Genomic DNA, 55588 nt, shown 5'->3' on the forward strand with positions numbered 1-55588 from the left:
CCAACAGCGCCACCGAAGCGGTGTTCACGTCCACGCCCACGGCGTTTACGCAGTCCTCTACCACGGCGTCCAGGCCGCGTGCCAGTTTCAACTGGGACACGTCGTGCTGGTATTGGCCGACACCAATGGATTTCGGGTCGATCTTCACCAGTTCCGCCAGCGGATCCTGCAGGCGGCGGGCAATCGATACCGCGCCACGGATCGACACGTCCAGGTCGGGAAACTCCTTGGACGCCAGCTCCGACGCCGAATACACAGAGGCGCCGGCCTCGGACACCATGACCTTGGTCATTTTCATGGCCGGGTATTTCTTGATCAGCTCGGCGGCCAGTTTGTCCGTTTCGCGGCTGGCGGTGCCGTTGCCGATGGCGATCAGGTCCACCGAATGTTTGGCACACAGGGCCGCGAGTACCGCGAGGGTCTGATCCCATTTGTTGTGCGGGACATGCGGATAGACCGTCGCGTGGTCCAGCAGCTTGCCGGTGGAGTCCACCACCGCCACCTTGCAGCCGGTCCGCAGGCCCGGGTCCAGGCCCAAAGTGGCGCGGGGGCCGGCCGGTGCTGCCAGCAGAAGGTCGTGCAGGTTGTGGGCGAAGACGTTGATTGCCTCGGTCTCGGCATTGTCGCGCAATTCGCCCAGCAGGTCGGTTTCCAGGTGGGTATAGAGCTTGACCTTCCAGGTCCAGCGCACCACCTCTGCCAACCATTTGTCGGCGGCGCGGTTCTGGTTCTGTATGCCGAACTGCTGGCCGATCATGCCTTCGCAGGGGTGCATGGTGCCAGGCAACTCATCACCAACCTTCAGTGCGGAGCTGAGGATCCCTTCGTTGCGTCCACGGAAAATAGCCAGGGCGCGATGGGACGGCATGCTCTTGAGCGGTTCGTCATGTTCGAAGTAATCACGAAACTTCGCCCCTTCCTCTTCCTTGCCTGCAATAACCCGGGCGCTGAGGATGGCTTCCTGTTTGAGGAAGTTACGCAGTTTTTCCAGCAGGTTGGCGTCTTCGGCGAAGCGCTCCATGAGGACGTACTTGGCGCCTTCCAGCGCTGCTTTCACGTCTGCCACGCCTTTTTCGGCATCGACGAAACGCGCGGCTTCGGTTTCAGGCGCCAGGGTCGGGTCGTTGAACAGTCCATCGGCCAGTTCGCCAAGCCCGGCTTCCAGGGCGATCTGGCCCTTGGTGCGGCGCTTCTGTTTGTAGGGCAGGTACAAATCTTCGAGGCGGGTCTTGGTGTCCGCCAACTTGATGTCGCGTTCGAGCGCAGGGGTCAGTTTGCCCTGTTCCTGGATGCTGGCCAGGATGCTGATACGCCGTTCGTCGAGTTCACGCAGGTAGCGCAGGCGCTCTTCCAGATGACGTAATTGAGTGTCATCGAGGCTGCCGGTCACTTCTTTCCGGTAACGGGCGATAAAAGGCACCGTAGAGCCTTCATCGAGTAGCGCGACGGCCGCTTCGACCTGTTGCGGGCGTACGCCGAGTTCCTCGGCGATGCGGCTGTTGATGCTGTCCATAAAACCACCTGACAAATTATGAAATCAGGCCCGCCGGCGCAGGAACAAGGCTCGGCGAGACTGGTTGAGCGGCCTGGCGTGGGCCGCTGCCTGGGTCAAGAGAGGCTGCCTGTTGACCCGCGAAATTCAAAAAGTGCTGCCTGGCCAAAGGAAAAAAGCTCGTCGGGAGTAACGATCCGACATTCCCGGGCACAAAAGGCCGCGCATTATAACCAGCGTTCCGTTCTTCGGGGATGTCATGGTCTGTAGGTCCGATGCCCGTATGGGTGGAGATGGAGGAAAAATCTGCTAACAATGCACACGGTGCGTATAACGGCAGCTAGGCCATAATGCGCGCCGAGATCAAAGGAGCTTCCTATGAGCAGCACCGCACAAACTGCTGAAGGCGAAAAAATTCTTATCGTTGACGACGACCCGGGGCTGAGCAGCCTGCTGGAGCGCTTTTTCGTCAGCAAGGGCTACCGGGCCCGCTCCGTATCCAATACCGAACAGATGGATCGGCTGCTGGCTCGTGAAGTCTTCAACCTGGTGGTACTCGATCTGATGCTGCCTGGCGAGGACGGCTTGACGGCCTGCCGCCGCCTGCGCGGCGCGAACAACCAGATCCCGATCATCATGCTCACCGCCAAAGGCGACGAGTTGAGCCGTATCAAGGGCCTGGAACTGGGCGCCGACGATTACCTGGCCAAGCCGTTCAATCCCGACGAACTCATGGCCAGGGTCAAGGCAGTCCTGCGTCGTCAGTCGGCCCCGGTGCCTGGCGCCCCGGGCAGCGAAGATGAAAGCGTGACCTTCGGCGACTACGAGCTGTCCCTGGCAACCCGTGAGCTCAAGCGTGGCGACGAAGTCCACATGCTGACCACCGGTGAGTTCGCCGTGCTCAAGGCCCTGGTGATGAACGCCCGCCAGCCGCTGACCCGGGACAAACTGATGAACCTGGCCCGTGGTCGCGAGTGGGACGCGTTGGAGCGCTCCATCGACGTACAGATTTCGCGCCTGCGCCGGATGATCGAACCCGATCCTTCCAAGCCGCGCTATATCCAGACCGTCTGGGGCGTGGGCTATGTATTCGTGCCGGATGGCGCCGCCAGCAAGTGATCGGCGATTTGTAGGAGCGGGTGGCCTGGCAGAATTGAGTTCTTTTTTCCAGGCGATTCGCGGTCCGTCAGTGTGCGAGCATCGCTCGCTCCTGCAAGTGTGTAGCGGCTATCCATGAAAACCCCGGTTTGGTTTCCCCAGAGTTTCTTTTCCCGCACCCTCTGGCTGGTGCTGATCGTCGTGCTCTTTTCCAAGGCACTGACGTTGGTCTACCTGCTGATGAACGAAGACGTTCTGGTGGACCGCCAATACAGTCATGGCGTTGCCTTGACCTTGCGGGCCTATTGGGCTGCCGATGAAACCAATCGGGCGAAGATTGCTGAGGCGGCGACGCTGATCCGGGTGGTCGGTGCCGGTGTGCCCGAGGGCGAACAGCACTGGCCCTACAGCGAAATCTACCAACGGCAGATGCAGGCCGAACTGGGCGCCGATACCGAGGTGCGCCTGCGTATGCACTCACCGCCGGCGCTGTGGGTGCGAGCCCCAAGCCTGGGAGATGGCTGGCTGAAGGTGCCGCTGTATCCGCACCCCCTGCGTGGCCAGAAAATCTGGAACGTGCTGGGCTGGTTCCTGGCTATCGGTCTATTGTCGACAGCGTCGGCGTGGATCTTCGTCAGCCAGCTCAACCAACCGTTGAAACGCCTGGTCTACGCAGCCCGACAGTTGGGCCAGGGGCGCAGCGTGCGGCTGCCCATCAGTGACACCCCCAGTGAAATGACCGAGGTGTACCGAGCCTTCAATCAGATGGCCGAGGACGTCGAACAGGCCGGGCGCGAGCGTGAACTGATGCTCGCCGGGGTCTCCCACGACCTGCGCACACCGCTGACCCGGTTGCGGCTGTCGCTGGAATTGATGGGCGAGCGCACTGACCTGACCCGTGAAATGGTCCGTGACATTGAAGACATGGATGCGATTCTTGACCAGTTCCTGGCGTTCATTCGCGACGGACGTGATGAGTCGGTGGAGGAAGTGGACCTCAGCGAACTGGTACGGGAAGTGGTCGCGCCCTATAACCAGGGTGAGGAAAAAGTGCACCTGCAGCTGGAGCCGATCCAGCCGTTCCCGTTGCGCCGGGTGTCGATGAAGCGGTTGCTGAACAACCTGATCGGCAATGCCCTGAACCACGCCGGGACTGGCGTCGAGGTAGCGGCCTATGTCTCTGGCGACACCAACGCGCCCTATGTGGTACTGAGCGTCATGGACCGCGGCGCTGGCATTGATCCGTCGGAGCTGGAAGCCATTTTCAATCCCTTCACCCGTGGCGACCGTGCCCGGGGCGGAAAGGGCACGGGATTGGGCCTGGCAATCGTCAAGCGTATTGCCTCGATGCACGGTGGCAACGTCGAGCTGCGCAACCGCGTCGGTGGCGGACTCGAAGCGCGGGTGCGGTTGCCGCTGGGGTTGATGTTGCCCAGGGATGCGGTATAGCAAACTTTTGCAAGCGAGCCCTGTGGGAGTGAGCTTGCTCGCGATGAAGGCGCCGCGGTTTACCTGAAAACCGCGTTATCGTTTATCGCGAGCAAGCTCAGCTCCCACAAAGGCTCGCTCCTACAAGAGGGCTGCCTTAACCCTTGCCCTTGGTGCGGGTCATGTTCGGCCCGCCGTTCTTTTCCAGATGCTCGATGATGATTCCCGCCACGTTCTTGCTCGTGGTGGTCTCGATGCCTTCCAGGCCAGGCGAAGAATTGACCTCCATCACCAGCGGGCCGTGATTGGAGCGCAGGATGTCGACACCTGCCACGGCCAGGCCCATGACTTTTGCGGCGCGCAGGGCGGTCATGCGTTCTTCGGGGGTGATCTTGATAAGGCTGGCGCTGCCACCGCGATGCAGGTTGGAGCGAAACTCCCCAGGCCGGGCCTGACGCTTCATCGAAGCGATGACCTTGTCGCCGACCACAAAGCAGCGGATGTCGGCGCCGCCAGCTTCCTTGATGTATTCCTGGACCATGATGTTCTGCTTGAGGCCCATGAATGCTTCAATCACTGATTCTGCCGCCGTCGCGGTTTCGCAAAGAACCACGCCGATACCCTGGGTGCCTTCCAGAACCTTGATAACCAGCGGAGCACCATTGACCATCGCGATCAGGTCGGGAATGTCGTCGGGCGAATGGGCAAAGCCGGTGACCGGCAGGCCGATACCGCGCCGCGACAGCAGTTGCAGCGAGCGCAGCTTGTCCCGGGCGCGGGCGATGGCCACGGATTCGTTGAGAGGAAACACCCCCATCATTTCGAACTGGCGCAACACGGCGCAGCCATAGAAGGTCACGGATGCGCCAATGCGCGGTATCACCGCGTCGAACCCTTCCAGCGGCTGGCCCCTGTAGTGGATCTGCGGCTTGTGGCTGGCGATGTTCATATAGGCGCGCAGGGTGTCGACCACCACCATTTCATGGCCACGCTCTGTCCCGGCTTCAACCAGACGACGAGTGGAATACAGACGCGGATTACGCGACAGCACAGCGATCTTCATGCAACACCTGTGGCAGAGGTAGTGGACACCGGGAATGCCGGCTTGTCTTGAACGTATTTGATGCCTGGATTGACCACCAACTGCCCGTCGATCAAGGCCTTGGAGCCCAACAGCAGGCGATAGCGCATGGACTTGCGGCAAGCCAGGGTGAACTCGACCCGCCAGATTCGATCCCCGAGGGCTAGCGTGGTGCTGATCACGTAGCGGACCTGGGCATGACCGTTGGAACTCTTGATTGTCTTGCGCGCCACCAGCGGGGCTTCGCAGCGACGATGACGCAATTGCACCACCGTACCCAGGTGCGCGGTGAAGCGTACCCACTGTTCACCGTCACGCTCGAATAGCTCGATGTCGGTGGCGTGCAGGCTGGAGGTACTGGCACCGGTGTCTATTTTTGCCCGTAGGCCCGCGACTCCCAGATCCGGGAGCGCCACCCACTCGCGCAGACCGACAACGGTCAAATGGTCAAATGTCTTCAATAAAAACAACCTGTGATCGGTACTTCGGATCAGAGAGCCCGCGAGTTGCGGCATGTGCACAGAATAATCACAAAATGACGACAGTTATCCAGTGGCCTGCGTGGCTAATTCGTGCACTCGACTCCAATGCCAGGATTTGCCGGTGAGGCCGGTTCGGTCGGCATTCTATCTGTCGGCGTGGATTCGTGCGCCCGACAAAAACGGTAGTACAGTTCTGGTTATTGGCAGAAAGAGGAATTGCAGTGGCACAAAAACAGGAAGAGGACGACAAGGTCCGTCTCGATAAATGGTTGTGGGCGGCACGATTCTATAAAACACGTGCGCTCGCCAAGGCTGCCATTGAAAGCGGCAAGGTCCACCATCGGGGCGAGCGTTGCAAGCCAGGCAAGGAACCCCGCATTGGGGACGAGTATGTCATTCGCGCCGGGTTCGATGAAAAGACCGTGGTGGTCGAGGCGTTGTCGATCGTGCGGCGTGGAGCGCCTGAAGCGCAGACCCTGTATCGCGAAACCGAGGCCAGCATCGCCAGGCGCGAAGCCGCCGCTGCCCAACGCAAGGCCGGTGCCCTGGGGGTCAGTACCGATGGCAAGCCGAGCAAGAAACAGCGCCGGGATCTGTTCAAGTTTCGTGGTAGCAACAGCGAATAAAAATGCTCCCGGCGTAATCGGCGATGGCTGGGGGGATCCATCTGTGGCGAGGGGATTTATCCCCGCTGGGCTGCGTAGCGGCCCCAAAAAGACAGGGCCGCTGCGTGCCCAAGCGGGGATAAATCCCCTCGCCACAGGTTGGTGTTGGATGCAACGAAATGGTGTGGCTGTCCAGCCCCATTCCCTCCCTTGCTTGGAACCACCTCTGAATGCCCATAAAATGTCCGGCATCCTTTGCCATCACCTCAGATACCCATCCTTATGACTGATTTACCGGATAACGACTGCACCCAACGTTTCATCTTTGATGACATCGACGCCCGTGGCGAGTTGGTGGCGTTGGAGCGCAGCTACGCCGAGGTCCTTGCCAAACATCCCTATCCGGAGCCGGTCGCGCAACTGCTCGGTGAGTTGATGGCGGCGGCGTCGCTGTTGATCGGTACGTTGAAATTCGATGGCTTGCTGATCCTCCAGGCTCGCTCCGAAGGCCCGGTGCCGATGCTGATGATCGAATGTTCCAGTGAGCGCGAGATTCGAGGCCTGGCCCGCTATCATGCCGATCAGATCGCACCTGGCGCGACGCTGGCCGACCTGATGCCCGATGGTGTGCTGGCCCTGACGGTCGATCCGACCCATGGCAAGCGCTACCAGGGCATTGTCGATCTTGACGGCGCGTCCCTGGCTGAATGTTTTACCAATTACTTCGTAATGTCCCAGCAAACCAATACCAGATTCTGGCTCTATGCCGACGGGCGGCGCGCCCGTGGCCTGTTGCTGCAACAGTTGCCTGTGGACCGCATCCGCGATCCAGAAGAACGTGAGGCCAGCTGGCAGCATATTACCGCTCTGGCGAGCACCTTGAGCGCCGACGAGTTGCTGAGTCTGGACAATGAAACGGTACTGCATCGTCTCTACCACGAAGAAGTCGTGCGCTTGTTCGACGAACTGCCGCTGCGCTTCCAGTGCAGTTGCTCTCGTGAACGATCCGGTAATGCGCTGGTCAGTCTGGGTCTGGAAGATGCGCAGCAACTGGTCATCGAGCATGGTGGTGCCATCGAAATCGATTGTCAGTTTTGCAATGAGCGCTATCTGTTCGATGGAGCAGACGTTGCTCAATTGTTCGCTGGAGCGGGGGTCGAGGCACCGTCAGATACTCGTCACTGAATCGGTTCAGTGCAGGTAAATCTCCTGACAAACGCCGGATTTACGCCGTACTGACGGGAGGGCCCTACTTTTTTTGGGCTTTTCTGGCATAATCCGGCCCACTTTTTTCGGGTAGTAGTGCGCGACTTCCTACTACAAAACGTTTGGAGCACTCGGCCAAGGGCCGATGGGGAACCACATGACGCAAGCCAATAACGCCGTGTACACCGATCTGAGTGTCAATGATCTGGTCAAAGAAGCCCTGAATCGCGGTGAAGGCGAGCTTGCCGATACTGGCGCGCTGGTGGTTCGTACCGGTCATCGTACCGGTCGCTCGCCTGCCGACCGTTTCATCGTAGAAGAACCGACCACCCAGAACGCCATTGCCTGGGGCCCGATCAACCGCAAGTTCCCGGCCGACAAGTTCGATGCCCTGTGGGACCGCGTTGAAGCCTACCTGGCCGAGCGCGAGCGTTTTGTGTCCCACGTGCATGTAGGTTCCGATCCTGCGCACTACCTCCCGGTCAAGATGACCACCGAGACAGCCTGGCACAACCTGTTCGGTCGTTGCCTGTTCATCAACCCCGAGCAGTACAATGCCGGTGGCAAGGATGAATGGCAGATCCTCAACGCGCCGGACTTCGTCTGCGAGCCTGAGCGTGACGGTACCAACTCCGACGGTACCGTGATCATCAACTTCGCGGCCAAGAAAGTCCTCATCGCCGGCATGCGCTACGCCGGTGAGATGAAGAAGGCCTTGTTCTCCGTCCAGAACTTCCTGCTGCCGGCTGTTGACGTACTGCCGATGCACTGCGCCGCGAACATGGGCGAAGAGGGCGATGTGACCCTGTTCTTCGGTTTGTCTGGCACCGGCAAGACTACCCTGTCTGCCGACGAAAGCCGCTACCTGATCGGTGACGACGAGCACGGCTGGGGCGTGGGTGTGGTTTTCAACATCGAAGGCGGTTGCTATGCCAAGTGCATCGACCTGTCCGAGAAGAACGAGCCGGTGATCTGGAAAGCCATCCAGCACGGCGCCGTACTGGAAAACGTCGTCCTGGACCCGGTCACCAAGAAAGCGGATTACGCCGACGACAGCCTGACCCAGAACAGCCGCGCCGCCTACCCGCGTGAACTGATCGAGAAACGCGCACCGAAGAACCTCGGTGGTGAGCCTAACGCCGTGATCTTCCTGACCTGTGACCTGACCGGTGTGTTGCCACCAGTGTCGATCCTCAGCGAAGAACAAGCCGCCTACCATTTCCTGTCGGGTTACACCGCATTGGTGGGCTCGACCGAAATGGGTTCGGGCAGCGGTATCAAGTCGACCTTCTCCACCTGCTTCGGCGCTCCGTTCTTCCCGCGCCCGGCCGGTGAATACGCGGAACTGCTGATCAAGCGTATCCGTGGCTTCGGCTCCAAGGTCTACCTGGTCAACACCGGCTGGACCGGCGGTGGCTACGGTGTCGGCAAACGCTTCAATATCCCGACCACCCGTGCGGTGATCGCGGCGATCCAGAGCGGTGCGCTGATTGGTGCTGAAACCGAACACCTGGATATCATCAATCTGGACGTGCCGCTGGCCGTTCCAGGTGTCGAGACCGGCCTGTTGAACCCACGCAACACCTGGGCCGACAAGGCTGCCTACGATGAAGCCGCCAAGGCTTTGGCTGGCCTGTTCACCGAAAACTTCAAGAAGTTCGAAGTGAGCGACGCGATCAAGGCTGCGGGTCCGCAGTTGTAAGGTTTGGTCCGCGAATAGAAAACCGTCCTTCGGGGCGGTTTTTTTTGATCGGTTATTCGTGTCCATCCCTCACGCACGTCCGCTTTGGCTGAGGACTGGAATCATTCCACCTGAACAGCCAGAAGATTGCTACTTAGTCCTCTAACGATCCCGCAGGCCCTGATGCCTAGCGCAATCGCTGCCGTACCACCTCCAGCAGTTCGCTGCCGTCCTGAACCAATAGATAAAGCGCATGGACGATGCTGGGGATGTCCTTTACATCGGCATGCTCGAAACAAAGGCAATGCAGGGTTTCGAGCAGGTTGCTGGAGGCTTGGATTCGTTGGGCGGCGGCGTCGCAGAGGTGCTGGAGATCTGCCTCGGTGTCGATGACCAGGACAGGTGTGCTGTTGAGCCGTTGGTATTGCTCGACAGGCGGGTTGGATATTTGCATTTGAGCCTCTTCAGTACGACTTTTGAATCGCGCCGTGGACTATAGAGAGCTCTATTCGGCGTCCGCAATATGGCCTGGGGGGACAGGTTGCGTAGGATTTTTGCCGGCGTCTGACGCTCGATGAGCGCTTCATTCTTGATGGTTGCCGGCTGCCCCCTTTTCCGCGTACCTCTCAGTTAGTTCCTACACAAGCACCGTAGGACTTGCCCAAGAGGCGGTAGGTTGCTTCTGATAGGGCCGTAATAGATCACGCCCCTATCAGACACTTGCTGAGCGAAACGTGTCGTTGTCCAGGGTCAGCCAGGCAATGAAGTCGCAGGCGTTTTGGTCGGGGCTTTGCAGTGGGCAAGCAATGGAGGTATTTCTGGGAGTTTCATGCATCCGCCCAACAGCAGGGATGTGGTGATGACGAAGAGGAGGGTCAGTTTGTGCGACATGGATTTTCCCTTTGAAAGTTGATCAATCAACCATTGAGGCAGGAGTGCGTCGAGAAGCTGCTTCAAGGTCCATCAACCCTCGGCCGTAGGCGTCGCTGTTGGCATAGATGCCCGTGCGGTTGCTGGTCGCCAGCAGGTGTTCGCGTATCTGCTGCGGCTTGAGTTGTGGATAGCGGCTTTGCAGCGCAGCCAATGCGCCGGTGACCAAGGCCGCAGCCGGAGAGGTGCCGGCGGTGTGTACGTAACGTCCATCCTTGGCGACAGTGAGCAGGCCCGCCTGAGCGCCTGCGTCCCCACCGGGAACGGCGATGCACCAAGCTGCGGCGACCCCGCAATAATTGGATTTACCATTGATGGCGCTGCCGTCGTTCTTCAGTGCAACGACCGCGATCCAGCCCTTTTCCAGCTCCGGCAATGCCACTGGCAACCCCGGTTCGGCCAAGGGTTCGCGCCTGAGTTCATTGCCGGTCGGAAAGACAAACACGGCGCCTTCCGATACCAGCTTTCGGGCGACGGCCAATGAGTCAGGCATTACCTGGTTGTAACGTGATTCGTTGATTTCGGTTGCGGGGATGGCGTTGGCCCAGGAGTTGTTGAACAGGCGGGCGCCCTTGTCGAAGCCACTTTGCCAGGATTGGGCGATTTCGCTGTCGAAGAAAAACGGCTCGTTGTCGTCGCCAAAGCGAAAGGGGATCAGCCGGGCGTTGAAGGCGATCCCATGCATGCCCTGATTATCCTTGTTGGCGGCGAGGATACCCGCCATCTGGGTGCCGTGGCCGACTCGGTCAACCGTGCCAGGACGACCCTCGACATAGTCGTATCCCGGATCATTCAGTCTGCCTTCGAACTCCTGCAGGTGGGCGTTGAGCCCGGAGTCGACCAGCGCCACGGTTACTTCCTGGCCGGTGCCGCCACGTGCATACAAGGCCGATGCTTTTACGACGGACAGGCCTTGTTGCGCGAGATACTCCGGGGTTTCGAACACGGCGGGTTCCACGCCGGATCGTTCAGCAAGGGTCAGGCAGCCGGCCAGCAATGACGCTGACGTGATGGCCAGGGCGCGTAGTGCGGAAAACAGGTGTGGCATGGTTCAGTCCTTGAACAGGGCTCTTGATCACCGGGCCTCCTGGCCCGATGTAGCGCGTGAATTGACGGTGCACCTTAACCCGCAAGCAACGCCGGAACGAGGCATCAAAGTGCCCGGTTTTGTATCACCTCGTGGCAAGAAGGAAGGCAGCCGTGGCTGCATCCATTCGCTGAATGCCGCTCATCACACGAATAAATTTCAAAAACAGCCAGTGGCTGACTAAGGTGAAGGCTGTCTTTGGATCGCCGACGAGAGAACAGACATGAGCCAGATTATTGAGCACGCCGCTGTGATCGGTGCAGGGACCATGGGGCGAGGCATCGTGATGTGCCTGGCCAATGCCGGAGTGATGGTGCGGTGGGTCGACAACAATCCGCAGATGCTCGAGCAGGCGCTCGCAGCCGTGGCTGAGACCTATGCCCATGGCGTGCGCCAGGGTCGTATCGACCAAAGTGAAGCCGATGCCCGGATCGCCAGGGTGAGCAGGGCAGGCGACTATGCGGCGATCCGTGATGTGGATCTGGTGATCGAAGCTGTTTATGAGAACCTCGAACTCAAACAACAGATCTTCGGCGAGCTGGATGGCCTGCTCAAGCCCGAGGCCATTCTGGCGAGCAACACATCGGCCCTGGACATCGACGCCATCGCCGCCGTCACGCGCCGGCCAGGCCAGGTTCTGGGCCTGCATTTCTTCAGCCCGGCGCACATCATGAAACTGCTGGAAATCGTTCGCGGCGCGCAGACCTCCAAAGCGGTGCTGGATGCAGCGCTGGAGCTGGGCAGCCGCATGGGCAAGGTCAGTGTGATCTCGGGCAATTGTCACGGCTTCATCGGCAACCGGATGCTTCACCCTTATGTGCTGGAAGCTCGCAAGATGTTGCTGGAGGGCGCGTTTCCCCATCAGATCGATGCGGCGTTGCAGGGCTTCGGCTTTGCCATGGGGCCGTTCCGGATGTACGACGTGGTCGGGATCGATCTGGAGTGGCGTGCACGGGAACTGGCGGGCAAAGGCCAGGATGCGCCCGAGGTGCAGGTGGATAACCGCCTGTGCGAGCTCGGGCGGTTCGGTCAGAAAAGCGGCAACGGGTATTACCACTACGAGGCCGGCAGCCGACAGGCCGAGCACGACGTAGAAGTCGATGCACTGGTTCAGCGGGTCAGTGAAGAACTGGGTTTTCAACGTCGGGAAGTCGGCAGCGGGGAAATTCTCGAGCGCTGCCTGCTGGCATTGGTCAACGAGGGGGCAAAGATCCTGCAAGAAGGCATTGCCGGGTCGGCCCACGACATCGACCTGGTGTACCTCAACGGTTACGGGTTTCCGGCGGACAAAGGTGGTCCGATGGCCTGGGCTGACCAGCAGGGGCTGGAGAATATCCACGCGCGACTGTTGGAGCTCGAAACGAAGCAGGGGGACCAGTGGAGGCCTGCGCGTCTGATTGGGGAGCTTGCGGCACAGGGCAAGGGGTTCGCCCAGCTGTAACCATTTTGCGCAACGACCACTGACGACCGAAAAGGACAACTGATGCCCCAACGTGCCGAATATCCTTACATGCAAGCCATCACCACGCGCTGGCATGACAATGACGTGTACGGTCACGTCAACAACGTCACCTACTACAGCTTCTTCGATACGGCGGTGAACACCTATCTGATCGAGGTCGGCGGCCTGGATATCCAGGATGGGGAGGTCGTGGCGTTTGTGGTGAGTTCGGCTTGCGACTACTTTGCGTCCATCGCATTCCCCGAGCGAATTGAAATGGGCTTGCGGGTCGGGAAGTTGGGCAGTAGTTCGGTGCAATACGAACTGGCTGTGTTCAAGGCCGGTGAGGAGGAGGCCTGCGCGGCGGGGCGCTTCGTGCATGTGTTCGTGGATCGGGCGTCGAATCGGCCGGTGGCGATTCCGGATCGACTGCGTACGGCCCTGGAGCAGTTGGTCGTTTGAAACGAAAAATCGCAGCCTCCGGCAAGCGGTAGGCTGCGATATTCAGCGGCCGCTGTCAGTCAGCAATCAGTCGCGGTAGTAGCGGTGATGCTTGCGATGCCCGTAGGCGTGGCCACGACCCGGATGGCGGTCACGGTAGTAGCGGCGGTCACCGCGGCGACCGTCATAATAACGACGATCGTTATCATCATCCTTGCCCATGTAGTTACCCAGTGCACCGCCGGCGCCACCGCCTGCCGCTGCACCGATCAAGCTGCCGGTGCTGCCACCGACGCTACGCCCGACCACGTTACCGCCGGCTGCGCCCAGTGCGCCGCCGATCGCCGCTTCGCCGCGGCTGTGTTTATCTGCACCGACGGCACTACCGCCCGCGCCGCCAAGGGCCGCGCCGATGGTAGAACCGGTATTGCCGCCCAGGGACTGGCCGACGACCGAACCCAAAACCCCGCCCAATGCGCCGCCCACACCTGCTTCGGCGGTGCCGCCGGCAGACGCGACGCCACTGATCAGGCCAAGGGACAACAAGAGAATGGAGGAGAACTTCATAGAGGAGCCTCAAAGGGATGACGGCGCGATCCTGAGGCTGGCTTCGCTTGGTGACAATCGAAATCCGACGAGTAGCACGACTTGTGCACAATTCTCTAAGTTATTGTTTTTCCGGCGGAACTTAATGCTTTTGTGCCGGTCTTTAGCTACTTCGGACAGGCCGTTTTCCATGGGAAACGGCCTTTTTTGTGGGCGGGCGAAAAGAGCCGGTCAGGCAGACTGGGCCAGGATCAACCCATTCTCGCTCGCCGCCTCCAGGCGAATCGCCACGAACTTGGAGGTTGGCGTGTCGCTCTCCTCGCCAGTGCTTTCCAGCGGAACCAATGGATTCACCTCTGGGTAGTAGGCGGCAGCCTGCCCTGCAGGGATGTCGAAAGCCAGCAGGGTAAACCCCTTGACCCGCCGCTCGCGCCCGTCATCCCAGAGCGAGACGATATCGGCCTTCTGTCCTGGCTTGAAGCCCAGGCGAATGATGTCGGCTTCATTGACGAACAGCACGTCACGCTGACCTTTCACGCCACGATAACGGTCATTGAGGCCGTAGATAGTGGTGTTGTACTGGTCGTGGGAGCGCATGGACTGCAGGATCAGGTCTGGCAACCGACCGGTGGCCCGGGTGCGCTCATGCACCAGATCAGCGGGCAATCGATTGGCCTTGAAGTTGGCGCGGCCCGACGGGGTACTCCAACGACGTGTGCTGGCGCTGTTGCCCAGGTAGAAGCCGCCAGGGTTGTGCAGTTTCTCGTTGAAGTCCTTGAAACCGGGAATGGTATCGGCGATCAGGTCGCGGATGCGACCGTAGTCGGCCACCAGCCAGCTCCAATCCACCGGACGATCACCCAGGGTGGCAGCAGCCATGCCGGCAATGATCCAGGGCTCGGAACGCATCTGGTCCGACAAGGGTTCCAATTGTCCATTGGAAGCATGGACCATGCTGAAAGAGTCTTCGACAGTGACCGCTTGCGAGCCGGCGGCTTGCCGGTCGATGTCGGTGCGACCCAGGCATGGCAGGATCAACGCTTCCTTCCCGTGGGCCAGGTGGCTGCGGTTGAGCTTGGTGCTGATCTGTACAGTCAGGTCGCAATTGCTCAGGGCCTGGAAAGTCCGGTGACTGTCCGGGGTGGCCTGGGCGAAGTTGCCACCCAGACCGATAAACACTTTCGCCTGGCCGGCTGCCATGGCGTGGATCGCCTCGACGACGTTGTGGCCGTTCTCCCGCGGTACCTTGAATTGGAAGCGCCGCTCCAATGTGTCGAGGAACGCTGCAGGTGGGCGCTCGTTGATCCCCATGGTCCGGTCGCCCTGCACGTTGCTGTGGCCACGAACCGGACACAGGCCTGCACCTGGCCGGCCGATGTTGCCGCGCAGCATCATCAGGTTGGCGATTTCCTGGATGGTCGCCACCGAGTGACGATGTTGGGTGATGCCCATCGCCCAGCACATGATCACGTTCTTGCTGTTGGCATACATGCGCGCAGCCTGTTCGATCTCCACCAGGGCCAGGCCCGATTGCTCGACAATCTGCTCCCACGAGGTGTCGTCGACCACGGCCAGGTATTCCAGAACGTTGGCACTGTGCTCGTTGAGAAATGCGTGGTCGAACACGGCGGGGGCGCCGCTTAGTTGCGCCTCACGTTCCCATTGCAGCAGGAACTTCGCCATCCCGCGCAAGATGGCCATGTCGCCGCCCAGGGCCGGGCGGAAAAAAGCGGTGTTGGTGGGTTTGTTGCCGTTGGTGAGCATCTCGAACGGGTTCTGGGGGTGCTGGAAGCGCTCCAGGCCACGTTCCTTGAGTGGATTGATGCACACCACATGTGCGCCGCGCTTCACTGCTTCGCGCAGCGGCTCGAGCATCCTTGGGTGGTTGGTTCCCGGGTTCTGGCCCCAGACGAAAATTGAGTCGGAGTGCTCGAAATCGTCGAATGTCACCGTGCCCTTACCCACACCGACACTCTGGGACAGCGCCACACCGCTGGCTTCGTGGCACATGTTCGAGCAGTCGGGGAAGTTGTTGGTGCCGAAAGCGCGCACGAACAATTGGTACAGATACGCCGCTTCATTGCTGGCACGGCCGGAAGTATAGAACTCGGCCTGGTTCGGGCTGGACAGCCCTTTCAGGTGTTTTCCGATCAGAGCAAACGCCGCTTCCCAACTGATGGGCTTGTAGCGATCGGTTTCGGCGTCATAACTCATCGGCTCGGTCAGGCGACCCTGGTATTCGAGCCAGTAATCGCTTTGCTCCAGCAATGAACTGACACTGTGCCTGGCGAAAAATGCTCCATCGACACGGCGTTTGGTCGCTTCCCAGTTCACCGCCTTGGCGCCGTTTTCGCAGAACTTCACCATGCCGCTTTCCGGCGAATCCCCCCAGGCACAGCCCGGGCAGTCGAAGCCGCCGTTCTGGTTGGTCTTGAGCATCATGCGCAGATTCTTCAGCGCGTTATCACTGGTCAACCAGGCCTGGGTGACACTGATCAGCGCACCCCAACCACCGGCCGGGCCCTTGTAGGGCTTATAGCGGGGTACGGGCTTGCGGTCGGCTTGTTGAGGCTTGCTCACGCGTGTTTCTCCATCGCAGGGCTGTAGACCCGCGGCTCACTTTTTTGCGGCAGGTGGATAAGATTGAGGTTGTGTTTACGGGCCCACTGCACGGCCAGGCCGGTGGGAGATGACAGGCTGACCAACGTCTGGATGCCGGCCCGCAACACCTTCTGGATCAGTTCGAGGCTGCAGCGACTGGTCACGATCGCCACGCCATTGGCCACTGGAATCTGTTGCCGGACCAATGCGCCGATCAGCTTGTCGAGGGCGTTGTGTCGACCGATGTCTTCGCGGCCCAGCAACAGTTCACCCTGGCCATTCATGAACAGCGCCGCGTGTACCGCGCCACAGTGCTGGCCCAGGGGTTGGAACTGGCTGATGCGCTGGCGCAGGCCATCGAGCCATTGTGCGGGTGGCAGCGGTGCGCCGGGCAGCACTTTCAGGTCTGGCAGTGCCTGTTCCACGGCTTCCACGCCGCAGAGCCCGCAGCCACTGGTGCCGGCCAGTTGCCGGCGCTGTTGCTTGAGGTTCCAGAAGGCGCGGTTGGCGATGGTCACCTGGGCATACTGTGCAGAGCCGGTGCCGCTCAGTTGCAGGTCATAGATGTCCGACGGGTCTTCGATGATGCCGCTGCCCAGGCTGAAACCGACGATGAAATCCTCGAGATCGGTTGGGGTGACCAGCATGACGGCCTGGCTGATGCCGTTATAGGCGATCGCCAACGCCACTTCCTCGGCGAGCTCCGTGCTCTCCATTTGGGCGTGGTCCAGGTTGCTGTAGTAGTAGCTCTGGCTGGCGCTGGGCGCAGGTGTTTGCGCGGTGGGCGCCGGACAGGCCGGAGGCTTGGCTTTCATGGCATCACCGACGGTTCGAATAGTGACAAGACTAAATGCGGCAATCTGCCGCGTCTAATCGCTATTACCGATCTGTCGATAGATGACGTCGATCAAGATGTTACTGTTGATTTCTGATATAGGGCAAAACAGGCCTCCGCCAACGCCGAGCGCGGGGCACCGCGGCGCATGATGAGCCCCAGGGGGACCAATGTTTGAGCGTCGACGATGGGCTGCATGCGCAGGTCTTCGGTCAAGACATCCAGGCCGCTGTTCAACGGCATCACCGCGCAACACAGTCCACCATGGACGGCTTGCAGGAGCTGATGCACCGCGTCGGTCTGCAACAGTGGGCGAGGCGCGAGGCTGCGGCTGTGGAAGTTGTGATCAATGGACTGTCGGAAGTGCATGCCGCTGGTGAGCATGCCCAGGGGGAGCTCGATCAGCGCTTGCCAGGTCAGTGGTTGTTCTCCGAAGAAAAAAAAGCGCTGGTCGTACAGCAGGCCCATGCGAGTGGGGCTGAACGGCAGCGATTCGAAGCGCTCGTTGTCCAGGCGCTCAAGGTAGGACACCCCCAGGTCGATGCGGTTGCTTGCCAGTTGTTCGAGGATCTGCTCGGAACTCAGGGACGACAGCTCGAAGTGCAGATCAGGGTGCTCGGCGTGCAGCCTTTGCATCATCGACAACGGGTCGAAGTCGGACAGGGGCACCACACCCAGGCGCAGGGTACCGGCCAGATTGCCACGGCAGGCTGCCGCTTCGGCCTGCAGACCGTCATAAGCCGCCAGCACCGTGCGTGCCCAGGCCAGCACCCGCTCTCCCGGCGCGGTGAAGCCTTCGAATCGCTGGCCGCGATTGACCAGTGGCAGATCAAGCTCCTCTTCAAGGCTGCGCAGGCGCATCGACAAGGTCGGTTGGGTGATGTGACAGCGTGCGGCGGCCTGGCCGAAGTGGCGGGTTTCGTCCAGCGCGATGAGAAATTTCAGCTGCTTGATGTCCATCTTCGCTCCAGGGCGCGGGGAGATTCGAATTCTAGCGCCTGCGTGTGGCGCGGTCATTGGTCGCTCGGGAACGAGGCTCGTCTCGTTCGGGTCTAGGCTGTTACGTCTGGACATTCAAACCCAGGGAGAAAATACGATGAGCCTTTTCAGTTTCTTGAAAGATGCCGGTGAGAAAATTCTTGATGCGTTGACACCCGACAAGGCGCAGGCCAATGGCGAAGCGCTGACCCGGCACGTGCAGAGCGCGCTGACAGGCATTGATACTTCGAAAATCCAGGTGAAAGTCGAGGGCGAAAAAGTCGTAGCCACGGGTGAAGCCGCGAGTCAGGAAGAGAAGGAGAAAATCCTGTTGGCGTTGGGTAATGTGGCAGGTATCAGCAGTGTCGATGATCAGATCACTGTGACTGGTCCGGTCGCGAAGGAGGCCAGATTCGTCACGGTCGAAAAAGGTGACACCTTGAGTGCGATTGCCAAGCGTGTCTATGGCGATGCGAACAAATACCAGAAAATCTTCGAGGCTAACAAACCGATGCTCAAAAATCCGGACAGGATCTACCCGGGGCAGTCCTTGCGCATCCCTGAGTAGGCTCGGGACCGCATAGCCCCTATCGCGAGCAGGCTCGCTCCCACAGGGATCGCTGGAAACCGAAGATCCCTCGTGGGAGCGAGCCTGCTCGCGGTGGCGGCATGGGATTCAAAGCCCTGCAATCAGGTCCCGATAGTCCCTCAGCGCCTCGAACTCCCCCGTGTCCTTCGGCCCCTTGCGGCTATCCGGTTCGCTGACGGCCAGCAGATGGGCTACGCCGAAATCCCGAGCACTGCGCAATACCGGCAAGGTGTCGTCGATGAACAGGCTACGAGCCGGGTCGAAGTTCAGGTCGGCTTTCAATGCATCCCAGAATTGCGGGTTCTCCTTGGGGAAGCCGTAGTCATGGGAGCTGATCAAGCGCTCGAAATAAGGGGCAAGCTCAATGCGCTCCAGCTTCAGGGACAACGAGTCACGGTGGGCATTGGTGATCATCACCACGCGTTTGCCGGCTCGCTGGATCGCCGCCAGGAATGTGTCGGCATCCGGGCGCAGGGCGATCAGGTGCGCGGTTTCCAGTTTCAGCTCGCGCACTGGCAGATTCAGCTCAGTGCTCCAGAAATCCAGGCAGTACCATTGCAACTGGCCGGCTTTGCGTTCGAACAGTGGTTGCAGTTCCAGTTCGGCCATGGCCCGGCTCACGCCATGCAGTTCGGCGTAGCGCTGAGGCAGGTGTTCCATCCAGAAATGGTTGTCGTAATGCAGGTCCAGCAAGGTGCCGTCCATGTCCAGCAGCACCGTGTCGATCTTGTGCCAGGGCAGCAAGGCCATAAAACTTCTCCAGCGGTAATCGGATATCCGCCACAAACATTCAGAATAGGCCGGGTATAGTAGCCTGCTATCGCCCAGGGAGCCGTTTATGCGCCAGAAACCCACCATACTCGATCGACGGATCGTCGCCACCAGCCGATTGTTCTGCGTGGAGGAACTGAAGCTGCGTTTTTCCAATGGCGTGGAGCGCACCTACGAGCGTTTGGCGAGCAAGGGCACGGGTTACGGCGCGGTGATGATCGTGGCGATGATCGATGCCGACCACGCAGTGTTGGTGGAAGAGTATTGCGGCGGCACCGACGCTTACGAGCTGTCGCTGCCCAAGGGCCTGATTGAGCCGGGTGAGGACGTGCTGGCGGCGGCCGAGCGCGAGCTCAAGGAAGAGGCCGGTTTTGGCGCGCGTCAGTTGGAACACCTGACTGAGCTATCGTTGTCTCCCGGCTATATGAGCCAGAAAATCCAGGTGGTGCTGGCGACGGATCTGTACGAAGAGCGCCTGGAAGGTGACGAGCCTGAACCGATGCGCGTGGACAGGATCAACCTGCGGGAATTGTCGTCCCTGGCGCAAAACCCACAATTCACCGAGGGCCGCGCCTTGGCGGCGTTGTACCTGGCCCGCGACCTGCTGACTTTGCGTGGAGCGTTCCTGGCATGAAATACCCTCATCCCATGATGGCCCCGGTGGTCGAACTGGCGCTCAAGGCAGGCGAGGCGATCCTGCCTTTCTGGCGAGCCAACGTGCAGGTTGTCCACAAGGCCGACGAGTCTCCGGTTACTGCTGCGGATATGGCCGCTCACGATGTCATCGTGGCCGGGTTGACGGCCTTGGCCCCGGATATCCCGATCCTCTCCGAAGAGGACGCCAATATTGCCCAGGATGTACGCGCCGGCTGGCAGCGCTGGTGGTTGGTGGATCCGCTGGATGGGACCAAGGAGTTCATTTCCGGTAGCGAGGAGTTTACCGTCAACATTGCGCTGATCGAGCGGGGGTGCGTGGTATTTGGCGTGGTATCGATGCCCACCAACGACCGCTTCTACGTCGGCGGCGCGGGGCTGGGCGCCTGGCGTGGCGACAAGGGCGCCGAGCCTGAGTCGGTAGGGGTGCGTAACGTGCTGGCGCCTGGCGAGGCGTTCACCGTGGTTGCGAGTCGCCGTCATACCAGTCCGGAGCAGGAGCGTCTCTTGAGCGGATTGAGCCAGAGCCTGGGGGAGTTGCAGCTCACCAGCATCGGCAGTTCATTGAAGTTCTGCCTGGTGGCCGAAGGCGCGGCGGATTGCTATCCACGGCTGGCGCCGACTTCCCAGTGGGACACCGCCGCGGCCCAGGGTGTACTGGAAGGCGCGGGCGGCGAGGTATTGGACTTGAGCGGCGAGCGGTTCTGTTATCCGCCACGGGAGTCGTTGCTGAATACGTCTTTCCTGGCATTGCCGGCGAAAGCGGCGTGGCGTGAGCAATTGCTGGCGCTCGCCCGTTCCTGAGTCTATGGGAGCAAAGCTTGCTCGCGAAACGAACGCCCCGATGTCCGAAAGAGCACATCGTTCCTATCGCGGGCAAGCCTTGCTCCCACAGAGATCCCCTCGCCACAGAGGGTTGTGACAGCCCTGTCAGCGGTGCAACACGTACTGCCCCTCAAACCGCACCGCCGCTTCTTCACTGCCGTCATTCACCACTCGCGTCTGCAGGGACAACCGCGCCCGTCCGTAACGCTGGTAGGTGGCCAGGAAACGCTTCCATACCTTCTCCTCGGGCGCGTCGCAGATGACTGCCGCGTCTCGGGTCACCGGTAACGGATAGCTGATCTGCCCTTCCTGGATCACGATATGCCCGTCCTCAATGCCTTCCTCGCGCAGGGCCAGGTGCAGCCAGCCCCAGCCGCCGAGCACGGCGCCGCAATACAGGCTGCCGCCGAACATGGTGCTCTTGTGATTGACGTTGGCCTCCAACGGCAGGAACAGGCGCAGTTGCCGTGCCTTCCAATCGAGCACCTTGAGGCCCATGTCGCGGGTCAACGGGATGTCGTGGTGCAGGATCGATTCCAGGTAACGGCTGTCGCGGTTCATCGCCGGGCCTCTTGCTTGTAAGGGAAGACACGATAACTCAATCGGACTCATCGGCTGCGCCAGAGCTGCTGTCGCCGAAGGTCAGCCCATGCTTGCGCAACTTGTCGTGCAGGGTCTTGCGCGGAATGCCCAAGGCCTCGGCGAGGCTGCGTACCGAACTGTGGGGACGGGCCAACTCGGCGGCGATAAGGGTTCTCTCGAAATTCTCGACCTGTTCGCTCAACCCGCCGCTGATCATTTCCGCCGGTGTGCCGGGCGTGCCATCCGGCACGCTGTTGTCCAGGGCCAGTTCAAGGCCCAAGGCAAAGCGCTCGGCGGCGTTCTGCAATTCCCGAACGTTGCCCGGCCAACTGTGGCGCAGCAGCAGCGCCCGTTGCGCCGGCTGCAGTTCATGGGGGGGCAGGCCATGGCGCATACTGGCTTCGTCAGCGAAGTGCTGGAACAGCATCAATGCATCCTCACCCCGCTCGCGCAACGGCGGTATACGCAACGGTGCCACGTTCAGGCGGTAGTACAGGTCGGCGCGAAAGCGTCCCTGGTCGGCGGCCTGGCGCAGGTCTTCCTTGGTCGCGGCGATGACGCGGATGTCCAGCGGGATCTGCTGATTGCCCCCCAGGCGCTCCACCACGCGCTCTTGCAACAGTCGCAGCAGCTTGACCTGGACATCCAGACTCATGCTTTCGATTTCATCGAGGAACAGCGTGCCGCCATTGGCGAACTCGAACTTGCCGATGCGACGTTTCTGCGCGCCGGTGAAGGCCCCCGGTTCGTGGCCGAACAGTTCGCTTTCCACCACCGATTCGGCCAGGGCCCCGGCGTTGATCGCGACGAACGGGCCGTTGCGCCGCCCGGAAAGATCATGCAGTGCACGGGCTACCACTTCCTTGCCGGCGCCGGTTTCACCGAGGATCAGCACGTCGGCACGGGTCGCCGCCAATGCGCCGATCTGCTCGCGCAAACGCAGCATAGGTGCGGACTGGCCGACCAGGCGGGCGCTGAGTTCATGACGGTCGCTGAGGGCCAGGCGCAGGCTGCGGTTGTCCAGCACCAGGCGGCGCAGGGCCAGGGCCCGGCGTACGCTGTCGAGCAGGTGATCGCTGGGGAAGGGTTTTTCCAGAAAGTCATAGGCTCCGGCGCGCATGGCCTGGACCGCCAGCGGCACATCGCCGTGACCGGTGATCAGCAGCACCGGCAGCTCCGGGTCCTGGGCGTGGAGTTGATTCAGCAGTTCGATGCCGTCAATGCCAGGCATGCGGATGTCGCTGACCACCACGCCCGGCCAGTCACGGGGCAATTGCCCGGCAAGGCCTTTGGCCTCGGCCAGGGACAGGATGTTCAGGCCGGCCAGGTCGAGGGTCTGGCTCAGGGCCTGGCGCAGGTGGGGATCGTCATCGATCAGCACCACCTCAATGCGGTTATCGATGGTCATACGCTACGGTCCTCGGACGGTTGCAAGCTTACCCCAGGCGCGCCGGCGCGCAGTTTGAGGGTGATCAGGGCGCCGCCCTCCTTGTGGTTGGCGAACGACAGTTCGCCACCGAAGGCGCGCATCAGGGTGTCGCAGATCGCCAGCCCCAAGCCCAAGCCCTGGGTACGGGTCTTGGTGGTATAGAAGGGTTCGCCGGCACGACCCAGGGCTTCCATGCAAAAGCCCGGGCCGTTATCGCGGATGTACAGGTTGACGCCGGTTTCGGTGGCCTGGGCACTGAGCCAGAGTTTGCGCGGAGGACCTTTTTCGGTCAGGGCGTCGAGGGCATTGGCCAGCAGATTGCCGAGCACCTGGCGCAAGCGAGTTTCTCCAGCTTCGACCCACAGCGTGGCAGCCGGCAGGTCGCGGATCAGCTCCACTTCCATGCTGCGCCGGCGTTTGGCGAGCAGCGCCAGGGCATCGTCCAGGGCCGGTTGCAGGGCAACGCTTTCCGGCGCATGGCGGTCGCGGCGGGCAAAGGCCCGCAGGTGAGCAATGATCGACGCCATGCGCCCGGTCAGTTCATTGATCAGCTTGAGGTTGCCCCTGGCGTCCTCGGTACGCTGATGGTCGAGCAATATCTCGGCGTTTTCCGCATAGCTGCGAATCGCTGCCAGCGGCTGGTTGAGTTCATGGCTGATACTGGCCGACATGGTGCCCAATGCCGACAGCTTGCCGGCCTGCACCAAGTCATCCTGGGCGCGGACAAGCTCCTGCTGCGCCTGCTCGCGCTCCAGGACTTCCTGCTTCAGCCGCCGGTTCAGTCCTTCCAGATCGCTGGTGCGCTCGGCCACCCGGCCCTCCAGTTCTTGACGCGCCTTGCCTTCGAAGGCGATCCGGTCCAGGTAATGTCGCCTGCGTTGCATCATCAAGCCGAGCAACAACATCAAGACCAGCAGGGCGGCACCGCCGATGGCGACGACGGTGCGCACGGGACGGTCGATCAGGGTTCGTGGAGCGAGGATGCTCACGCTCCATCCCGTTTCTTCGATGGTCTGGGTCTGGGTCAGCCAGGCCTGTGGATCCAGTTTCAGCGGTTTCGGATCGCGGGTCGGGTAGGGTTGCACGGCGCTGATTGCGCTATGTTCTTCGTCGCTTAGCGGGCGGGTCGAGCGGAATCGCCATTCCTGCCGTGAAGTCAGGATGACCACCCCGTTGTGATCGGTCACCAGCAGCTGCTCCGGGGTTTTGCCCCAAAGGCTTTCGGTGTGGTCCAGGTCGACCTTGACCACCAGCACACCGATGACACGGTCACGCTCACGCACGGCGGCGGCGAAGAAATAGCCACGCTTGGCCGACGTAGTGCCCAGGCCGAAGAAACGCCCCAGGCGCCCGGCCATGGCTTCGATGTAATAGGGCCGGAAGGCGAAGTTGCGTCCGACGAAACTGTCGTGCTTATCCCAGTTCGAGGCCGCCAGGGTCTTACCGGTGGCGTCCATCAGGTACATCACCTCGGCGCCGGTCTGGGTGCTGATGTTCTTCAGTAGCTGGTTGGCGTTGCCTTGGGTGAACTCATCGTCCGGGGCAGACAACACCGCACGCAGGGCTGGCAGATCGCCGAGAATCTGCGGCATGACCTCATAGCGGTGCAGGGTGCCCAGCAGGTTGGCGACGTAAAGGTCGAGGGTCTGACGATTCTGCCCGGCCAGTTCGCTGCGGTAATAGCGTTCGGCCAGATGCTCCAGCGGCCATAGCAACGGAGCCAGGCACAGTGCAAGCAAGGCCAGGCTGCGCCAACGGGGTCTGCGAGGAAGGGTGGAGTTCATGAACGTGCGCCTGTAGGAACAAGCGCATTATGCCTAGTGTCCTGTCTCGGAAATACGTTCTTTTTTGGCGAGTGGCTTGGGTGTTCGGCCAAGGCGCCGCGACGAGTCATAGCAGGGCTATGGCGAGGAGTGGCAACGCCGGCCGGGCACCCAAGACGCCGCCAAAAATGAACAGCTTATTTCCGAGACCGGACACTAGTGTCGCTCGGCAAGACACTGCTGTAACGCGCTTCGCCAGTCTGGCTGGCTCACTCCCCATTCCAGCAGCAGACGTGTGCAATCCAGGCGCGAGTTCAGCGGCCGCGGGGCCGGCGTCGGGTAAGCGCTGGAGGGGATGGCTTCGAGCACCGAACAAGGCTTGTGCTGTTCGATCAACCGTTCACCGATGGCCTGGGCAAAACCGAACCAGGATGTCTCGCCCTGAGCCGTCAGGTGATAGGTGCCCCAGGTGCCGCAACGACCGGCCTGCCAATGCTCGATGAGCCTGGCGGTACTGTCGGCGATGGTTCCAGCCCAGGTCGGTGCTCCGATCTGGTCGGCTACCACTCGCAGGTGTGGTTTTTCCTGGAGCAGACGCTGCATGGTCAGGAGAAAGTTGCGGCCTTCGGTCGAGTACACCCAACTGGTGCGCAATATCAGGTGCTGGCCACCCGCCTGGCGAATGGCATCCTCGCCAGCCAGTTTGCTGCGTCCATAGACGCTTAGCGGGTTGGGTATGTCGTCCTCGGTGTAGGGCGCCGGTTTGCGGCCATCGAAGACATAATCGGTGGAGTAGTGGATCAGTGGGGCGCCCAACTCGTTTGCTGCGAGGGCCAGGATCCCCGGTGCGGTGGCGTTGATGGCAAAGGCCAGTTCCGGCTCGCTCTCGGCCTGGTCGACGGCGGTGTGGGCGGCGGCGTTGATGATCAGGTCGGGCTGCAGGGCGACAATGCGAGGGCGTAGTTGATCCGGACATGCCAGGTCCAACTGATCGCTGCCGCGCACAATCAGCTCGCCGGTGTCGGCCAGTCGCGATTGGAGTGCCCGGGACACCTGGCCGTTCTTGCCGATGATCAGGATTCGCAAGGACTCACTCATGGGAACAGATCGGCCTCACACAAAAACTTGCCGTTCTGGTCCTTGGGCGACAGGGTGGGTGCACCCTCCAGCTCCCAGTCGATAGCCAGGTCCGGATCGTCCCAGCGGATGCAGCGTTCGGCCGAAGGCGCATAGTAGTCCGTGGTTTTGTAGAGAAAATCCGCTGACTCGCTCAGTACCATAAAACCGTGGGCGAAGCCTGGCGGAATCCACAGCTGCCGCTGGTTTTGCGCCGACAGATGCGCGCTCGTCCACTGACCGAAAGTGGGCGAGCTGCGGCGAATGTCCACAGCAACGTCCAGGACTTCGCCAGCGATGACACGCACGAGCTTTCCCTGGGCCTGCTCGATCTGATAATGCAGGCCGCGCAGCACACCCTTGGTCGAGCGTGAATGGTTGTCCTGGACGAACTGCAGGTCGCAGCCAGTGGCCTCGGCGAACGCCCGGGCATTGAAACTTTCGTAGAAAAAGCCGCGGTCGTCACCGAAGACTTTCGGCTCGATGACAAGGACGTCCGGCAATCGGGTAGCGATGACGTTCAACGTGATTCTCCGGCGACCTTGAACAGATACTGTCCGTAGCCGGTCTTGCCGAAGTACTCGGCGCGCTCAAGAATGTGCTCGCGGCTGACCCAGCCCTGTTGGTACGCAATTTCTTCCAGGCATGCCACTTTCAGGCCTTGGCGATGTTCGATGGTCTGCACATATTGCGAAGCTTCCAGCAGGCTGTCGTGAGTGCCGGTGTCCAGCCAGGCAAAGCCACGACCGAATCGCTCGACATGCAGGTCGCCGCGTCGCAGATAGGCGTTGTTGACGTCGGTGATTTCCAGTTCGCCGCGTTTGGAGGGCTTTATCGCCTTGGCGATCTGGATGACGTCGTTATCGTAGAAATACAAGCCAGTGACCGCATAGCTGGATTTGGGCTCGGCGGGTTTTTCTTCAATGGAAAGGGCGTGGCCTTCAGCGTCGAAGTCGATCACGCCAAAACGCTCCGGATCCTTGACCCAGTAGCCGAATACGGTCGCACCTTGCTGCCGATTGACAGCGGTCTGCAATTGTTCGCCGAAGTGCTGTCCATGGAAGATGTTGTCACCCAGGATCAGGCACACCGGATCGCTGCCAATGAACTGTTCGCCGATCAGGAATGCCTGGGCCAGGCCATCGGGTGAGGGCTGTTCGGCGTAACTGATCTGAACTCCGAATTGGCTGCCACTGCCCAGCAGGTTGCGATATTGCGGTAGATCCTGTGGGGTGGAGATCACCAGGATATCCTTGATGCCCGCAAGCATCAGTACCGAGATCGGGTAGTAGATCATCGGTTTGTCGTAAATCGGCAGCAGTTGCTTGGAAACCCCGAGGGTAATCGGGTGCAGCCGCGTGCCGGAGCCACCGGCCAGAACAATGCCTTTGATCATGCAATCGATTCCTTTTCGTCGAGCGAGCCGAGGCGTTCGCCCTGATAGCTGCCGTCCTGGACACGCCGGCACCATGGGAGGTTCTCAAGGTACCATTGCACGGTTTTGCGCAGGCCCGTGTCGAAGGTTTCCCTGGGCGTCCAGCCAAGCTCCCGTTCGATCTTGCCGGCATCGATGGCGTAGCGCAGGTCATGGCCGGGGCGGTCCCTGACGAAGGTGATCAGGTCGACATAGCGCACGATCCCTTCGGGCTTGCCGGGTGCCAGTTCTTCGAGCAGCGCGCAGATACTGCGTACGACGTCGATGTTCTTCTGCTCATTGTGGCCGCCAATATTGTAGGTCTCGCCGACCACGCCTTCGGTGACGACTTTCAGCAGCGCCCGGGCATGGTCTTCGACATACAGCCAGTCCCGCACTTGTTGCCCGTCGCCGTAGACCGGCAATGGCTTCCCGCCCAAGGCGTTGAGGATCACCAGCGGAATCAGCTTTTCAGGGAAGTGGAACGGTCCATAGTTGTTTGAGCAGTTGGTCAGCAGCACGGGTAAGCCGTAAGTGCGCTGCCAGGCACGGACCAGATGGTCTGACGCAGCCTTGCTGGCGGAATAAGGGGAGCTGGGTGCATACGGGGTGGTTTCAGTGAACAGGTCATCTGCGCCGTGCAGGTCACCGTATACTTCGTCGGTGGAGATATGGTGGAAACGAAACGCCTGTTTCTGGGTTTCAGGCAGGGCCTGCCAATAGGCGCGGGTAGCTTCCAGAAGGCTGTAGGTGCCCACGATATTGGTCTGGATAAAGTCAGCCGGGCCATCAATGGAACGGTCCACATGGGACTCCGCTGCCAGATGCATGATCGCATCGGGCTTGAACCGCGCCAGCACCGCGCTGACCGTGGGTTGATCGACGATATCGGCCTGTACGAACTCATAACGACTGTTGTGATCGACGCTGCTCAGCGATTCGAGATTGCCAGCGTATGTCAGCTTATCGAGGTTCAGGATCTGGTGTTCGGTATCAAGGATCAAATGCCGTACGAGGGCCGAGCCGATGAAGCCGGCGCCGCCAGTGATGAGAATGCGCATCCGGTTAAGCCTTTTTCCATGAGACGACAAAGCATGGAGCATAGATTGTCGACATGCGGATGGTGGTGCAAGTGGGATATTTTGGGCGGTGTCCCCGAATCTGGAGGTCAAAAGCATCCGTCAGTCTGCAAGAAGACGTGCGGGGCCCCCTCTTCCAACAAAGAGGGGTTGCTTATTCTCCGACTCAGTGGCGTGATAGGTGTTCAATAAAAACCACATCAGGGGTCGTTGTATGCCGCTCGCTACGTTGGTTCACCGTGCCAGTTTGCCAAGCCCACAGATCAGCGCCGAGCAGGCGTTGGTGCTGCTGCGCTTGAACTACGGACTCAGCGGTGATCTGCGACCCCTTGGCAGCCAGCAGGATCTCAACTACCGCGTCGACAGTGAGCGCGGGCGATTTGTGTTGAAAATTTGCCATGGTGACTACGCTGTCCAAGAGCTCCAGGCCCAACATGCTGCCCTCAGGCAACTGGCCCTTCACGCCACGGTAAAAGTGCCGCGGGTGATCGTGGCCGATAACGGCCAAGACCTGTTGACGCTCGACGTCGGCGGACAGGTGGTTCACGTCCGGCTGTTGGAGTACATCGACGGCCAGCCCCTGACCCAACTCAAGCATCTGGGGCTGGAGCTGGTGAGCGGTCTGGGACGCTTGTGTGCCGAAGTCGATCTGGCCTTGGCCGGGTTCGACCATCCGGGTCTGGAGCGCACCCTGCAATGGGATGCCCGCCATGCCAATGCGCTGATCGACCATTTGCTGCCGGTTATTCAGGACGATCAACGGCGCGACCTGATTGCCGAGGTTGCGCAACAGGCCGAGCGACGCCTGCATCCGCTCAAGGCCAACCTGCCGGTGCAAGCGATCCACATGGACCTGACGGACGACAATGTTGTCTGGCAGCGTGATGCCCAGCGCCAATGGCAGTTGCAAGGCGTCATCGACTTTGGTGACCTGGTTCGCACCTGGCGCATCACCGAGCTGTCGGTGACTTGCGCGGCGTTGTTGCATCACGCCAATGGCGATCCGCTCTTCATCCTGCCGGCGGTCCAGGCTTATCACGCGACAAACCCGTTGCAACGTGAAGAACTGCTGGCGCTCTGGCCGCTGATTGTGACGCGTGCCGCCGTGCTGGTGCTCAGTGGCGAACAACAGGCTTCAATCGACCCGGACAACGCTTACAGCCGCGCCAATCTGGAGCATGAATGGGAAATTTTCCGGGTTGCCCACTCGGTGCCGTTCGAACTGATGGAGGCGGCAATCCTGAGCGCCGTTGGCCAGAGTCTGCCACCGATTGTCAGTGAAGGTTTTGTACCCCTGTTGCCGACCCTGGTGGGCCGTGAGTTCGCACTGATTGACCTGGGTGTCCTGAGTCCGCATTTCGAGGCTGGCAATTGGGAGCAGCCGGGTATTGATCAGCGGCTGTTGAGCGAAGCCGCCACCGTTCACGGTTTGGCCGCCAGCCGTTACGGCCAGTACCGGTTGTCGCGCACCCGACCGGACAGTGCCGTGGAGCCTGATACCTGCCCGTTGCACGTGGAGCTGCATGTACCTCATGGCACGCCGCTCGAGTCGCCGTTCGCCGGGGTGTTGCACACGACCGCCGACGGCGTGCTGCAACTGGACAGTTCGCAGTTGAGCATACGCCTGTGGGGGGTGTCGTCGCCGCTGCATGCCGGGGCCGCGCTGGTCAAGGGACAGGTATTGGGCGAAGTGGCTGGCCCATTGCGGGTTCAGTTATGTCGGGGCGCGCATTTGAACCCACCGTTGTTCTGCACACCGTCCGCAGCTCCGGCCTGGCAGGCGTTGTGCCCTTCACCGGCGGTATTGCTCGGGCTGGCTTGCGATGCAGAGGAGGAAGTGGACGCCAAGGCATTGCTGGCCCGCCGCGATGCTAGCTTCGCCCGCACCCAGAAACACTACTACGTTGACCCGCCGCGCATCGAGCGTGGCTGGCGCAACCACCTGATCGACATGCAGGGGCGTTCCTACCTCGACATGCTCAATAATGTCGCGGTGTTAGGGCATGGTCATCCACGCATGGCGGCTGTGGCCGCCCGGCAGTGGTCGCTGCTCAATACCAACTCCCGTTTCCACTACGCGGCGATTGCCGAATTTTCCGAACGGTTGTTGTCACTGGCACCGTCAAACATGGATCGGGTGTTTCTGGTCAACAGCGGCACCGAGGCCAACGACCTGGCGATCCGCCTGGCCTGGGCCTACAGCGGCGGACGGGACATGCTCAGCGTGCTGGAGGCCTACCATGGCTGGTCGGTGGCGGCGGATGCGGTCTCGACGTCCATCGCCGACAACCCCAAGGCCCTGAGCAGTCGTCCGGACTGGGTGCACCCGGTAACCGCTCCCAATACCTATCGTGGTGAGTTCCGTGGCCCCGACAGTGCGCCGGACTACGTGCGCAGTGTCGAACACAACCTGGCAAAAATTGCCGAGCAAAAACGCCAACTCGCCGGTTTCATCTGCGAACCGGTGTACGGCAATGCCGGCGGTATCGCGCTGCCACCTGGCTATTTGAAACAGGTCTATGGGCTGGTGCGCGAACGGGGCGGCGTGTGCATCGCCGATGAAGTGCAGGTCGGCTATGGACGCATGGGCGAGTTTTTCTGGGGGTTCGAAGAGCAGGGCGTGGTGCCGGATATCATTACCATGGCCAAGGGCATGGGAAATGGCCAGCCGCTGGGCGCGGTCATCACTCGCCGGGAAATCGCCGAGGCGTTGGAAGCCGAGGGTTATTTCTTTTCGTCGTCCGGCGGCAGCCCTGTCAGTTGCCAGATCGGCATAGCCGTCCTTGATGTCATGGAGGAAGAAGGGCTTTGGGAGAACGCCAGGGTGGTGGGCGGTCACTTCAAGGCTCGTCTGCAAGCCCTGACAGACCGGTACCCATTGGTTGGCGCAGTGCATGGTTCGGGGTTCTATCTGGGCCTGGAACTGATCCGCAACCGCGAAACCCTGGAGCCCGCGACCGAAGAAACCGCGACGCTGTGCAATCGCCTTCGGGAGCTGGGTATCTTCATGCAACCCACCGGTGACTACCTGAACATCCTCAAGATCAAGCCACCGATGGTCACGACCCGTCAGAGTGTGGATTTCTTCGTCGATATGTTGGAGAAGGTCCTGGACGAAGGACTCTGAACCGAGGCTGATGCTCCAAAGCAGGAGCCTGCTCGCGATGCCGGATGGAAAGTCGCATCGCAAGCAGGCTAGCTCCTCCAGACTGATCGCGAGTATTTTCCGATTTTTATCGGCGATAATCGCGATTTTTTTTCGTCTTTATATTTTCTAAGCTTTTAAGTTCGATTTTTATCGGCTATAAAGTCTTCGTGCCGAAGCCATGGTCGCTTCCTGTCCGCCGTTATCCTCTTTGTCATCCGCTGCACATCGCCCGGAGATGATTCATGAGCCGTATCGTTACCGTCGCCGCCACCCAGATGGCCTGTTCCTGGGACCTTGAAGCCAACATCGAGACCGCTGAAAATCGGGTTCGCGAAGCAGCAGCCAAGGGCGCCCAGATCATCCTGATCCAGGAACTGTTCGAGACCCCGTATTTTTGCCAGAAGACGAACCCGGACTATCTGCTGCTGGCGACCCCGGTTGAAGAAAACGTAGCCATCAAGCATTTCCAGAAGCTGGCGAAAGAGCTGCAGGTTGTGCTGCCGATCAGCTTCTTCGAACTGGCCGGACGTGCGCGTTTCAACAGCATTGCAATCATCGACGCCGATGGACGGAACCTGGGTGTGTACCGCAAGAGTCACATTCCGGACGGTCCCGGCTACCATGAGAAGTATTACTTCAACCCGGGGGATACCGGCTTCAAGGTCTGGAATACCCGTTATGCGAAGATTGGCGTGGGCATCTGCTGGGACCAGTGGTTTCCCGAATGTGCCCGCAGCATGGCGTTGCAGGGTGCGGAAATACTGTTCTATCCGACCGCCATCGGCAGCGAGCCCCACGACAAGAGCATTGCGTCCCGTGACCACTGGCAACGTGTGCAACAAGGCCATGCCGGCGCCAACCTGATGCCGCTGGTGGCCAGCAACCGCATTGGCAACGAGGAGCAGGACGGTTACGACATCACCTTTTACGGCTCATCGTTCATCGCCAATCAGTTTGGCGAAAAAGTCCAGGAGCTGAACGAAACCGAAGAAGGTGTATTGGTACACAGCTTCGATCTCGACGAGTTGGAGCGCATTCGCAGTGCCTGGGGCATTTTTCGGGATCGCCGTCCGAACCTTTACGGACCGATCAAAACCCTTGATGGCTCACTGGAGTCCTGATTCATGACAACGTTGCACAGCACTCCCCGCGCGGATGGCTTTTACATGCCTGCCGAGTGGGCAACCCAGACCCAGGTCTGGATGATCTGGCCCGAGCGCCCGGATAACTGGCGCCTGGGTGGCAAGCCCGCGCAGGCTGCCCACGCAGCGGTCGCCAAGGCCATAGCTCGTTTCGAACCAGTGACCGTGGCGGTTTCAGCTGCTCAATATGAGAACGCCCGGGCGCGCCTCGACGTACCGAATATCCGCCTGGTGGAAATGTCCAGCGACGACGCCTGGGTCCGGGACACCGGCCCGACGTTCGTCATCAATGACAATGGCGAAGTACGTGGGGTCGACTGGGACTTCAACGCCTGGGGCGGTTTTGATGGCGGCCTGTACTCCCCATGGAACCGGGATTCGCAAGTGGCCAGCAAGATCCTTGAGATCGAACGCAGTTCGCGTTATCGCACTGACGGCTTCGTGCTTGAGGGCGGTTCCATCCACGTCGATGGCGAAGGCACCGTGATCACTACCGAAGAATGCCTGCTCAATCGCAACCGTAACCCGCACTTGGGTCGCGAGGACATCGAGGCCGTGCTCAGCGCCCAATTGGCGGTGGACAAGATCATCTGGCTGCCGGACGGTTTGTTCAACGATGAAACCGACGGCCATGTGGATAACTTCTGCTGCTACGTGCGTCCTGGCGAAGTTCTGCTTGCCTGGACCGACGATCCACAGGACCCGAACTACGCACGCTGCCACGCCGCGATGGATGTGTTGCAAAACAGCACCGACGCCAAGGGGCGCGCGTTCATGGTGCACAAAATGCCGATTCCGGGGCCGCTGTATGCCACCGAGGCGGAATGCGCGGGCGTGGATGCCGTGGAGGGTTCTCAGGAGCGCAGTCCGGGCGTGCGACTGGCCGGGTCCTACGTCAACTTCCTGATCGTCAACGGCGGCATCATTGCGCCAAGCTTCGACGATCCGCTGGATGCCACAGCCAGGGAAGTTCTGCAGAACCTGTTCCCACAGCACGAAGTGGTCATGGTTCCGGGTCGCGAACTGTTACTGGGGGGCGGGAATATCCATTGTCTTACTCAACAGCAACCGGCGCCGTACACAAAATGAGTGGTGACGTAACAGCCCAGTGATATCGACTACGCCAGTTCCGCATGGGCGTTTTTGGATCCATTCAAGCGAGCCCGCAGCCCGATTGGGATGCGGGCATTTTTACGCCTGTTTATTGGCGGTGCCGGATACATTGGCATAGCTCTTGTATCTGCATCCCGGCAGTTCCAAAGAGACGGGCTGAGTTGTTTTGTAATAAACCTTGGATAAATTGGCCGCTCATCAACCAGGAGAAGGCGCTGGAATGAATATGATAAGCGAGCGCACATCCCATCCCTTGGCCGTTAATGGTGAGTCGCTTCAAGCCCTGGCGCAGTGGTTGAAGTCCAACGGAACGCGTCAGATCAGAGAGCCTGATCCGCGTCGGCTGATCATGGAGCGCTACCCCGCTGGGCTGTTCAGCGAGGCGGAGCTGGAAGCGTTGTGGGATGTCATGCAAGGATAAGAATTCGACGGATTGATAAAAGCGCTGGCCGGGATGGCAGCGCTTTTTTGTGTGCGAAGGCTATAAGCTGAAGCAGGCCTCTGTGGGAGCGAGCAGGCTCACTCCCACAGGTGGCTCGGCACTTGACCGATTCACGAAACAAACTGAAAGCCATTCCGATGTTTTTCCGCGAGGTTCTCGGGGCTACGCTGCCGTTATCCGGTTCTGACGGCTAGCGGAGTTTCCATGACCACTCTTCATTACATCTATGATCCGCTCTGCGGTTGGTGCTACGGCGCCAAACCACTGGTGCAGGCCGCCCGTGCGGTGCTGCCGGTGATCGCCCATGGCGGCGGCATGATGACCGGTGCCAATCGCCAACCGGTCTCACCCCAGTTGCGTAATTACGTGATGCCCCATGACCGGCGGATCGCCGAACATACCGGCCAGCCGTTTGGTGAGGCCTATTTCGAGGGCCTGCTGCGGGACGAGCACGCGGTGTTCGACTCGGCGCCACCCATTGCGGCGATTCTCGTTGCCGAACAGTTGGGTGGCCAAGGGCTGGACCTGTTGGGGCGCTTGCAAACCGCACACTACGTTGAAGGCCGGAGAATTGCCGATGAAACGGTGCTGTTGGAACTGGCCGGCACCATCGGGCTTGAAGCCGAGGCATTCCAATTGGCGTTCACCGGTGTTGATGTAGAAACCCATATCAAGGCCAGTCGTGCCTTGCTGGCCAAAATCGGTGGCCAAGGCTTTCCAACCCTGGCGCTGGAGCACGAGGGTCTGTTCTCGCGGGTCGATATTGGCCCCTGGCTGGGTAAGCCCGAGGCATTCGCCGAATGGTTGAATCTGTCTTTACCGGTACAGGTCTCTTCCCCTACACCGGTCTGTAGTCTGGATGGATGTTCGGGTTCTTAGACGTTTTTTGCCTAATCAAAGACGATTCACGAAATTGACACATTCTTGAAGGCACGGCTAGGATTCGGCCTACGCCTGTGGCTAACAGCCATGACTCTTAAATAATAAAAGGGCCCGACACGATCACTCGTGGGCGGGCCTTTTCATTATTTCAGGAGCAAGAGTCCGAAAAAGAGCGCAGAAAAAGCGCCATTTCGGCTGCCGGTCGCAGTGCGTATCAATCCATATAAGGAAAACAATCATGTTGAACACGCGCATCGGTTTGATCGCACTGGGGATTTTGAGCACGACACACGCCATGGCCAGCGACCAATCCGAGTCCAAGGGCTTCGTTGAAGACAGCAGTCTGAAAGTGCTGTTGCGCAACGCTTATATCAACCGTGACTACAAGGATGGCAACCAGGACAAGGCCGAATGGGGCCAGGCGGCCATCGGTACATTCTCGTCCGGCTTCACCCAAGGCACCGTCGGTGTGGGAGTGGACGCCTTCGGCCTGTACGCATTGCGTCTGGACGGTGGCAAAGGCCGCAGCGGTGCGGGCGGCATCGACTTCTTCAAGCAAGGCGATAGCGGTAATGCGGCGGATGACCTGTCCAGGTTCGGCGCAGCGGTGAAATTCCGCGTCTCCAATACAGTGCTGGCCTACGGTGACCAGATGCCGGCCTTGCCAGTGTTGAGTTACGACAACTCGCGTTTGTTGCCGGAAAGCTATACCGGCACCCTGATCACCTCCAAAGAGATCAAGGGCCTGGAACTGAACGCCGGCCGTTTCACCGCCGAATCGCGCAAGAGCGCCGAAGGTCGCGATAGCGGTGGACTGAAGTCGATCAACGTATTGGGCGGCAGCTATCAGTTCACCGAACAGTTCAAGGCTTCGCTCTACGCCTCGGATGTCGAGGATGTGCTGAAGAAACAGTATGTCAACGCCAACTATGTGTTCCCGTTGGCCAAGGATCAGTCCTTGACGCTGGACTTCAACGGCTACCGCACCAAACTGGACAACGACTACGTTCGGGAGAACAGCGTCACGGGCGACGACAACAAAATCTGGAGCCTGGCCGCCACCTTCGCCACCGGGCCGCACAGTTTCACGCTCGCTCATCAGCGCAGCACCGGCGACAGCAACCTGGGCTATGCCTACGGTGGCTATCAGCGTGAACAGAGTCGGGTGGGGGACGGCGGTAACACAATCTACCTGGCCAACTCCTACTGGTCCGACTTCAACGCGGAAGACGAACGCAGCTGGCAACTGGGCTACGGCCTGGACTTCACCGCGTTCGGCGTTCCTGGTTTGACCTATAACGTCGCTTACGTGCGTGGCGATAACATCACTACCTCCACCAGCGAAGGTGGCACCGAGCGCGAGATCTTCAACCAGCTCAAGTACGTGGTCCAGAACGGTCCGGCCAAGGATCTCAGCGTGAGGCTGCGCAGTTCGGTCCTGCGTGTTTCGCAGAAATCCAGCGAGTACAACGTCAGCGGCAACGAGCTGCGAGTATTCGTGGATTACCCGATCAATGTCTTCTGATGTCTGATCGCGTTATCTGAGCCAGAAACCCTCGAATTCGAATTCGGGGGTTTCTGGCTTTTAGCGGCATAAATATTGCCGTAATCGACTGTTTTCCCGATAAAAAGTCGTACTAATGGCCTTTCTGCTTCGTTTCAAGCGTGCCTTGAAATGACTCAAATTCTTTTTCATGGACGGAAATTCTGCACCTACTAGATTAGGCCGCTCAATGCAGTGGAGACCTAATAAAAATGATCGTTCTGAACAGGGAAGTGGGCGAAGCGCTACGACGTGACAAATACGTTAACGTCCGTGGTGGAGACTTCAATCTCTACGGTCATTTCGGCGACTTTGTCCGGCTGACCAAGAGCTGGGATAACATGGAGCCCGACAGTTATTACGGCCAGGCCGAGTCAGGCATGCGGTTTCGCCGCTACAGCGACTTCGAATACAACCCCCAGACCCGCGAGCTCAAGCAGCTCGAACATCGGGCCTATATCCAGTCCAAGGCCAACAACAGCTACGTCGGCGGACTGGAACGGCACTTCCAGGATTTCTCCAACGAAGTGATCAATTCCCCGGTGGTGCGCAGCCTGATCGACACGGACTTCGAGGTATACAAGAACGTCCTGCCGCAGGAACTGCATGATGAAATCTGGCAATGTCAGATCCATCAGATCCGCATCGAGATCAAGCCGGGCAAACAACTGGAAATCACGCCTGAAGGAATTCACTGCGACGGGTATCCGTTCAGCGGTGTGCACTTCTGGGGCCGTCACAATGTGGCGGGTGCGGAGAGCCGGTTGTATACCGCCCAGGAAGAACAGCTGGCGGCGGTTACCTACGAGGACATCCTCGATACGACGTTCTTCCTCGATCGCGACATGCGTCATTACGTGACCCCGGCCCGCAACGTCCACAGCCATGAAATGGCGTTCAGGCAGATCCTGGCGATTTCCTTCTCGCGGCCCGGGACCGCTTTTGACATTGTTCGCTGAACAGCTGGTACCCATGGACGATCCGGAGCCTCAGGTGCTGCTGCGCCGGGCGATGGTCAGGGATGCCGAGCGAATGGAGCAGTTCTTTCGCGGTTTCGACGAAGTGTCGTTCTGCGAATGGCAGGATGCCCGGTTCTTGCGGGGCGTGTTGTTGCAGGAAACCACCACGGCATACCTGGCCATCGATGCCAGTGGCTGCGTGGTGGGTGCGGTGATTGGCGGCATGCTCGGTACCCGTGGCACCATCAACCACCTGGCGGTCAGCCCAAGGCATCGCACCCGCGGCCTGGGCCAGCGTCTGGTGGAAGCGGCTTCCGCCGACATGAAGCGTGTGGGCGTGCTGCGCATGTTCCTCTTCGTCGATGATGCTAACCTGGCCGGCAAGCGTTTCTGGGCAGCCCAGGGGTTCTGCGAACCTCGGGGTGAAATCACTTTCGAGAGAGATCTATGAGCAAGACTTCCAGCCAGCCGCTGGTGGTCGAACCACAAGCCTCGCGTACCTTCGCCGAAGCCAGTCCGGTGGTAGCGGGTTATTTTACGGTTTCGTTTGTGTTCGGTCTGATGGCGGTCAACGCCGGGCTCCCCTTGTGGTTGCCGGTAGCGATGTGCCTGTTCGTCTACGCGGGCGCTTCGCAGTTCGCGGCGCTGGCGTTGATTTCCAGCGGGGCGTCGCTGACCACCATCGTGCTCACTACATTCCTGATCAATGCGCGACATATGCTGATGTCGGTCTACATGGCCAAGGCCTTGCGTGCGTTGGGGCTCAGTCGTTTCGAGCGTTGGTGCTATGCGTCAGGTCTTACGGACGAGTCGTTCGCTTTCCACAGCGTCAAGCTGGGTAGCGGGGCGCCGGTGAGTGTGCGCTATCTCATCGGCTTCAACTTGTTCTGCCATACCTCCTGGGTGCTCGGCGGCTTGTTGGGCGCCGTGTGCGCGCAATACGCGGCGCATTTGATCAAGTATCAGCTCGACTATGCCTTGACCGCGATGATGCTCTACGTGCTGGTTTCGCTGTGCAATACCCGTAACAAGCTGATTGCTGCCCTGGCGGCCGTCGTGTGCATGGGCGTGTTGAGCCTGTTGGGCACGTCGCCATTCAACGTTTTTATCGCCACGTTCGTTGGCTGCGGGGTGGGCGTATGCCTGACCAAACGTTCCTGATCATGGTGGTGGTCCTGATGATGGCCGTGACTTTCCTGCCCCGTGCCTTGCCGTTGCAGATCAACACGGAACACTGGCCACCTTTCGTTGCCCGTGCCCTGGAATACCTGCCGGTGGCGATCGTCGCTGCCATCAGCCTCACCCCGTTGTTGATCAAGGATCAGCAGATACAACTCGACCGCCCGGAGTTCTACGCCGCGATTCCCACGCTGCTATGTGCGTATTTCAGCCGTAACCTGTTTCTCAGTGTGGCGCTGGGCACGGCGGCGTATATCGCGCTCGGTTCGTTCCTGTAGCGCCAGGTCCACGACATCGTGCAGTGCCTGACCTGACAATTCAGGATTGTTCACCACCAGACGTACCTCGAGAGAGTCCTCGAAGTCCGGGAAAATCGTCAGGCCGTTGCGCAGTGCCGCATCCCGGGATACCAGCCCCAGGCCATCGAGTTGGGTGATCAACGACAGCGTCAGCGTTTCACTGCAGGAGTACACCATCCGCTGACTTGAGTCGTATTCGCTCAGCCCTGCATCGAGAAAACGGAGGAAACTTTGGGAGTACGGGCACTCTTCCGCGGGACGTACCTGAAACCTGTCTCCGAGCAAACCGAGGGAATCGCCCTCATTGCCACAATGAGCGCCCACCACCCGCACCTGCACATCAGGCATCGTAATGCTGGAAAAACCGCTCAGTTGCGCGCCGATCAGGATGGCCAGGTCAAAATCTTCATTCTTGAGTTTGCTCAAGTTCTCCATTGATTCGGCGTAACTGAATTCCAGCTGGTACTGGGGGAAAACGGCGATCAACCGATCAATCATCCGGCGGTTGAACTCCGCCGGCAGGGTGGTATTGAGCGCCATTTTCAGTGTGCGTTGCCGGGGCCTCTTGAGCGCCGTGACTTTTTCTTCGAGCTGCCGTGTGGCCACCAGCACCTGATCCATGAAAGGGGTCAGTTCCGAACCTTGGCTCGTCAACGTCAGGCCCTTGTTCGAACGTCTGAACAACCGGAAGCCGAATTGCTCCTCGACCTTGTTCAACTGCGCCGCCAATGCCTGCACCGTGAGACACGAATGTTCCGCCGCCGCCGACAACGAGCCGGTCTGCACAATGCGCATGAGGTTGCGTAGGGTTCTGCTATCCATGAGGTAATGCCCTCTGCTTAAGTGGGCTCGCTATTGTTGTGCACCTGGCCCGGGTAAGGCAGTGCATGCGCCTATCATCGTGCAGCTTGCCACGGTTGTCGCGGTTTTGTGGTGAAAAGCTCCGGGAAATAATGGTTGGAGCTTATGTGGGACTTTGGCTTTTCGCTGGTTTGACGCTTGTTGGCTTGTAATTCTTCTTGTCTGGGCCAGTGCCAGACAACCGATTGGCAAACCAGTGGAGCCAGGCTTGATTTCAGCTGAAGGACATTCGCAGGATTTCGGTTTTGTTTAATTCATTTGCGGATTAAATATCAATTTATATCCGTATGTGTACTATCCTGTAGGCATCATCCGGTAACAAAGGGGCCCAAATCCCATGGCTACTTCCTCCATCAACCTCACCGCACAGCAACAACTGGATTCCCCGGACGCGGGTCGAATCGCGTTGAAGTTTTTCTTCAACCTCATGGAATTGTGGGGCTGCAGCGTCGAGCAACAGCGCATCTTGCTGGGCAAGGTTGGGAACACGACCTTCTACAAATACAAACAACTACCCGCCAACGTCAGGTTGCCCCGCGACACCTTGGAGCGTATTTCCTATCTCATGGGTATACACAAGGCGCTGAGCATCATCTTCAGCAACAGCCGGGACCGGGCCTATCAATGGGTCAGCAGTCCCAACGCCGCTGCGCCGTTCAACGGCCAGTCGGCGCTGTCCTACATGCTGGCCGGGCGGGTGGTGGATATCGCTGATGTGCGGCGCTACCTCGACGGAGTACGCGGTTGATGACGCCACTTCTGACGGACCCGCAATGGAAGGGTGCCTATCGGATCGTCAATAGCAGCTTCCCGCCGATCACTCTATTCGAGGACGTACTCGACCCCGAGGATTTGCCCACGGCCTATGCTCTGGAAGCGCTGACCAACGATCGATTGATGGAAGAGGCCGGCATGCTGTCGCGGGTCCGTCCCGAGGACCGGGTTTCCGGGCCCGGTTCCTCGCCAGTGATGGCGGCGTTCACTCATATTGGCAAAAGCAGCCGCTTCAGCGATGGCACCTTCGGCGTCTACTATGCCGCCAGCAGCCAGGAAGCCGCTATTGCCGAGACCTGCTATCACCAGGCGCGCTTTCTCGGGGCAACCAATGAGCCGGACCTTGAGTTGACCATGCGCACCTACGTCAACCAGGTCATCAAGCCCTTGCACGACATCCGCCACGATTACCCCCACCTCCACGACCCGGACCCCACCGCCTACGGCCCGTCCCAGGTATTCGCCCGGCAACTGCGTGAAACATTATCCTGGGGCCTGCTCTATAACAGTGTCCGTCTGCCCGGCCACGAATGCGTCGCCGCATTTCGCCCACCAGCGGTTTCGATTCCGGTGCAGGGCAAGCATATCCGGTATGTCTGGAGCGCCCAGAAGCGGGAAATTTCGTTTGTGTTTGAGGTGAGTCAGGTGTGATTCGAAAATAATAAAAGCTCTAACAGAATCAGCTTTGTGGCGAGGGAGCGCACTCCGTCGCCAAAAAATAGATTGAGCGATCAGATCTTGAACTGCTGCACCGAAGACTGCATCGACCCCGCCGCAGTGTTCAGTTGATTGGCGGTTTGCTGCAGGTGATGAATAGAGAGTGTGTTTTCCCGTGACTGGGCGGCAATCGATTCCACCCGCTGAGCCATCTCATCACTGGCCTTCGATTGCTCGGCAATCGTCTGGGAAATTTCCTCGACCACTTCGGCGGCATGACGGGCGCCGGTTCGGATTTCGCTGATGGACACCCCGGCCTGCTGGGCCAGGTTCACTCCTTCGTCCACGCGACTGACGCAGGCCTGCATGTTTGACACGGCATCCCGGGCACTGGTCTGGATGCGCTCGATCATCGCAGTGATTTCCTGGGTGGACTGGGTGGTACGCGCCGCCAGGTTGCGCACTTCATCGGCGACCACGGCAAAACCCCGACCTGCCTCCCCGGCACGGGCGGCCTCGATGGCGGCGTTGAGCGCCAGCAGGTTGGTTTGCTCGGCGATGCTCTTGATCACCTGGATGATGGAATGAATGTCTTCGGACGAAGCGTCCAGCGCCGTAATCTTGGAGGAGGACTGATTGACCACCTCGGCGATGCGGCTCATACCTTCCACCACTCCAAGAATCACTTGGCCGCCGCTGCTCGCCAATTGTTCCGACTGCGCTGAGATCGTCCGCGCGCTATCGGCATGCTGATGGATCTGGCTGATGTTCGCCATCATCTGCTCCATGCTCGCCGCCATGCTGGTTGCGCTCTGGGCCTGTTGATCGGCGCTGGAGACGATTTGCCTGGCAGTGTCGCCCAAGGTGCGGGACGTGCCGTGCAGCTCATCACTCTGGCTGCGGATCGTGGCGATCATCTGCCGCAGGTTGGCTTGCATCTGTTCAATGACGCTCTGCAATTGGCCCAGTTCATCCTTGCCGTGCGCCCCCATGGACCGCTGCAAATCGCCTTGGGAAATCGCCTGGGTATTGAGGATGATTTTATTCAACGGTGTGAGCACAGCGTTGACCAAGCTCCAGGACGACAGTATCAGTGCCACACAGGTGGCCAATAACGTCCCGATCAGCCAGCGCCCCGAAGATTGGATGCTCTCATCCTGATGCTCGCGAGAAGCCTGGGCCTGATTCTCGATCAGCTCGCTCACGGCTTCATTACGCTCTTCCAATGCCGAAAACGCTGCGTTGAATTCCGTCCGCAGCGCTTGTGTATCCTTGGCGCCACCCAGCACTTTGCCGATTACCTGCTTGGCTTTATCAATGTAGGTATCGGCCTGTGGTTTCAATTCGACGATGGCCTTGGCGACTTCCGCCGGCAACTTAGCCTCGGCGTTCTCGGCAATCACCTTGCGCATCCGTTGCGAATGCTCGTCAAAAGCCTCCTGCACTTCCTTGGCCTCCTGAACATCACCGGGCGTTGCCACCAGCGCAGCCAAGACATCGGCACGAATGGCATCGTGCATCATGTCCGCCTCCATGTGCTTGCGCATGGCTGAAATACTGGTCTCGTTCTCCGCTAGGGACGCGGTCATGGAGGTATGCCCCCACAACCCGATACCGCCGAGTAGAAGAGCAAAGAAAAGACTGACCAACCCCGAAGCGATGATCTTGGTGCGGATCTTCATTGTCGATTGCTCCTGGAGCGGCGATTTCTGGGCAAGTGTAGTCGAGCGCCTGTGAGGGCTTGGGGCAGTGATGCGTCTATTGGGGTATCGGCAAGGGAGAAGTTAAATGAGTGCCGCATAGCGCCTTGCGGCGAGGGGGTGGGCATTCACTGCCCTGAATTCCGATGTGCGGATCGCTTACCTCTATTTGAATAGTCTTGAGAGCGCTAAAGGGAGTAGCCATGCCCCCGCCGTTTGTCGGAACTGTCATTCCTGACAGTGCCAGCGGACCGAGGAATCCTTCACGCTGACGCTGAAAGACATTCGGTTTTTTCAGGCCCGTTACTAATGCTTGATCCGCCTGTTTAGTCTCGGGAATCAAGGTTCGGCGTGATGCTCCGGGTCGTCCGGCTTAAGTAAGGTGTCAGAATGAATCGGCTTATTCATCCAGGCGTAATATCCGCCTCGTCAGATGGAGCAAATATTGTCGTTGACTGTGCGACATTCAGAAGTGAGTACGCGAACGTAAACGGCATTCGCATGCACTATTTGGTGAGCGGTGATGGTGAGCAGCCGGTCTTGTTGATTCACGGGTTTCCAGGAAGCTGGAGAAATTGGAAATCCCTGATGGGAAGGCTCCTGCGCGCGGGCTATACCCCTATCGTTCCAGATTATCGTGGCGCTGGAGAAACGGATATCTCGAAGGATGGATACGATAAAAGGAACATGGCACTCGACCTCCATGAATTGGTCGCCGTCCTGAAACTGGGGCGACTGGATATTGTCGGTCACGACATGGGGCTGATTATCGCCTACGCCTATGGCGCACTCTATCCGCAGGAAACCAAGCACATCATTTTGATGGATGGATTCGTCCCGGGACTCCCAGGCTGGGAAATCCCTTATAACGGCAATCCGGCGAATGGCACTGCCAGCAAATGGCATTTTCGTTTCTTCGGCGAAACAGCGTTGAAAATGATTCGAGGGCAGGAAAAAACTTATCTGGACATGTTTTTTGATGAGTTCGTATATCCAGGCAATCCTAAAGTTGATGATGAGGTGCGCAACGCATTGGTAATGGATTACTCCCGGCCTGGGCGAATGGAAGCGGCATTCAAACTCTATTCAGCTTGGGTGGAAAGTGATGCAGATGACAATCAGGCGTTTGCTCAGAACAAATTGGCCGTACCAGTACTCACCATCGGCGGAGATCACTCAAGAGGCAAGACGTTGGCCGAGCAGGTAAGCCATATCAGTTACCGACCGCATTCACTGATTTTACAGAACACGGGTCATTGGGTACTGGAAGAAAAGGCGCAGGCTACCGCCCAGGCAATTCTGGATTTTCTGCAAGATCGTCAATGACGAGTATCGATGACGCCACAGTGCAGCGACGTGGGCGAAAGGAAAGGGAAGCTCAGAACGTAGGCTGACGCTTGTTACGTCATTTATTTACGTAAGGGAAAAACAAAGCCCCCGCATTTCTGCGAGGGCTTCGTCTTGTATGGTGCCGGCACCAGACGGACGGTATCTTTCGACTGAGCCAGGTTTTCCGGGCGCCTGGATTTCGCTGGAAAACTCGGCGTACCCCAACTAGTAACTATAAATAAATCAGCTAGGTATGGCGTTCGGTGGAATCAAGCTCGGGATATTTGAGATGTAAGTACGCTGTCTGTCTGTAAGTAATTTAGAGCCGCATTCAGAGACAGAGCACTCGACCCCAGTCACGGAGTTGCCAGTTCGTGAAATGCTGAAGGTGATCCACCAACGCAGCGTTTCGATACTGTCGCCATATTGGCGCGCGCCAGTCCAATATGACGAAGTACCCGGCCAAGCTACCCGGAACAATTAAGTTATTATTCGCCCGCGTGGTCGGTGCGACCGTGCGCGGCGATGAACATGGCGACGGCCGACCGGCAATAGGATTCGATTTCGTCGTCGTCCTCTGCTTTCGCCTCATCGAAGCGCGCGATAATCAGGAGATCGGATCCTTTGAAAAGCGCGGCAAACAAGCGGGCGGACTGGAGAGGATCGGGCACGTTCAGAACCGCCTTCGCGTGCAACTGACGCAACAGGGCCTCGATTTGGGCGATGACATAGGCGGGGCCGGCTTCGTATTGGCGCTTGCTTAACGATTTTTGATTCGTCTTGTCGGCCATGATCATGGCTTCGACACTCCGCACGTCCGGGCTCAACAGCGTGCGAAGCAGGGTTGATCCCACCGCCATTAGCTGATCTTCGGCCGAACCGCCGACGCCTTCAAAAAGAGCTTGGGGTGCAAACTGCTGGCAGTGGGCCGCAATGGCTGCGCTGAACAGCGCCTCCTTATTCTCGAAGTGCCGATAGATGCTTAGCTTGGATATCTTCGCCCGCTTGGCGACCTTATCCATGGTCGTCGCTTGAAAACCCAACTCCACAAAAAGTTCGCACGCGGCGTCGGCTATCGTTTGGCCAAGCGCCTCGTTGGCCGGCCGGCCGCGCCGGCTCTGGCTGTTTTCGCTCATAAAAAATTCCAGTACTTGACAGTATTCTAATTCTTAAATTAGGGTACTCTGAAGTATCTTAAGTATGCAAGCCGATCCCCCTTAATCCACAGCGCGGAGCCCATCACCATGAATGACGTCATCATCATCGGCGGCAGTTTTGCAGGTCTTGCCGCCGCCTTGCAGCTCGGCCGTGCCCGGCGCAAGGTCATCGTTCTCGACACCGGCCTGCCGCGCAATCGCTTCGCCGACCACTCGCATGGCCTGCTCGGCCACGACCACAAGCCACCGCTGGAGATCCTGGTCGAGGCACGGCAGCAGCTGGCGCGTTATCCCACGGTCAGGCTGGTCACTGCCTGTGCCGAGAGCGTCTGCGGCGCTATCGACGATTTCTCTGTCCTTACTGGCGATGGCGAAAGCCTCAGGGCGCGCCGCCTGATCCTGAGCTATGGCGTCGCCGACCAGATGCCTGAAGTTCCCGGCTTTGCCGAAGGCTGGGGCAGCTCCATCGTGCCTTGTCCCTATTGCGACGGCTTTGAGGTTGCTGGTCGGCATTGGGGCCTCGTCTGGTCCGGCCCGCCGTCGCACAACTACGTCAGGCTGTACCACGACTGGACCGAAACGCTGACGGTCTTCGCGGATGGTCACGACATTCCAGCCAATATCCGGGCCGATCTGGCACTCCGCCATACCCCTGTCGTCGATGGCAGAATCACTGAAATCGACCATGACGAGAGCCATAGCGCCATCGTCAGGCTCGACGCCGGCCCCTCTGTCGCGGTCGACATTCTGTTCGCGCATCCGCGCAACAAGCCATCCGCGCGCCTGCATGAATCGCTGGGCCTCGCCACGGTCAATACGCCCCAGGGCATCGCCCTCAAAGTCGACGAGCGCCGCGAAACCAGCATGCCCGGCGTTTACGCCGCGGGCGACCTCGCCAATCCCCTCATGTCTTCGGTCACCACGGCATCATGGCAAGGTGCGATGGCGGGAGTCTTCGCCCAGCAGTCGATGCTGGTTTGAGAGCACAGATACCCTTCTTCGGTTGTCGCAGGCTACTAAAAGGCTGCTTCCAAGCAGCATCGATCATGCCATTTTCAATTTCGCAGTAGACGGGAGCATCACCATGGCCGACCTGAAGCCGCAAGACCGTAAATTCAAACCGCTGGACGATAAATTCCCGCTTGAGCGCCAACTCGGCATCGCGGCCGCGCCAGTCGTGCTAATCAACCTCTTCACGCTCGATTACGCCGACGAAGCGGGCTTCCTGGACGCTTTCAAGGCGGCCGCCGAGATCATAACCAAGCAACCGGGCTTCATTTCCATGCAACTGCATCGAGCGATCGGCGATAGCCCGACTTATCTGAACTATGTGGTGTGGGAATCCACCGAGACGGTCCGCGCCGGCCTCACCCATCCCGAGTTCGTCGCGAAGCTTTCGGCCTATCCGTCATCCGTCGTAGGCAGCCCGCACCTGTTCCAGAAGGTCGCCGTTCCCGGCTTTTGCACGGCCTAGTTAAGGCGAATCAAAACGAGGAGATGTCATGACAGAGCAAAATGCCTATCAGGTAGCCGACTGGAATGGCCAAAGTGGAGAGTACTGGGCCGCCAACCAGGCCCGGCTCGACGCCATGTTCGCGGTGTTCGGCCAGGCCGCGATAGAAGCCGCCGCGCCTGCGACGGGCGAACGCGTGCTGGACGTCGGCTGCGGCGCGGGTGCCTCGAGTCTGGCTCTGGCCGCTCGGGTCGGCGCGGGCGGCCATGTGCTAGGCGTGGACATATCCGAACCGTTGATCGGCCGAGCGCGTGCGTTTGCACCAAAGGATACGCCGGTCCTGTTCCGGGTGGCCGACGCCAGCAGCACCGAGTTGCCCGAGGGAGCGTTCGACATCCTGTTCTCGCGTTTCGGGGTGATGTTCTTCGACGATCCGACTGGGGCGTTTGCCCATATGCGGCGTGCGCTGCGGCCGGGCGGGCGGGTCGCTTTCGTCTGCTGGCGCGGCGTGGCCGAGAACGATTGGCTGCGCCTGCCGATGGGCGCGATCAAGGACATCGTCCCGCTACCCGCGCCGCCCGGTCCAGAAGCGCCCGGCCCGTTCTCGTTCGGCGACCGGGGACGAGTGACGCGCATCCTGACGGCGGCCGGATTTACCGATATCGCTATCGCGCCCTTCGATGCTTCCATCCCGTTCGGCGAGGGCGGGACGCGGGACGCGGCGATCGACGATGCGGTGAAGATGGCCTTCGAGGGCGGCCCGCTGTCGCTTGTGCTCGCGGATCAGCCCGGCGACATCCGCGCCCACGCCTGGGCCGCGGTTCGTGCCGCCTTTGCGGGCCTCCCCGGCGAGCGGTCGGTGATGATCGACGGCGCGGCGTGGATCGTCATGGCACGCAATCCGGCAGCTAGCAGCGACTAACAGGGGAGACGCCCCCGCACGGTGGATCGAGGGGGATTTTCCTAAGCGATGAGTGAGTAATTGCATGGTCAGCAAATAGTAATAGCGCGTCGATTCAGTGTGCTGGTTTAGCTGGTGATTCAAAAACCACTCAAGGTGTTTCCGGCCCTTTTTGATGCGGTCGATATCTCGTCTGAGTTTGTTGCGTTCCTTATTCAATTGCTCCCGCAACGGACGCAACAGATCGGGGTGTGAGTATGAAGAGGAGAAGACTGACGCGTCAGCTATCCAGTCAGGCCCGTACTTGGGGCACATATGATTGCTGATAGTCGCTCGTATGGCGACTTCGACACGTTCGATGGCATCCATGGTGATGCGCCGTAACGAACCATCGAAGCGGTAGATATCGACGATTGCCTTCAGTTTGCTGCCGGGCTTGAAAGTATGTTCAGGATCTGACTCCTGAAAGGGGCGCATATAGGGACTCAGGCGAAACAGCGTGACCACTTCGAGAAAACGCATGGCCCGATCATCGTTGGCGATGTGCAAACCTCGTTGCTTTAGCAGTTCCAATTGTTGTTCTACGCTGAGAGCCGGTTTGTCGAAGGGCCTCATGTAGTTTTCTCCGGGCAAAAAAAACCCGCACGATTTGAGCTTGCTGACTGGGTCAACCTAGGCTTGGCGGGTGTGTTGGGGTGCATTATAGGTCGGTGTAAGAGACCGTCAACATTGTCCTGACGTGAAATTGTAACGGGTAGGAGCGCAGGCAAGGTTCGGTCTGTGGATGCCGATAAGGCGATATCGGTCTTATCTAGCTCCTAGGAAGGTTCAACCTCCAGAAACAACAAAGCCCTCGCATTTCTGCGAGGGCTTCGTCTTGTATGGTGCCGGCACCAGGAATCGAACCCGGGACCTACTGATTACAAGTCAGTTGCTCTACCATCTGAGCTATACCGGCGTGTGGGCGACGATTATAGCGATTGAGTGATTTCTGTAAACCCCTGAATTCTGACTATTTTTGCCGGGGGCGTAGGTCGGGTGGGAACCGGAAGCTTTCGTGGTTTGTACAGGGCCTGGCAGGTGCGGTTGCTCGGGATGTCCTGTAGCGGGCTTCGACCTGTTTGGCGCTGGTAGGGATGTAGATGCTGGTGCATTTCCAGCCCTGATTTCGACCGTTATGCCGATTTGCTTGAGCGCTTATGCACAACGGACCCGACTGGACGGGTGGCGTCTTGCGATTTTGTGACAGCCTTCTCATTCGCATGCAAATGACTGTTTTAATGGTTTTTTATTCTGATGAACAAAAAATGACCAGTCATGATTTGCTCAACAAAACGCGGATTTATTGGATCCCGGCATATTCCATCAACAGAGTTATCCACAGGCTGTCTCACCTTGGCAACGCTCTGCCAGCAACATCAGGTTTCGTGGCGTAATGGGTGTGTCGCAGAAAGTGCCAAGGTGAACGTCGTAGCCTTTTTCAGTAAGGAAAAGTGCTCGATCCAACGCCAGCCAAAGCTCCAGTGGCCGTCGGAAAAGTCCGCGCACCAGTTCCAGGTTACGCACCTCGACCAAGCGTTGATGACCCGCTGCTTCTACGGCGGCCCAATCTGGCGTGCCGATGATGGAGAGGTTTTTCAGGGCTGCCAGATCGATGCAGTACTGGGCGAAGGATTTATCCAGCCACGCGGTGGGGAGCGAGGGGGTGGGGAGGTAGTCGTTGCGGCCTCGGATTTGTCGTTGCAGCAGGTCGAAACCCAGGCGCCAGGCCATGGACTGATCCCGTTGTCTGCGCACACGGGCTCCGGCGGTAACGGTTTCGGTCAGTGGCAAGCCGAGATCGTCGACGGACAGCTGTAGGGCAGAGCCTCGGGCGGCGTCGGACAGTGCCTGATAACAGTCAGCGCTGATGCGGTTATAACAGCAGGGTGCAATCGCCAGCTGGGCGCAACCGACGGCGCTGGCCAGTTGCATCAGCCGGACGTGCAGGTCGCCACAGGCGTGCAGGGCTACTGGCGTGTGCTCGGCCTGGATCGCCTGGGCGGCCTCCGGTGCCAATACGTCTTGTTGCAGATGCGTGGCGGCCAGGTGGTGACGCTGGCTCAGTTGCTGGCCGTTGACGACCAATGCGGGATCGTATTCCAGGCACGTCAGCTGTTGATCGCCGTGCAGCAAGCGTCTGCCGAGGTGGCCTTTGCCGGCGCACCAGTCGAGCCAATGGGTCGGTTCGGTGGAGAATTGCAGGCGGCTGGCGAAGGCTTCAATCTGCTGCCACTTGCGACCGGGCACGTCGACGTTGAGGCGCTGGGTCGGTGTTTCGAGCTGTTTGCCGGGTAATGCTGCGACGGTGCTCAATGCGTGGGAAAGCATCGCCAGCTCCGGAAACGGCGCTGGCGCCTGTTCAATCAGCCAGGGCTGGTGATGGTCGTTCTCTGCGTCTTCCAGCGAGCGCCTGCGTAGCCACTGGGCGAGTTCCGGATGGGACGCTTCCCAAGGCAGTTGCAAGTGGGTAAACGGGCGTGGTTTCCACAGCCTCTGGTGTGCCGTGAGAAATCCGTCCAGCTCGATGAAACGGGCGAGCAGCGCTGCGCCCGTCAACACCTCGGTTTCAGCGCCCCTGGCAGGCATCGACGCGTAACCACCGTTCCAGCTGTTTGAAGCCTTGCACCAGCAGGAACGCTATCACCAGGTAGAACAAGCCGGCTGCGAAAAAAATCTCCACGGGCAGGTAGGTCCGGGCAATGATGGTACGGGCCATGCCGGTGAGTTCCAGCAGGGTCACGGTGCTCGCCAGGGCGCTGGCCTTGAGCATCAGGATCACTTCGTTGCTATAGGCCGGTAGTCCGATGCGCGCGGCCCGCGGCAGCATGATGTAGAACAGCGCCTTGGGCCGCGACATGCCCAGGGCTCGCGCGGCTTCGATCTCGCCTTTGGGGATGGCCTGGATCGCGCCGCGCAGGATCTCGGCGATGTAGGCGGCGGTGTGCAAGGTCATGGTGGCGGTGGCGCACCAGAACGGATCCCGCAGGTATGGCCATAACGCACTGCTGCGTACGGCATCGAATTGCGCCAGGCCGTAATAGACCAGAAACAGTTGGACCAGCAGCGGCGTGCCACGGAAAAAGAAAATTTAGGCGTACGGCAATGCCCTTACGTACCACAGGCGCGAGGAACGGGCGATGCCCAGCGGAATCGCCAGCAGCAGGCCGGCGATCACGGCTATGGCGACCAACTCCAGGGTCAGGGTCGCTCCCTGGGCCAGCCTCGGCATCCACTTGATGATGACTTCCCAGTTCATTGGGTACTCCTGGCAAAGCCGCGGGCGGCGCGTCGTTCCAGCAGATGCATGCCGGTCATGGCGAGGACGGTCAGACCCAGGTACATGAACGCGGCCACCATGTAGAAGGTGAAGGGTTGCTTGGACACGGTCACGCCGATCTGTGCGTGGCGCATGATCTCTTCCAGGCCGATCACCGAGACCAACGCGGTGTCCTTCATCAGGATCATGAACAGGTTGCCCAGGCCGGGCAGAGCAATGCGCCACATCTGCGGCATGATCAATTTGGTGAAGATCCGCCATTTCGACAGACCCAGGGCCACGCCGGCTTCGCGGTGACCTTTGGGGATTGCCAGGATCGCGCCACGAAACACTTCCGTGGCGTAGGCGCCAAAGCACAGGCCCAAGGCGATGACGCCAGCGGAGAAGGGGTCGAGGGCCAGGTCCGGATTGCCGAAGTACTTACCCAACGCCCCCAGCAGATTGATGGTGCCGAAGTAGATCAGCAGAACCCAGAGCAATTCCGGGACGCCGCGGACCAGTGTCGAATAGGTGCCGCCCAGCCATTGCAGCGGCTTGTGGGCAGATGTCTTGGCCAGGGCGCCCAGCAGGCCGAGCACAAGGCCCAGGCACAGGGCCGAGAGCGCCAGTTTGACGGTCATCAGTGCACCGGCGGCAAGCGCCGGGCCGAATCCGTAGAGGTCGATCATCATGGGTATGTGTTCATATCACGGCAGGCTTTGCTAAGTGCCGGCGCTGCGCTGCTGCAGCGCCGGCCAGGCACGTTCGCATCAGTAGATGTTGAACGGGAAGTACTTGTCGTTGATCTTTTTATAGGTACCGTCGGCAACGATTTCTTTCAGCGCGGCGTTCAGCTTGTTGCGCAGGTCGTCGTCACCCTTGCGTACGGCGATGCCGATCTTGTCACTTTCCACCACCGGGTCGCCCTTGAATTCGTAAGCGCGGCCGGCGTCGGTTTTCAGCCAGTCGTAGTTCACGTATTTGTCCGCCAGGATCGCGTCGACGCGGCCGGAGGTCAGGTCCAGGTAGGCGTTTTCCTGGGTGTCGTAGAGCTTGGCGGTGATGTCGCTGCCCAGTTCGTCTTCCAGCCAGGTACCGGCGAGGGTCGCGCGTTGAGCACCGATGACCTTGCCTTTGAGCGAATCTTTATCGGTCTTGAACTCGACATTCTTCGGCGCGATGAATTGCAGTTTGTTGGAGTAGTACGGGTCGGTGAAGTCCACGGCCTGCTTACGCTCTTCAGTGATCGACAAAGAGGAGATCAGGAAGTCGAATTTCTTGGCGTTCAAGGCAGGGATGATGCCGTCCCAGTCGGAGGTGACCACTTCGCATTCGACTTTCATCTTGGCGCACAGGGCGTCGCCGATGTCCTTGTCGAAGCCCACGACCTGGCCGCTGGCGTCCTTGTTGTTGAACGGCGGATAGGCCGCTTCGATGCCCATCTTCAGCTTTTCGGCTGCCATGGCATTGGCCGAAAACACCAGGGTGGCGGCTGCGGCCAAAAGGAACTTCTTGTAATTCTGCATATGCACTGCTCCGTTAGCGGTTGCTGGACATGAATTGTTTACAGCGTGCCGAAAGCGGGTTTTCGAAGACCTGCTGTGGCGATCCTTGTTCTTCGACCAGGCCCTGATGCAGGAACACCACTTCGCTGGAGACCTGACGGGCGAACCCCATTTCGTGGGTCACCAACAGCATGGTGCGACCTTCTTCGGCCAGAGCGCGGATCACATTAAGTACTTCCTGGACCATTTCCGGGTCAAGGGCGGAGGTGGGCTCGTCGAACAGGATCACTTTGGGTTGCATCGCCAGGGTGCGAGCGATGGCGGCGCGTTGCTGCTGGCCGCCTGACAGCTCGGCGGGATAGGCATGGCGCTTGTCGGCGATGCCGACCTTGGCCAGCAAGGCTTCGGCTACTTCAACCGCTTCGGCCTTACTCTGGCCGAGCACCCGGCGTGGGGCTTCGGTGATGTTGTCGAGCACGCTCATGTGTGGCCAGAGGTTAAAGTTTTGAAACACAAAGCCAATCTCACTGCGCATGCGATTGATCTGTTTGCCGTCGGCGGCCACCAGTTCACCGTTTTTCGCAGCCTTGAGCTTGAGCGCTTCACCGGCCACCAGGATCTCGCCCTGATTGGGATTCTCCAGCAGGTTGATGCAACGCAGGAACGTGGACTTGCCAGAGCCGGAGGAGCCCAGGATCGAGATCACATCGCCGTCGCGGGCGGTCAGCGAGACGCCTTTGAGCACCTCCAGCTGTCCGTAGCGTTTGTGCAGGTTGCGGATTTCAAGCGCGGGCGTGGCCTGGGCCATGTGCGGTCCTCATGGTGTGTGCTCCCTTGCTGTTGGTGGCCTTCCTTGGCGAGGCGGCCAAGCTAGCATGCGTCCGAATGGCCGCCAACAGCGCTACGGATGGTAAACCGGTGATGTGCGGCAGTTTGTCGCATCGGTACAGCAGACTGTCGCGCCATCAACAACCGAACGGCTGTTTGAACCGTGTTTGCCGGTGAAAATCCCCGGGAGTCGCGTAAAAAAAGGCGCGATGGTGCCAGCTTTGGGCGGGGGTTGGAAGGGTTAACCGGATGAGCGTTACTCTGGCCCTTTCGCAACGGTCCAATCTTCGGTGCGCAGTCCCGGAACTCTTTCAAACTCCTTCAGATTGTTGGTTATCACGATCAGCCCGAGAGAACGGGCATGGCCGGCAATCATTTGGTCGTAAGGGCCGATTGGCTTGCCTGCCTTCGCCAGTTCGGCTCGAATCATTCCGGTATGTGCGGCAGCTTCATAACCAAATGGTAGAACCTCAAGGCGAGCACAGAAGCCTTCGATGACGGCGAGATTTCTTTCTGGGGCGCAAGACTTTTCTGCGCCGTAGATCAGCTCCATCAGCGTAACGGCACTAATGCAAAGCTGGCCGTGATGCAGATTGAAAGCTTCTCTGACCATCTGGGGTTTGTTCTTGATGGTGAAAATACAGATGTTGGTATCCAGCATGAATTTGATCATTTAGAAGGGTTCACGCTCCTGATCGGCGGGCTGATCGCGGTCTGTCATAAAGTCAGCTGTCACGGTATCTCCATCGAACCAGCTGTCCCATGCTTCTCCGGCCGGGGTAATGATTCGGGCTCTGCCGACGGCGATTACATCTACGCGCTTCACGTCGCTTGGCATCGCCACTGCTTTGGGAAGCCGGACCGCTTGGCTGCGGTTGCTCATGAAAAGGGTGGTTTGTTCCATCAGGAGTCCTCCACGAATCCAAAAATCCAAGCGTAGGCTACCACTGGGATATGGCGATGGGATATACGATTCTGACGGCTGCCGGTGGCGCGGATGCTTCCAATCGATCTAAACCTACGACTGCGACCCGAATCAAAAGGGAACCTGTATGGGCGAACCGTGGGAGTTATCGCCATGAAGCTTTTTCGTTGCTTTTTGTTGCCCTTCACGAGCTTAGGGGTATTACTTTTTTCCATCATGCTCAACGCCACCAACCTCGCTCCAATAGACAGCGCCGGCGTGCAGGTTCAGCCGCTGCAGCAAAACGGCATCACCTACCTGTCCGGTGGTATCGGCGAAGACGAAGCCCGGGCCATCGGGCAGGCGCACGGGTACAACCTGCATATGACTTTTGCGGTCGGGCCTGAAAACAAATACATCCCGGATGTGCACGTCACGATTCACAACGCGTCGGGGCAAACACTGCTGACGCTGGATGACGCGGGACCGCTGGTTTATGTGCAGCTGCCGCCGGGCAAATACACCGTGATGGCGACACGCAATGGCGAGGAGCGTCGCGACACCGCCGACATAGGCAGCGGGGCCGCACGCAATCTGGTGTTCCATTGGAACGGTGACGAATAGCCAATCGGCTTACTCGCCGGCGGGCTCTTCCATCGATTGGCGATAACGGTCCAGCGCTTCGCCGAAGTCCTTGATGAATTCAGGGGTGCTGAGCCAGCGTTGTGCCGTTTCGCGGTCCATGTCGTCGGCCCACATGCGGTAATCCACCAGCATGTCGGCGGCCAGATTGGTTGCTGCCATGCTTTCGTTCTCGGCGTTCTTCAGGTCCAGCAGGCCTGGACGTTCGCTGATCATCACGCTCAGGGAAGACAGCAGCGTGTCGAGCAATTCGCTTCGGCTGACAGCTTCGGCTTCACGCAGCTTGGCGAACAGCTCCAGCACATAGACGGGCGGCTGCGCGGTGGCATGGGCTGGGTCGCCGTACATTGGAATGGACTTACGCCCGGTCATGCGGATCTGCTTCGCTTTGTCTTTGGCACGCTTGGCGCGTTTCTGCTGCTTGTTCAATGAGGCCATTGGGCTTCGGTTTCCAATTCGTCAGGTGGCAGTGCCCGGCTCAAGCCATTTCGGCACGGTCGGTGGTCTGTTAGGCGGGTAGTTTACCGCTTCGGACTCGGATAATGCCCCCTTGGAACGCATCTGCGGATCGGCGCAAGGGTGTCAGTGGCCTTCTGCAGGTGTACCCGATGGTCGCTCTTCAAGCCGGGCTCGCTCACGATCCAACTCATTGCGCAGTTCTTCTTCTGTCGGGAGTACAAGTTGGTACTGACTGGCGAAGAGCTGTTCGTTGCCTTGC

Annotated in this window: 55 protein-coding genes, 1 tRNA gene and 2 pseudogenes (2 of these 58 cut by a window edge); 27 read left to right on the top strand and 31 right to left on the bottom strand. The window is 59.5% G+C overall.

From position 1 onward, the window contains the following. Positions 1–1513, bottom strand: partial view of a Tex family protein gene (locus QZH45_RS02220; RefSeq protein ID WP_055135997.1) — the 5' portion only. It extends 812 nt beyond the left edge of the window; the window shows 1513 of its 2325 coding nt (coding positions 1–1513); the start codon lies at positions 1511–1513; its stop codon lies beyond the left edge, outside the window. 357 nt (positions 1514–1870) lie between these two features. Between QZH45_RS02220 and ompR the strand changes: the two genes are divergently transcribed. Then, a complete protein-coding gene (gene ompR / locus QZH45_RS02225) occupies positions 1871–2611 on the top strand; it encodes an osmolarity response regulator transcription factor OmpR (protein ID WP_024777980.1) in 741 nt (246 codons plus the stop codon). Between the two features lie 114 nt (positions 2612–2725). Next, complete coding sequence (locus QZH45_RS02230) at positions 2726–4039, top strand: ATP-binding protein (protein WP_024777981.1); 1314 nt, start codon at positions 2726–2728, stop codon at positions 4037–4039. A 136-nt stretch (positions 4040–4175) separates the two neighbouring features. Here the strand turns inward: QZH45_RS02230 and rimK are convergent, their stop codons facing one another. Beyond that, positions 4176–5081: a 30S ribosomal protein S6--L-glutamate ligase gene (rimK, locus tag QZH45_RS02235; protein ID WP_024777982.1), complete on the bottom strand. Its 906-nt coding sequence runs from the start codon at positions 5079–5081 to the stop codon at positions 4176–4178. Then, positions 5078–5560 (bottom strand): ATP-dependent zinc protease family protein, encoded by a 483-nt coding sequence (locus QZH45_RS02240; protein ID WP_024777983.1) that lies wholly within the window; start codon positions 5558–5560, stop codon positions 5078–5080. Before QZH45_RS02240 ends, rimK begins: the two co-directional genes overlap by 4 nt. A gap of 242 nt (positions 5561–5802) precedes the next feature. Between QZH45_RS02240 and QZH45_RS02245 the strand changes: the two genes are divergently transcribed. The 3 genes from QZH45_RS02245 (at position 5803) to QZH45_RS02255 (ending at position 9094) form a co-directional block, all read left to right on the top strand. Next, entirely contained in the window at positions 5803–6207 is a 405-nt protein-coding gene (locus QZH45_RS02245; RefSeq protein ID WP_024777984.1) for an RNA-binding S4 domain-containing protein, read from the top strand. A gap of 261 nt (positions 6208–6468) precedes the next feature. After that, positions 6469–7371, top strand: a complete 903-nt coding sequence (hslO, locus tag QZH45_RS02250; protein ID WP_024777985.1) for an Hsp33 family molecular chaperone HslO — start codon at positions 6469–6471, stop codon at positions 7369–7371. Positions 7372–7549: 178 nt separating this feature from the next. Then, the gene (locus QZH45_RS02255) at positions 7550–9094 is read left to right on the top strand and encodes a phosphoenolpyruvate carboxykinase (RefSeq protein WP_055134907.1); all 1545 of its coding nucleotides are present in this window, start codon (positions 7550–7552) and stop codon (positions 9092–9094) included. A 166-nt stretch (positions 9095–9260) separates the two neighbouring features. Here the strand turns inward: QZH45_RS02255 and QZH45_RS02260 are convergent, their stop codons facing one another. Together QZH45_RS02260 and QZH45_RS02265 are read right to left on the bottom strand one after the other, a co-directional pair. Beyond that, the gene (locus tag QZH45_RS02260) at positions 9261–9527 is read right to left on the bottom strand and encodes a hypothetical protein (RefSeq protein WP_033034330.1); all 267 of its coding nucleotides are present in this window, start codon (positions 9525–9527) and stop codon (positions 9261–9263) included. 459 nt (positions 9528–9986) lie between these two features. Continuing rightward, positions 9987–11051, bottom strand: coding sequence for a S8 family peptidase (locus QZH45_RS02265; RefSeq protein ID WP_053193129.1), 1065 nt, complete (start codon positions 11049–11051; stop codon positions 9987–9989). A gap of 262 nt (positions 11052–11313) precedes the next feature. On the opposite strand from QZH45_RS02265, the gene QZH45_RS02270 reads away from it, so the two are divergent. After that, on the top strand, positions 11314–12531 hold the full coding sequence (locus tag QZH45_RS02270; protein WP_055134906.1) for a 3-hydroxyacyl-CoA dehydrogenase: 1218 nt from the start codon (positions 11314–11316) through the stop codon (positions 12529–12531). A 42-nt stretch (positions 12532–12573) separates the two neighbouring features. Next, positions 12574–12993, top strand: a complete 420-nt coding sequence (locus QZH45_RS02275; protein WP_024777989.1) for an acyl-CoA thioesterase — start codon at positions 12574–12576, stop codon at positions 12991–12993. 66 nt (positions 12994–13059) lie between these two features. On the opposite strand, the gene QZH45_RS02280 is transcribed toward QZH45_RS02275, so the two are convergent. The 4 genes from QZH45_RS02280 to QZH45_RS02295 all read right to left on the bottom strand — a co-directional run bounded on the left by QZH45_RS02280 (position 13060) and on the right by QZH45_RS02295 (position 17914). After that, positions 13060–13539: a glycine zipper domain-containing protein gene (locus QZH45_RS02280; protein WP_053193135.1), complete on the bottom strand. Its 480-nt coding sequence runs from the start codon at positions 13537–13539 to the stop codon at positions 13060–13062. Positions 13540–13749: 210 nt separating this feature from the next. Next, positions 13750–16098, bottom strand: coding sequence for an FdhF/YdeP family oxidoreductase (locus QZH45_RS02285; protein WP_055134905.1), 2349 nt, complete (start codon positions 16096–16098; stop codon positions 13750–13752). Further along, on the bottom strand, positions 16095–16934 hold the full coding sequence (fdhD, locus tag QZH45_RS02290) for a formate dehydrogenase accessory sulfurtransferase FdhD (RefSeq protein ID WP_053193140.1): 840 nt from the start codon (positions 16932–16934) through the stop codon (positions 16095–16097). The genes QZH45_RS02285 and fdhD overlap by 4 nt, the downstream gene beginning before the upstream one ends. Before the next feature lie 92 nt (positions 16935–17026). After that, positions 17027–17914, bottom strand: a complete 888-nt coding sequence (locus QZH45_RS02295; protein WP_024777993.1) for a LysR family transcriptional regulator — start codon at positions 17912–17914, stop codon at positions 17027–17029. A 136-nt stretch (positions 17915–18050) separates the two neighbouring features. On the opposite strand from QZH45_RS02295, the gene lysM reads away from it, so the two are divergent. Continuing rightward, complete coding sequence (gene lysM, locus QZH45_RS02300; protein ID WP_053193142.1) at positions 18051–18500, top strand: peptidoglycan-binding protein LysM; 450 nt, start codon at positions 18051–18053, stop codon at positions 18498–18500. A 108-nt stretch (positions 18501–18608) separates the two neighbouring features. Here the strand turns inward: lysM and yrfG are convergent, their stop codons facing one another. Then, complete coding sequence (yrfG, locus tag QZH45_RS02305) at positions 18609–19271, bottom strand: GMP/IMP nucleotidase (protein WP_055134904.1); 663 nt, start codon at positions 19269–19271, stop codon at positions 18609–18611. Between the two features lie 88 nt (positions 19272–19359). Between yrfG and nudE the strand changes: the two genes are divergently transcribed. Together nudE and cysQ are read left to right on the top strand one after the other, a co-directional pair. Then, positions 19360–19926 (top strand): ADP compounds hydrolase NudE, encoded by a 567-nt coding sequence (gene nudE, locus QZH45_RS02310; RefSeq protein ID WP_024777996.1) that lies wholly within the window; start codon positions 19360–19362, stop codon positions 19924–19926. After that, entirely contained in the window at positions 19923–20750 is an 828-nt protein-coding gene (gene cysQ / locus QZH45_RS02315) for a 3'(2'),5'-bisphosphate nucleotidase CysQ (RefSeq protein WP_055136779.1), read from the top strand. The genes nudE and cysQ overlap by 4 nt, the downstream gene beginning before the upstream one ends. A 126-nt stretch (positions 20751–20876) precedes the next feature. Here the strand turns inward: cysQ and QZH45_RS02320 are convergent, their stop codons facing one another. The 7 genes from QZH45_RS02320 to rfbB form a co-directional block, all read right to left on the bottom strand. Next, the gene (locus QZH45_RS02320; RefSeq protein WP_024777998.1) at positions 20877–21332 is read right to left on the bottom strand and encodes a YiiD C-terminal domain-containing protein; all 456 of its coding nucleotides are present in this window, start codon (positions 21330–21332) and stop codon (positions 20877–20879) included. 37 nt (positions 21333–21369) lie between these two features. Continuing rightward, positions 21370–22761, bottom strand: coding sequence for a sigma-54-dependent transcriptional regulator (locus QZH45_RS02325; RefSeq protein ID WP_024777999.1), 1392 nt, complete (start codon positions 22759–22761; stop codon positions 21370–21372). Next, the gene (locus QZH45_RS02330) at positions 22758–24566 is read right to left on the bottom strand and encodes a sensor histidine kinase (RefSeq protein WP_024778000.1); all 1809 of its coding nucleotides are present in this window, start codon (positions 24564–24566) and stop codon (positions 22758–22760) included. The genes QZH45_RS02325 and QZH45_RS02330 overlap by 4 nt, the downstream gene beginning before the upstream one ends. Before the next feature lie 195 nt (positions 24567–24761). Beyond that, positions 24762–25643, bottom strand: coding sequence for a dTDP-4-dehydrorhamnose reductase (gene rfbD / locus QZH45_RS02335; protein ID WP_055135832.1), 882 nt, complete (start codon positions 25641–25643; stop codon positions 24762–24764). Continuing rightward, on the bottom strand, positions 25640–26185 hold the full coding sequence (gene rfbC / locus QZH45_RS02340; protein ID WP_055135833.1) for a dTDP-4-dehydrorhamnose 3,5-epimerase: 546 nt from the start codon (positions 26183–26185) through the stop codon (positions 25640–25642). Before rfbC ends, rfbD begins: the two co-directional genes overlap by 4 nt. Next, positions 26182–27057 (bottom strand): glucose-1-phosphate thymidylyltransferase RfbA, encoded by an 876-nt coding sequence (gene rfbA / locus QZH45_RS02345; RefSeq protein WP_024778003.1) that lies wholly within the window; start codon positions 27055–27057, stop codon positions 26182–26184. Before rfbA ends, rfbC begins: the two co-directional genes overlap by 4 nt. Continuing rightward, positions 27054–28136 carry a dTDP-glucose 4,6-dehydratase gene (gene rfbB, locus QZH45_RS02350; protein ID WP_024778004.1) on the bottom strand — a complete coding sequence of 361 codons (1083 nt, stop codon included), beginning with the start codon at positions 28134–28136 and terminating at the stop codon, positions 27054–27056. Before rfbB ends, rfbA begins: the two co-directional genes overlap by 4 nt. A gap of 232 nt (positions 28137–28368) precedes the next feature. Between rfbB and QZH45_RS02355 the strand changes: the two genes are divergently transcribed. The 10 genes from QZH45_RS02355 (at position 28369) to QZH45_RS02400 (ending at position 38840) form a co-directional block, all read left to right on the top strand. Continuing rightward, positions 28369–31281: an aminotransferase gene (locus QZH45_RS02355; RefSeq protein WP_055135834.1), complete on the top strand. Its 2913-nt coding sequence runs from the start codon at positions 28369–28371 to the stop codon at positions 31279–31281. 263 nt (positions 31282–31544) lie between these two features. Further along, positions 31545–32423: an N-carbamoylputrescine amidase gene (aguB, locus tag QZH45_RS02360; protein WP_024778006.1), complete on the top strand. Its 879-nt coding sequence runs from the start codon at positions 31545–31547 to the stop codon at positions 32421–32423. A 3-nt stretch (positions 32424–32426) separates the two neighbouring features. After that, entirely contained in the window at positions 32427–33533 is a 1107-nt protein-coding gene (gene aguA, locus QZH45_RS02365; RefSeq protein WP_024778007.1) for an agmatine deiminase, read from the top strand. Positions 33534–33777: 244 nt separating this feature from the next. Continuing rightward, positions 33778–33978, top strand: coding sequence for a hypothetical protein (locus QZH45_RS02370; protein WP_024778008.1), 201 nt, complete (start codon positions 33778–33780; stop codon positions 33976–33978). A gap of 225 nt (positions 33979–34203) precedes the next feature. Next, a complete protein-coding gene (locus tag QZH45_RS02375; RefSeq protein ID WP_024778009.1) occupies positions 34204–34878 on the top strand; it encodes a DsbA family protein in 675 nt (224 codons plus the stop codon). A gap of 241 nt (positions 34879–35119) precedes the next feature. Continuing rightward, positions 35120–36406, top strand: coding sequence for an OprD family porin (locus QZH45_RS02380; RefSeq protein WP_024778010.1), 1287 nt, complete (start codon positions 35120–35122; stop codon positions 36404–36406). 230 nt (positions 36407–36636) lie between these two features. Next, entirely contained in the window at positions 36637–37383 is a 747-nt protein-coding gene (locus QZH45_RS02385; protein WP_024778011.1) for a 2OG-Fe dioxygenase family protein, read from the top strand. A gap of 13 nt (positions 37384–37396) precedes the next feature. Further along, complete coding sequence (locus QZH45_RS02390; RefSeq protein ID WP_173668673.1) at positions 37397–37834, top strand: GNAT family N-acetyltransferase; 438 nt, start codon at positions 37397–37399, stop codon at positions 37832–37834. Next, positions 37831–38544: an AzlC family ABC transporter permease gene (locus QZH45_RS02395; RefSeq protein WP_024778013.1), complete on the top strand. Its 714-nt coding sequence runs from the start codon at positions 37831–37833 to the stop codon at positions 38542–38544. Before QZH45_RS02390 ends, QZH45_RS02395 begins: the two co-directional genes overlap by 4 nt. After that, positions 38523–38840 carry an AzlD domain-containing protein gene (locus tag QZH45_RS02400; RefSeq protein ID WP_024778014.1) on the top strand — a complete coding sequence of 106 codons (318 nt, stop codon included), beginning with the start codon at positions 38523–38525 and terminating at the stop codon, positions 38838–38840. The genes QZH45_RS02395 and QZH45_RS02400 overlap by 22 nt, the downstream gene beginning before the upstream one ends. Here the strand turns inward: QZH45_RS02400 and QZH45_RS02405 are convergent. Continuing rightward, positions 38757–39683, bottom strand: coding sequence for a LysR family transcriptional regulator (locus QZH45_RS02405; protein ID WP_024778015.1), 927 nt, complete (start codon positions 39681–39683; stop codon positions 38757–38759). The two genes, QZH45_RS02400 and QZH45_RS02405, sit on opposite strands and share 84 nt — an antisense overlap. 376 nt (positions 39684–40059) lie before the next feature. Between QZH45_RS02405 and QZH45_RS02410 the strand changes: the two genes are divergently transcribed. Both QZH45_RS02410 and QZH45_RS02415 read left to right on the top strand, forming a co-directional pair. After that, positions 40060–40470 carry an MbcA/ParS/Xre antitoxin family protein gene (locus tag QZH45_RS02410; RefSeq protein WP_024778016.1) on the top strand — a complete coding sequence of 137 codons (411 nt, stop codon included), beginning with the start codon at positions 40060–40062 and terminating at the stop codon, positions 40468–40470. Further along, a complete protein-coding gene (locus tag QZH45_RS02415) occupies positions 40470–41147 on the top strand; it encodes an RES family NAD+ phosphorylase (RefSeq protein ID WP_024778017.1) in 678 nt (225 codons plus the stop codon). The genes QZH45_RS02410 and QZH45_RS02415 overlap by 1 nt, the downstream gene beginning before the upstream one ends. 80 nt (positions 41148–41227) lie before the next feature. On the opposite strand, the gene QZH45_RS02420 is transcribed toward QZH45_RS02415, so the two are convergent. Beyond that, complete coding sequence (locus QZH45_RS02420) at positions 41228–42835, bottom strand: methyl-accepting chemotaxis protein (RefSeq protein WP_024778018.1); 1608 nt, start codon at positions 42833–42835, stop codon at positions 41228–41230. Between the two features lie 408 nt (positions 42836–43243). Here QZH45_RS02420 and QZH45_RS02425 point away from each other — a divergent pair, with 408 nt between their 5' ends. Beyond that, positions 43244–44179, top strand: coding sequence for an alpha/beta fold hydrolase (locus QZH45_RS02425; protein ID WP_053193156.1), 936 nt, complete (start codon positions 43244–43246; stop codon positions 44177–44179). Positions 44180–44670: 491 nt separating this feature from the next. Here QZH45_RS02425 and QZH45_RS02430 read toward each other — a convergent pair whose 3' ends face one another. Beyond that, on the bottom strand, positions 44671–45318 hold the full coding sequence (locus QZH45_RS02430; RefSeq protein ID WP_024778020.1) for a TetR/AcrR family transcriptional regulator: 648 nt from the start codon (positions 45316–45318) through the stop codon (positions 44671–44673). A gap of 108 nt (positions 45319–45426) precedes the next feature. On the opposite strand from QZH45_RS02430, the gene QZH45_RS02435 reads away from it, so the two are divergent. The 3 genes from QZH45_RS02435 to QZH45_RS02445 all read left to right on the top strand — a co-directional run bounded on the left by QZH45_RS02435 (position 45427) and on the right by QZH45_RS02445 (position 47714). Beyond that, complete coding sequence (locus QZH45_RS02435; RefSeq protein WP_024778021.1) at positions 45427–46320, top strand: NAD(P)/FAD-dependent oxidoreductase; 894 nt, start codon at positions 45427–45429, stop codon at positions 46318–46320. Positions 46321–46423: 103 nt separating this feature from the next. Next, positions 46424–46813, top strand: coding sequence for an antibiotic biosynthesis monooxygenase family protein (locus QZH45_RS02440; RefSeq protein ID WP_024778022.1), 390 nt, complete (start codon positions 46424–46426; stop codon positions 46811–46813). Between the two features lie 28 nt (positions 46814–46841). Further along, a complete protein-coding gene (locus QZH45_RS02445) occupies positions 46842–47714 on the top strand; it encodes a class I SAM-dependent methyltransferase (RefSeq protein WP_024778023.1) in 873 nt (290 codons plus the stop codon). A 108-nt stretch (positions 47715–47822) separates the two neighbouring features. On the opposite strand, the pseudogene QZH45_RS02450 reads toward QZH45_RS02445, so the two are convergent. The 9 genes and pseudogenes from QZH45_RS02450 to vapB form a co-directional block, all read right to left on the bottom strand. Continuing rightward, positions 47823–48308 (bottom strand): annotated as a pseudogene (locus QZH45_RS02450) (Abi family protein); the annotation flags it as partial. Positions 48309–48575: 267 nt separating this feature from the next. After that, positions 48576–48651: transfer RNA gene (locus QZH45_RS02455), tRNA-Thr, on the bottom strand. Between the two features lie 416 nt (positions 48652–49067). Continuing rightward, a complete protein-coding gene (locus QZH45_RS02460) occupies positions 49068–50321 on the bottom strand; it encodes a methyltransferase (protein ID WP_055136124.1) in 1254 nt (417 codons plus the stop codon). Then, positions 50302–50991, bottom strand: a pseudogene (locus tag QZH45_RS02465) (ABC transporter permease). The gene QZH45_RS02460 and the pseudogene QZH45_RS02465 overlap by 20 nt, the downstream one beginning before the upstream one ends. After that, the gene (locus QZH45_RS02470) at positions 50988–51683 is read right to left on the bottom strand and encodes an ABC transporter permease (RefSeq protein WP_024778037.1); all 696 of its coding nucleotides are present in this window, start codon (positions 51681–51683) and stop codon (positions 50988–50990) included. The pseudogene QZH45_RS02465 and the gene QZH45_RS02470 overlap by 4 nt, the downstream one beginning before the upstream one ends. A 78-nt stretch (positions 51684–51761) precedes the next feature. Further along, on the bottom strand, positions 51762–52517 hold the full coding sequence (locus QZH45_RS02475; protein WP_024778038.1) for an ABC transporter substrate-binding protein: 756 nt from the start codon (positions 52515–52517) through the stop codon (positions 51762–51764). Positions 52518–52530: 13 nt separating this feature from the next. After that, positions 52531–53304: an ABC transporter ATP-binding protein gene (locus tag QZH45_RS02480; RefSeq protein WP_024778039.1), complete on the bottom strand. Its 774-nt coding sequence runs from the start codon at positions 53302–53304 to the stop codon at positions 52531–52533. Positions 53305–53580: 276 nt separating this feature from the next. Beyond that, positions 53581–53997 (bottom strand): type II toxin-antitoxin system tRNA(fMet)-specific endonuclease VapC, encoded by a 417-nt coding sequence (gene vapC, locus QZH45_RS02485; RefSeq protein WP_024778040.1) that lies wholly within the window; start codon positions 53995–53997, stop codon positions 53581–53583. Further along, positions 53998–54228 carry a type II toxin-antitoxin system VapB family antitoxin gene (vapB, locus tag QZH45_RS02490; protein ID WP_024778041.1) on the bottom strand — a complete coding sequence of 77 codons (231 nt, stop codon included), beginning with the start codon at positions 54226–54228 and terminating at the stop codon, positions 53998–54000. It lies immediately after the preceding gene. A 174-nt stretch (positions 54229–54402) separates the two neighbouring features. On the opposite strand from vapB, the gene QZH45_RS02495 reads away from it, so the two are divergent. After that, positions 54403–54852, top strand: coding sequence for a hypothetical protein (locus QZH45_RS02495; protein ID WP_024778042.1), 450 nt, complete (start codon positions 54403–54405; stop codon positions 54850–54852). A gap of 9 nt (positions 54853–54861) precedes the next feature. Here the strand turns inward: QZH45_RS02495 and QZH45_RS02500 are convergent, their stop codons facing one another. Beyond that, positions 54862–55308 carry a hypothetical protein gene (locus tag QZH45_RS02500; RefSeq protein ID WP_024778043.1) on the bottom strand — a complete coding sequence of 149 codons (447 nt, stop codon included), beginning with the start codon at positions 55306–55308 and terminating at the stop codon, positions 54862–54864. 144 nt (positions 55309–55452) lie between these two features. After that, positions 55453–55588 carry the 3' end of a PDDEXK nuclease domain-containing protein gene (locus tag QZH45_RS02505; protein WP_024778044.1) on the bottom strand. Its footprint extends 923 nt past the window's final position, so 136 of the gene's 1059 nt are visible here — the last part of the coding sequence; its start codon lies beyond the right edge, outside the window; it ends in the stop codon at positions 55453–55455.

Origin of the sequence: Pseudomonas corrugata, assembly GCF_050920615.1 — a bacterium.
Lineage (GTDB): Bacteria > Pseudomonadota > Gammaproteobacteria > Pseudomonadales > Pseudomonadaceae > Aquipseudomonas > Aquipseudomonas corrugata.

What these genes read in the sequence shown, in the direction of transcription:
- QZH45_RS02480 (WP_024778039.1), bottom strand. Translation starts at nt 53,304, where the DNA reads ATGGCCCAGGCCACGCCCGCGCTTGAAATCCGCAACCTGCACAAACGC.
- QZH45_RS02470 (WP_024778037.1), bottom strand. Translation starts at nt 51,683, where the DNA reads ATGATGATCGACCTCTACGGATTCGGCCCGGCGCTTGCCGCCGGTGCA.
- nudE (WP_024777996.1), top strand. Translation starts at nt 19,360, where the DNA reads ATGCGCCAGAAACCCACCATACTCGATCGACGGATCGTCGCCACCAGC.
- QZH45_RS02370 (WP_024778008.1), top strand. Translation starts at nt 33,778, where the DNA reads ATGAATATGATAAGCGAGCGCACATCCCATCCCTTGGCCGTTAATGGT.
- QZH45_RS02475 (WP_024778038.1), bottom strand. Translation starts at nt 52,517, where the DNA reads ATGCAGAATTACAAGAAGTTCCTTTTGGCCGCAGCCGCCACCCTGGTG.
- QZH45_RS02415 (WP_024778017.1), top strand. Translation starts at nt 40,470, where the DNA reads ATGACGCCACTTCTGACGGACCCGCAATGGAAGGGTGCCTATCGGATC.
- QZH45_RS02405 (WP_024778015.1), bottom strand. Translation starts at nt 39,683, where the DNA reads ATGGATAGCAGAACCCTACGCAACCTCATGCGCATTGTGCAGACCGGC.
- QZH45_RS02430 (WP_024778020.1), bottom strand. Translation starts at nt 45,318, where the DNA reads ATGAGCGAAAACAGCCAGAGCCGGCGCGGCCGGCCGGCCAACGAGGCG.
- QZH45_RS02500 (WP_024778043.1), bottom strand. Translation starts at nt 55,308, where the DNA reads ATGGCCTCATTGAACAAGCAGCAGAAACGCGCCAAGCGTGCCAAAGAC.
- QZH45_RS02380 (WP_024778010.1), top strand. Translation starts at nt 35,120, where the DNA reads ATGTTGAACACGCGCATCGGTTTGATCGCACTGGGGATTTTGAGCACG.
- QZH45_RS02255 (WP_055134907.1), top strand. Translation starts at nt 7,550, where the DNA reads ATGACGCAAGCCAATAACGCCGTGTACACCGATCTGAGTGTCAATGAT.
- QZH45_RS02425 (WP_053193156.1), top strand. Translation starts at nt 43,244, where the DNA reads ATGAATCGGCTTATTCATCCAGGCGTAATATCCGCCTCGTCAGATGGA.
- QZH45_RS02260 (WP_033034330.1), bottom strand. Translation starts at nt 9,527, where the DNA reads ATGCAAATATCCAACCCGCCTGTCGAGCAATACCAACGGCTCAACAGC.
- lysM (WP_053193142.1), top strand. Translation starts at nt 18,051, where the DNA reads ATGAGCCTTTTCAGTTTCTTGAAAGATGCCGGTGAGAAAATTCTTGAT.
- QZH45_RS02385 (WP_024778011.1), top strand. Translation starts at nt 36,637, where the DNA reads ATGATCGTTCTGAACAGGGAAGTGGGCGAAGCGCTACGACGTGACAAA.
- QZH45_RS02400 (WP_024778014.1), top strand. Translation starts at nt 38,523, where the DNA reads ATGCCTGACCAAACGTTCCTGATCATGGTGGTGGTCCTGATGATGGCC.
- QZH45_RS02440 (WP_024778022.1), top strand. Translation starts at nt 46,424, where the DNA reads ATGGCCGACCTGAAGCCGCAAGACCGTAAATTCAAACCGCTGGACGAT.
- aguA (WP_024778007.1), top strand. Translation starts at nt 32,427, where the DNA reads ATGACAACGTTGCACAGCACTCCCCGCGCGGATGGCTTTTACATGCCT.
- QZH45_RS02445 (WP_024778023.1), top strand. Translation starts at nt 46,842, where the DNA reads ATGACAGAGCAAAATGCCTATCAGGTAGCCGACTGGAATGGCCAAAGT.
- QZH45_RS02390 (WP_173668673.1), top strand. Translation starts at nt 37,397, where the DNA reads ATGGACGATCCGGAGCCTCAGGTGCTGCTGCGCCGGGCGATGGTCAGG.
- QZH45_RS02460 (WP_055136124.1), bottom strand. Translation starts at nt 50,321, where the DNA reads ATGCCTGCCAGGGGCGCTGAAACCGAGGTGTTGACGGGCGCAGCGCTG.
- QZH45_RS02280 (WP_053193135.1), bottom strand. Translation starts at nt 13,539, where the DNA reads ATGAAGTTCTCCTCCATTCTCTTGTTGTCCCTTGGCCTGATCAGTGGC.
- vapC (WP_024778040.1), bottom strand. Translation starts at nt 53,997, where the DNA reads ATGATCAAATTCATGCTGGATACCAACATCTGTATTTTCACCATCAAG.
- rfbB (WP_024778004.1), bottom strand. Translation starts at nt 28,136, where the DNA reads ATGCGCATTCTCATCACTGGCGGCGCCGGCTTCATCGGCTCGGCCCTC.
- QZH45_RS02435 (WP_024778021.1), top strand. Translation starts at nt 45,427, where the DNA reads ATGAATGACGTCATCATCATCGGCGGCAGTTTTGCAGGTCTTGCCGCC.
- QZH45_RS02330 (WP_024778000.1), bottom strand. Translation starts at nt 24,566, where the DNA reads ATGAACTCCACCCTTCCTCGCAGACCCCGTTGGCGCAGCCTGGCCTTG.
- yrfG (WP_055134904.1), bottom strand. Translation starts at nt 19,271, where the DNA reads ATGGCCTTGCTGCCCTGGCACAAGATCGACACGGTGCTGCTGGACATG.
- QZH45_RS02230 (WP_024777981.1), top strand. Translation starts at nt 2,726, where the DNA reads ATGAAAACCCCGGTTTGGTTTCCCCAGAGTTTCTTTTCCCGCACCCTC.
- rimK (WP_024777982.1), bottom strand. Translation starts at nt 5,081, where the DNA reads ATGAAGATCGCTGTGCTGTCGCGTAATCCGCGTCTGTATTCCACTCGT.
- aguB (WP_024778006.1), top strand. Translation starts at nt 31,545, where the DNA reads ATGAGCCGTATCGTTACCGTCGCCGCCACCCAGATGGCCTGTTCCTGG.
- QZH45_RS02375 (WP_024778009.1), top strand. Translation starts at nt 34,204, where the DNA reads ATGACCACTCTTCATTACATCTATGATCCGCTCTGCGGTTGGTGCTAC.
- cysQ (WP_055136779.1), top strand. Translation starts at nt 19,923, where the DNA reads ATGAAATACCCTCATCCCATGATGGCCCCGGTGGTCGAACTGGCGCTC.
- QZH45_RS02320 (WP_024777998.1), bottom strand. Translation starts at nt 21,332, where the DNA reads ATGAACCGCGACAGCCGTTACCTGGAATCGATCCTGCACCACGACATC.
- rfbD (WP_055135832.1), bottom strand. Translation starts at nt 25,643, where the DNA reads ATGAGTGAGTCCTTGCGAATCCTGATCATCGGCAAGAACGGCCAGGTG.
- QZH45_RS02275 (WP_024777989.1), top strand. Translation starts at nt 12,574, where the DNA reads ATGCCCCAACGTGCCGAATATCCTTACATGCAAGCCATCACCACGCGC.
- QZH45_RS02270 (WP_055134906.1), top strand. Translation starts at nt 11,314, where the DNA reads ATGAGCCAGATTATTGAGCACGCCGCTGTGATCGGTGCAGGGACCATG.
- QZH45_RS02325 (WP_024777999.1), bottom strand. Translation starts at nt 22,761, where the DNA reads ATGACCATCGATAACCGCATTGAGGTGGTGCTGATCGATGACGATCCC.
- QZH45_RS02265 (WP_053193129.1), bottom strand. Translation starts at nt 11,051, where the DNA reads ATGCCACACCTGTTTTCCGCACTACGCGCCCTGGCCATCACGTCAGCG.
- fdhD (WP_053193140.1), bottom strand. Translation starts at nt 16,934, where the DNA reads ATGAAAGCCAAGCCTCCGGCCTGTCCGGCGCCCACCGCGCAAACACCT.
- QZH45_RS02495 (WP_024778042.1), top strand. Translation starts at nt 54,403, where the DNA reads ATGAAGCTTTTTCGTTGCTTTTTGTTGCCCTTCACGAGCTTAGGGGTA.
- QZH45_RS02410 (WP_024778016.1), top strand. Translation starts at nt 40,060, where the DNA reads ATGGCTACTTCCTCCATCAACCTCACCGCACAGCAACAACTGGATTCC.
- QZH45_RS02395 (WP_024778013.1), top strand. Translation starts at nt 37,831, where the DNA reads ATGAGCAAGACTTCCAGCCAGCCGCTGGTGGTCGAACCACAAGCCTCG.
- ompR (WP_024777980.1), top strand. Translation starts at nt 1,871, where the DNA reads ATGAGCAGCACCGCACAAACTGCTGAAGGCGAAAAAATTCTTATCGTT.
- QZH45_RS02355 (WP_055135834.1), top strand. Translation starts at nt 28,369, where the DNA reads ATGCCGCTCGCTACGTTGGTTCACCGTGCCAGTTTGCCAAGCCCACAG.
- rfbA (WP_024778003.1), bottom strand. Translation starts at nt 27,057, where the DNA reads ATGATCAAAGGCATTGTTCTGGCCGGTGGCTCCGGCACGCGGCTGCAC.
- vapB (WP_024778041.1), bottom strand. Translation starts at nt 54,228, where the DNA reads ATGGAACAAACCACCCTTTTCATGAGCAACCGCAGCCAAGCGGTCCGG.
- hslO (WP_024777985.1), top strand. Translation starts at nt 6,469, where the DNA reads ATGACTGATTTACCGGATAACGACTGCACCCAACGTTTCATCTTTGAT.
- QZH45_RS02420 (WP_024778018.1), bottom strand. Translation starts at nt 42,835, where the DNA reads ATGAAGATCCGCACCAAGATCATCGCTTCGGGGTTGGTCAGTCTTTTC.
- QZH45_RS02295 (WP_024777993.1), bottom strand. Translation starts at nt 17,914, where the DNA reads ATGGACATCAAGCAGCTGAAATTTCTCATCGCGCTGGACGAAACCCGC.